This is a genomic window from Leptothoe sp. LEGE 181152 (assembly GCF_032906605.1).
GTDB lineage: Bacteria > Cyanobacteriota > Cyanobacteriia > Phormidesmidales > Phormidesmidaceae > Leptothoe > Leptothoe turfae.
The window spans coordinates 1-57,671 of the sequence record NZ_JASATU010000037.1 but is presented as its reverse complement, the minus strand read 5'-3'; the positions used below and the strand labels follow the sequence as shown (position 1 = coordinate 57,671).

The window sequence follows — 57,671 nt, the reverse complement described above, 5'->3', positions numbered from 1 at the left end:
CTCCTTGCTTGAGATTCTGTATGCTGTCACCTTGACGCCTGATTCTGTACGTGGTTCTGGTGTCAACGTAGCCACTGCTTCAGCGCCTGGTTTCCCCACGGCTCAGGCTGAGTTTAGCTTAACCATTCGCCCCGGTATCTTGTCTGACTGCGGCACCATTATTGGTCGGGTCTTTGTAGATAAGAACTTTGATGGTGAACAACAGTCAGGCGAGGCGGGTGTACCCAATGCGGTCATCTACCTTGATGATGGTAACCGCATCATTGCTGACCCAGATGGTCTCTTCTCCATGGCCAATGTGGTTTCTGGTAATCGTGTAGGTGTGCTTGACCTCAGCAGTTTGCCAGGCTACACCTTGGCCCCCAACCTCTACCGCCTAGAAAATAACAGTCAGTCTAGACTGGTTCGCTTAGAGCCAGGTGGTCTGGCACGTATGAACTTTGCAGTAACACCGACCTTCGGGGAGGGCCAGAACTAATGATGATGCGTTTGTTATCCAACTCAATTTGTCTAGGACTGCTCACTACCCTGACGGGTGTGGTGGCTCTACTGCAACCAGCTCAAGCGGCTCAAGAAACAACAAATTCTGCGTCAATTGTTGAGTCAGATATTCTCGTGGCACCTGTTAATGTGCCTGAGCTATTGACCCAGGCGAGCGATGATTTGCCTAGCGATTTGCTGGACTCGAATACGCTACCCGTGGAAGAAGATCCTGGTGAAGCTGAAGGATTTATCGATGGCACGATTATTCGTCAGGTGCCCAGTGGGTTGCCACCGCTGATTCAGGATGAACTGGGTGATGAGTTGACCCTGGAGATTTTTCCAACGGGTGATGCGTTTATCCCTGCTGATGGTCGCTCAACCATGGGGTTGCAGGGAAATATTTTGGATGAGTCTGGGCGACCTGTGCGTGAAGATGTGGTAGTCACGCTGACATCTTCAGCAGGTACATTTATTGGGGCTGACTACGATATTGATCGCAGTGGTTTTCAAGTACTGGCTCGCCAGGGAGAATTTGAGGTTGAACTCCGTTCAGCCCTTGATGCCCAGCCTGTAACCATTCGGGCCAGTGTACAAGCTCGTGAAGCTCTGGGTCTGATGGGTGATGATGCAACCGCGCAACAACCCGCCGCTGACGTTGATGGTTATACCCAGGTCAATTTCACAACACCCTATCGCCCATCCTTGGTGGCTGGTGTTGTCGACTTTCGATTTGGCCCTGGAGCGACTGATTTCTGGGGTCGCTATGCCGACTTCCTCGATCCGGGTGATATCGGAGATTATGACGCTGACCTTGATGCGGGTATTTTTGCCACAGGCACCATTGGTAGCTGGTTGTTGACAGCAGCGTTTAATAGTGAGCGAGCCTTAAACGAGCGTTGTAACGACAATCGTCTTTACCGGGACGTGCAAAATTGTGAACAAACTTACCCCACTTATGGAGATAGTTCAACCACCGACTTTTTAACACCATCCATTGATAGTTTCTATGTTCGGTTTGAACGAGATTCTCAGATCGTCGGCTATGAGCCTGACTTCTTTATGTGGGGGGATTACGATACGGCAGAATTCTCTCGTTTCTCTCAAGAATTTTCGGCGTTAAATCGTCAACTCCATGGTTTTAAGGGGAACTACACCTTTAACAATGGTTTGCAGCTCACTGCACTGTATGCCAACAATTTACGAGCGCTACAGCGTGACACGATTGTGCCTGACGGCACCAGTGGTTACTATTTCTTGTCTCGTCGTTTGGTGTTGGCCGGTAGTGAGGATCTCTTTTTTGAGATAGAGGAACTCAACCGTCCAGGAACAGTGATTGAACGAGTGCGACTAGCGCGCGGTGTCGATTACACCATTGACTATGACCGAGGGGCAATTCTGTTTAACAGCCCTGTGTCTGCCGTTGACGCTAACCCGTTTGGCCCGGCTCTAGTGCGTCGCATTGTGGCCACATATCAGATAGACGGTGACGATGATGATGGCGATTTGTTTGGTGGGCGGCTGCAGTATAACTTTGACACCAGTCTCGAGTCTCCTAGCTGGGTTGGTGCGTCGGCCATCTTTGAGGACCAGGGTGCTCAAGACTTTAGTTTAATCGGTGTAGATGCGTTGCTACAGCTGGGTGATGCTGGCCAGTTGGTGGCTGAGCTTGCCCACTCTTCATTGGATAATCCAACGGTTGATGAAGATGGAACAGCGATTCGGGTAGAGGCCACGGGACGGATTACGCCTGATTTGGCGGGTACCGCCTACTTTAGGGATGCTGACAGTGGCTTTCGGAATACGGCAACCACGAGTTTTAGGGCTGGTCAAACCCGCTGGGGCGGTCAGCTGGGCTATAACGTTAGTCGTAACACTCAGCTGCAATTACAGTTTGATCGTGAGCGCAACCGGGGTAACGAAGATCTGATTCCCACTACTCTGGACCAGCTGATCAATCCGGGCTTAGTGCGGACTGATGGAGCAACGGTGAACAATTCCATCACCACAGTGCGGGCAGGTGTCCAACAACAGTTTGGGTCGATAACGGGGAATTTGGATTGGGTTTATCGAGATCGCAACGATCGGATCACCGGCGATGATATCGAGTCAAACCAAATTTCTGCCGGGTTGACCTGGCCCCTGGCTGAGAAATTATCCTTCCGGGCCCAGACAGACATCGCTTTAAGTGATGAAGATGATGCCTATCCAGGCCAGACGGTGGTCGGCCTGGATTGGGATGTACTGCCAGAGGTGACCCTAAGATTTGCCCAACGGTTCTTCCACGATGATGATGTCACGCCCGATGCCCTGACTACTGTTGATGCTCTTGTTAACTACGATCTAACGGACAACACGCTTCTGACTGGTCGTTACTCCATTTTGGGTGCCAATAATGGCATGAGCGGCCAGGGAGCTCTCGGTCTGAACCATAGAATTAATCTCAGCCCTGGTTTACATGTAGACTTGGGCTTCCAGCGGATCTTTGGTGATAGTCTTTCGTCCATTACTGGCGGTAACCGGGTGCTACAGCCCTATGCCGTGGGTCAATCAGCGGCTTCCCTGGGTCTGGTTAGCGGCACAACCTATACGCTAGGGCTGGAATATACGGATAGTTCTGACTTCCAGGCTAGCGCTCGGTTTGAGCATCGTGATTCGGATGATGGTGATAACACTGTCATCACCGCCTCAGCTGCGGGTAAACTCTCAGACGCTTTGACCACCCTGGCCCGCATTGAGCATGCTAACTTTGCTAACCAGACCATTACCGATCGTCTGAATAGTTCCACCAGTGCTCGATTAGGTCTGGCGTATCGTAATCCTCAAAGCGATAAATTCAACGCGTTGTTGAGTTATGAATATGCCATTAACCCATCCAGTACTCCCAACTCTCTTTTAGTGGGTGCAGGTTCAGACTCTATTCAGGAGCATACCTTGGCCATGGAAGGCATTTATGCTCCGAGCTGGCGTTGGGAGTTCTACGGTAAATATGCCCTACGAGCCACCAATGCCGACTTAGACTCCTTAGGCGTGACGTCGTCTAATGCGATTCATCTGGGTCAATTGAGAGCCACCCACCGGTTTGCCTACCGTTGGGATATTACCGGTGAAGTTCGTTACATCACTCAGCCCGAGACCAACTATGACGAAGTCGGTATGGCAATTGAAGCAGGCTATTACCTGACCCCAGAGCTGCGTTTGGGAGTGGGGTATAGCTTTGGTAGCGTCAATGATCGCTCCTTGGGAGGCAGTGGTTTCCGCTCCGATGATGGCCCCTACCTTGGCGTCACCTTCAAGGTCAATGAACTGTGGGATCAGTTTGGTCTCCAGCAGGTAGCGCCCCAACAACAGGAAGAGTCGCTAATGGAGGCAGACGGTTCACCCACAGCAGAACCGGTGAGTGTTGTTCCGGCTTCAGCTACCGCCGCTGACGATAACGACGTTAATAATGTTGATGCAGCCAATGCGGCTGAGGGTACACAGACAACTGCTGGGGGTGAGGAGTAATGAAATTAACCATGTATCTATCTAAGCTAGTTGGGACAGCTGCACTGGCAGCCACGGTGCCATTAGTGGCTCAGGCAGTGGCTATCCAAACGGTCAGTGCCCAAGAGATTACGCCTTACTCTGTGATTGTGAACTCGTCTGGTGACGGTGACATTCGTCCTGATGACGCGCTGACATTGCGAGAAGCCATTTCTGTGGTGAATGGAACTCTGCCGGTTGATGCGCTGAGTGCTGCTGAGCGTGCTCGAGTGACCCCTGCTGCCAGCCCATCCATCAACTTTAGTTTGGCGGATGATCCAACTATCGAGCTGGTGGAGCCCCTGCCTCCAATTATGGCTGCTGGCACATTGGTCGATGGTGCTAGCCAGCCAGGTTACGGGCCTCTGTCTACTACCGATACAATGGTTACCCCGGTGCCTACACCAGTGGTCGCTTTAACCCCAGCGGCGGGGGCCGAAGTGTTGCGAGGGTTGACGATTACGGCTGATGCGGTGACCGTGAGAGGCTTAAGTCTCTATGGATTTTCGTCTAAACATCGGTCTACGCAGACAACACCACCGGCAGATATCTTAATCACCCACTTGGTTCCCCCTGTGGATGCTGGGCTGCCTGATCCCCCTGGTTGGCGGACTTTGCTGCCCAATGAAGATTCAGATGCCCCCGTTGGTGTGGTGATTGAAGACAACTGGTTAGGGATGTCGCCGTCTGGTGAAATGCCCCCTGTGGAGCAGATGTCGGCCCTCGGTGTAGTTGTTTTTAATGGTCTTGATACGGTCATTCAGCGTAACCGGATTGAATTCCATGAAGGTAGCGGCATTCTCACGGCTGCCCAGGCCATGGGCATGGATGTGACCGAAAATACCATGCGGACCAATGGTGTTGCAGGGATTCCCGATGGTATTCGTCTTGATGGCAATATTGATGGGGCCCAGATCCACGGTAATCTCATCTGCGGCACCGATGGTAGCGGTGTATTTATGTTCAAGCCAGAGGGCTCCGCACGGATCTATGGCAACGATATTCGGTTTAATGGTCGGCGCTTTAGGCGGGCGGCCATTTATTTGATGGGTAACGGCCATGAGGTGACTGAAAATGTGATTCAGCATCAGCCGGGACCGGGCGTTGCGATCGCATCTTACCCCCGCAGTGAAGGCAACATTATTCGGAACAACACATTCGCGGCCTTAGATGGCCTCAGTGTAGACCTGGGCTATAACGACAACAGCGGCATTCAAGATTTTCAGCGTAAAGACGGCCCCAACCCACCGCGTAATTCGTCAATGCGCCGTCGGGATACCGCCAATGCCGCCATCAATGCCCCTGAGTTTGACGATTATGTCTTTCCGAGCAGCGGTGGATCGACCACCCTTAGCGGTGTCGCCGATCCAGGCACTGCCATTGACATTTATAAGGTTGTCGACCGTCAAGGATACTATGGAGCGTTAAACGAATACGTTACCACCGTGTCTACAGATGAAACCGGCAGTTTCAGCGTTGATGTCAATGCCCCTGAGGGAACGTTGTTGAGTGCCATTGCCACGGATGATGTGTACGGTACATCTGAGCCCTCAGCCATTACGGCCGTTGGCACATTGGGGGATGGCCCCACAACACCGGCCATGCCCAGCTGTGAAATTGCTCAAGATCCGCCAGAGCCAGAACCAGAGCTTCCTCCGGAACCCTTGGTCTTGCGCATTCCCCGCAATATTCACTTTGCTCTTGATAAATCAGATATCTCCCCGGCATCTGCGGTCATTATGGATGAGATTATTGCTGTTTTAGAAGAGTATCCATTCATTACCGTTGAACTGCAGGGGCATACCGATCCACGAGCCAGCAACGCTTATAACCAGGCCTTGGGTGAACGCCGAGCTTTGGCCGCCAGGAATTATCTGCTACAGCGAGGCATTGCCGCTGAACGGATGCGCATTCGCTCCTTTGGAGAAACACAACGGGTATCGAGTGGCAGCGGACGCATTGACTATGCCCGCGATCGCCGCACCGAGTTTATCTTTACAGATACTCGTGGTCTCGACATTATCTACGAAAATTTGGAAACAGATTTGCAGCTTGAATAAGGCCTTCTTTGACTTGTCAACTTTTCAGTATCGTCAGTATTAGTAGAGAATCTAACCGTGAAATTTTGTCATAACAACTCAAAGAAAAAGTGCTGTCAAGGTCTTTCTCAAGCTGGTATCCGGCATCTTGGGACAGCCTGGAATAGGGGTATTGATCGTGCTCTCGCCTGGAGCTTACCCCTAGTTTGCCTTTTATCTATTGCGCCTACGGCACAAGCACAGGTAGCTACTGCCCTAGATTGGGGTACTGGCGCTGCAGGGGAAGCTGTTGACTTTCCCGTGGGTAGCAATCAAAACACCTATACAGATGTTGGAGGAAGTGGTGTAGACGTACGCGTCACGGTTGGCGGCGATGTTGGCAACAATGGCAATGCTAATCTCAACCTTACCGACTCCGCATTTGTTAGCCCTGCCCCCCCCGACGAGGCCCTCCTCGTTAACCTTTTAGGCGATGCTGGTGATGAAGCCACCATCACCGTTGAATTCTTTTTAACCGGCACCACCACCCCTGTTGATGTTACTCTGGCTTCTTTTCCCATTTATGATCTAGATATTCTTATCAACAACGGTACGGTATCTTGGCAGGATGAAGTTGTTGTCTCTGCTTCCTCAGGAGGGGTGCCTGTAGCTGGTATTACGGCGGGTGGTGAGACTGACCCCGTAGGAATATTTAATCAGGAGGTAGTTGCAGGTAATTCAGTCATTATTACGGGGGTTGCACCGGGTGATGATCCTAATAACCCTACCCAGAACGCCAATTCGCCGAGAACCCCCGCTGCTGTTAATCCTCAAACCTCAAATAATTTTTCAAATGGTACTGCTACAGTAAATGTTCCTGCTGCTGCTGACACCATTTCACTGGTATTCCGCAATGGCCCGGGGAGTAATGACCTTGCTCCCCATGCGATCGCCATCGGTGACATTGCCTTTACGGCTCCTCCTCTTGTTGCAGAACAACCGGCCATTGGTGTATCGAAACGAGTGGTTTCAACAACAACTCAGGCCGATGGTGACTTTGAAGTGGTGTATGAAACCACGGTGGAGAACCTGGGTAACGTCACATTGAACAATGTTCAGCTCACCGAAGACCTGGATGACACCTACGGAGAAGGCGCTTTCTCCATTATTGGTGCACCTGTATTTACAGCCCGGGGCTTGGCCAATGAGGTGCAACTGACGCCCAATGCTAACTTTGATGCCGATGAACCCAACGGCACCCCTGGGGATACCAGCATCCTGGCAGCAGCCCAAACGCTTCAGGTCGGTGAAAACTCCACCTTCCGATTCACCGTGGAAGTGGAAAGTGACCTGGTCAACACGCCAGGAACGTTTACTAACCAAATTGAGGCAATCGGCACATCCCCCAACGGGACTAATGTTGATGATGCGTCGGATGACGGATTGGAAACCGATGCAGACGGAGACGGTAACGGGAATGAGCCGGGTGAAAACGATCCAACCCCGGTGCAGTTACCACCGCCAGAGACCCCAGCCATTGGTGTATCCAAGCGAGTGGTATCTGCTATCACCCAGGCCGATGGTGACTTTGAAGTGGTGTACGAAACCACGGTGGAGAACCTGGGTAACGTCACATTGAACAATGTTCAGCTCACTGAAGACCTGGATGACACCTACGGAGAAGGCGCTTTCTCCATTATCGGTGCACCCGTATTTACAGCCCGGGGCTTAGCCAATGAGGTGCAACTGACGCCCAATGCTAACTTTGATGCCGATGAACCCAATGGCACCCCTGGGGATACCAGCATTCTGGCAGCGGCTCAAACACTTCAGGTCGGTGAAAACTCCACCTTTCAATTCACCGTGGAAGTGGAAAGTGACCTGATCACCACGCCAGATACCTTTGTCAATCAAATCGAGGCGGTGGGTACATCCCCCAACGGGACTAATGTTAATGATGTATCGGATGATGGCGTTGACACTGATGCTAATCCAAATGATGGGAACCCAGGTGGAGGCCCGAATGAAAATGACCCCACCCCCGTCGTCTTGCCACCTAGACCCGTTATTGGTGTGGCCAAACAGGTCGTATCGACCGTTCCTGAACCATCAGGTACATTTGGCACTAATACAGCCCGGGTAACCTACAACATTGTGGTTGCCAATATCGGTACTGTTCCCCTTGAGCAGGTTCAATTAGATGAGGACTTCAACCCTGTTTACGGTGCTGGTACGTTCCAGGTAGTCAGTGTAACCTTTGTCAACGGAGCGACTACGGTGGTTGCCGATCCTAATTTCGATGGCATCGCTGGCGGCAACACGACTCTGCTAGCGGATGCTGCAGGTACGCCTACTGGAACCCTCGCAATTGGTGCCACTAGTACCTTCCAGCTAGTGGTGGATGTGGATGTTAGCAATCCAAACCTTACACCTGCTTTGCCGGGTCCCTATGATAATCAGGTGAGTGCTACGGCAACAGACGCCAATGGTAATACAACCAGCGATCTATCCGACAGTGGTACGGATGTTGATCCGGATGGTGACGGTGAACCAAATGAAGATAATGGTTCACCAGCGGATCCAGATAATCCTGCCGATGATGGCAATGAAAACACCCCAACACGGGTGCGGTTTGCTCCTGATATACGCCTTGTGAAGCGCATCACTCGCGTTACTCGCAATGGTAACGAAGTGGCTATTCCTGGTATTGGCGGATTCAATGATCAAGCTGGTGACTCTAATGACAACACCCTGGCTGCATTATCGGGCAGCAGCTTACCTTTGGGATTAGCGAATATCTCTCAATCGTTACAGTCTGGTGATGTTGTTGAGTACACTGTTTACTTCTTCAATGCCGGACTGGGTACCGCTGAAAATGTAGAGTTGTGTGATGAGTTGCAACCACCGAGCGTTCTGCAACCACCGAGTTTGGGGCTGGCGCAGCCAACACCGCTTGCCATCGGTGGAACAACCCTAAACTTCTCTAATATTGGGCCCTTATCAGCACGGGCTCCCCTATCTCCCCTAGAGCCTTCCTGTCTCTCTGCACCTGGAACCTTTCCATCTGGTGTCCCCGCTGGTGGTCTCGGTGTCGGTGCCGGTGGTGGCGTAGTTGTTGGGGGTCCTAACTCTGGTCTCAATGTTGATACGGGTGAAGTAGGAGCCTTCAGCTTCGAAATTCAACTTCCCTAGGATAGGGAGATTAGCTTCTGTATATCTGATAAGAGCTCTAGTGTGGGTAAAACCTAACTAGAGCTCTTTGATATTGAGTATTTATCAGGAGGAATCTCAAGTTAGATGGTAGTAAAAGTTGCATAGTTGTGGGATACCGTTGTTTATCACGGGACATAATTTTGCGCCAATGGCTTTTAGATTTGACTCAAAATTGACGTTGGTTCCCCATGGCGGTTTATGTAATCGGATGAGAGCCATTGACTCTGCATTAAGGTTGAGCCGCAGACTGCACAAGCAGCTGACTGTGATCTGGCTTGAGAATACGTCTCAGTTACGATGTCCCTTTAATAAGCTATTTCAGCCGATTCCCCAGCTTCATCTCATCTCGCCACAGCTGACATCAATTTATATAAATCCTCAATCTATTCAAATCTCTAGTCCGTTAAAAAGAACACTCCTATCTTTCTCTGCCCAGGTATTTCAAACAGTCAACTTTCAAAAAATCATTGATAACGATGAAGCTATTAAGCTGATTAAAACTGATCAGCTGGCAACGTTGGCTAATTATCAAAGTTTGATGATTATGACTGATCGCAGTTTTGATTCGGCAAATACCTACGATGTGTTTAAACCAATTCCAACCCTAGAAAGTGCCATTCAAAGACGTATGGCTGCGTTTGGGAGACACACTGTTGGATTGCATATCCGTCGAGGCGATCATGACAAGGCTATTCGACATAGTCCGCTGGACCTGTTTATAAATGCTATCACTCAAGAAATCAACAAAAATGCAGATAGTAACTTTTATCTGGCATCGGATTCACTACAGATAAAGCATAGACTTTTAGACCAGTTCGGAGATCGCATTATCACCCAATTAGCCCCCACCGATCGCAACAGCGAACAAGGCATGCAAGACGCTGTCATCGATTTATATGCCTTATCACGAACACGAAAAATATATGGTTCTTATTGGAGTTCCTATTCAAGGGTTGCTGCCAATATTTCGAATATAGAGCTGGTTGTTCTTAATGCCCTGACCACCTAACCCATTGTTTTAATCCTTATGGTTTTCTGGAAACGCCATCGCCTGTTAATTTGTGGTTTTTATGGTCATCACAATTTAGGGGATGAGGCCATGTTGGTAGGCATGTTGTGTTTACTTAAACGTTGTCTGGGGCCGGACTATCTGCATCGGGTCACGGTTTATTCTAATGATCCGGATGATACTGCTAAACAGCATGGTGTTGCTACGTTACGGAATCAGTTTCCCCGTCGTCGTCGTGAACAGTGGATCAAGTGGGCTGAACACACCCTGGCGTTATGGCAACATGATTTTTTCATACTAGGGGGAGGTGATTTATTGCGAGATTCCCCTGATCGGGAGGTGGCCACCGTTTGGTTAGGGCCGCTACAACGTGCGATGGCTTTGGGCTGTCAAACTATTGTTCTGGGTATTAGTGTAGGAGAGGTTTGGAAAACTCAGACGCAAGAGGCCATTGTGAAAACCTTAAATCAGGTGACCCTGATTGCTGTGCGTGATCAACAGTCTCAGAAGCAACTGCAACAGATGGGGGTCATTCGCCCTATTCATGTGATCAGTGATTTAGCCCTTCAGATAACATCAACACAATCACTGTCTAGGTCTCAAACAGCATTATCTCAATCGGCTTCTAATGGTTCAGCTCTCAACATAGGCATTTCCATTCGGTCTTTGGTGGGGCGCTCATCAGAGCTTGATGCTGATGTTGAGCAAAGCTTTTATCGAGAAATGGCCAAGATCATCGATTATTTGATTGGCACTCAAGGGGCAACGGTTTCGCTACTACCTTTTCAAACCCATACGCCCAGCGATAGAGCCCAGCGCCGTCCTCAAGACAATGATGAAGATGCGATCGCAACCGTATTAACTCAATGTCAACAACGACAGCAGGTTAACGTTTACGAAGCGTTTGATTCGGTGGAACAAGCGATCAATACATTACAGTCATTTGACTTAGTCATTGGCACTCGGCTTCATTCACTTATATTAGCCGCAGGCTTGGGGATTCCCATATTGGCCGCCGTTTACGATAAAAAAGTTTCTGGGTTTATGACAGAAATTGACCAACAGCTCAATAGTATTGCCGTGCAGCAGTTTACCCTGGAAAGGGTCAAACCCCGTCTCGAAAAGCTGCTGACTCACCAACCGGAAAATCGCCTTAAGCTCGTCAAGGCAGTTGAGGATTATCGTCAAACTATGGAACCTGTTGCAGACAAGTTATGCCAACTTTTAGGTAGCTGACGATGGTGATGAGTCATTCTTCTAGCAGCGAATCGCCCATATTTATTGTGGGCATGCCCCGTTCTGGAACAACGCTCCTGACTAGTATGCTGTCGACCCATCCCAGGATTGCGATCGCCCCAGAAACTCATTATCTTTGCTACTGGATGCGGCAATATAAAAACCTCAAGCTATCTTCTGACCAAGATTTCGACATTTTTTGGCAAACCTTAAGTCATAGTCAGCGATTTTCCTATTTTGGGATTGATGCAAACAAAACACGGGAGAGAATTTTAGCCAAAGGTTCTCCTTCACATCAGCATATTTTTGCAGGCTGGCTAGAGGAGTATGCCAACGCCATTAACAAACCCCGTTGGGGTGAAAAAACTCCGCTGCACTATCAACACCTACATCAACTGTTCACTTGGTTCCCCAATGCTCAAGCTATTTGGATGTTGAGAGATCCAAGAGCTGTTGCAGCCTCTTTGAGTAAGGTGCCCTGGGCCAGTAATTATATCCACATTCATGCTGAGCAGTGGCATGAGAGCCTGCGCAATTTTGAACGAAATTGGCAACGAGATTCCCGCGTCATGCTCTTACGATATGAAAAACTTATACAACAGCCTGAACAATCTCTCACAACGCTATGTCAGTTTCTAGGTGAAACATATGCACTTGAGATGTTAACCGCCCGTTCCGAAGTCAATCATCCTCTGATCAATCGCCAGGGATGGGCTGTTCAGCATTTACAATCTGTGCTAGAACCCATATCTACTAACGCTATTCATAAATGGCAACGTGAGCTTGCTAACCATCAAATTGAGATTATCGACGTATTAACGTTTCCTAATGCTGCCAATTATGGCTACCTTGCCAGTGCATCAACATTCGGAGCCTATGCTCGTTTTATTCTCACTTTAGAAAAGCTGAGGGTAAAACTTGATCGAAAACTGGTGTATTGGCGCACAAAAGTAGCGCAGCAGCCCATACAGACGGGGAAATATATCGGTGCTGCCCCTGAATAATTTCTGTCAAAAATTACGGTTCAACCGAAATATCAGCGTTTTGCAAAGCTTAGCTTCAATAATCGCACTCATACAGGCTTAAAGCTCTTCTACAAGCTAAAAGCTTAAGAGTCAACTTATTTTGTCAGTTCTTTATGCTTTGCTTCAGTTAACAAAAAAATCAGGTTCATATTCGTTATCTGTATCCAGTTTTCTAGACTTGTACTGTTGAATGTCCTACTATTAGAACCAGTAATTTTACCCCCAAACCACAGATTTCACCCTGCAATCGTGGTTTAACTCGAATGTTCCCTCTTAAAAGTCAGTTACGCATCTATCTTGATCTGCTTCGTTCGTCATCATCTCAGGCATCTAAACAATTCATTATTTTTGGCAGAGGTCGATCGGGTAGCACTGCCCTGGTCAGCCTCCTCAATTGTTTGCCTGATGTTTGCTGTGACGGTGAAATCTTAGCTCAACCCGTACTTTGGCCCCAACTATACCTTAAAGCCAAAGCTGCAAGTGCACAGGCATCTGTCTACGGTTGTAAGGTGCTAAGCTATCAGTTGCGAAATATACATAGCATTCAACAGAGATCACACTTTCTGTATGAATTAAGTCAAGCAGGATTTCATATTCTTTACTTGAGACGAGAAAACTTGCTAGACCATGCTATTTCTAACATCCGCGCTCGGAACTTTGGCTTTCATAAAAGTCGGTTAGTTCAAGGTTTCCAAAAAAATAAAATCCACGTCAACCCAGTGACAGTCGTTGATTGGATAGAAAAAAGTCAACAGCTATGGCAGTACGAGTTGTCCTTATTGCGAGATATTCCTTATTTGGAATTGACCTACGAAAAAAATCTAGCTAATGAGAGTCAGCATCAATTCACCATTGATACCATCTGTCAGCATCTGGGGATTCAATCTAGAGCTGCGGTGAGTCAATATCAAAAGGTGTCGCCACAGACTCTACAGGCATCTGTAGAAAACTATGATGAATTAATTAGCTATCTTAGAGCAACTCCCTACCATCACTATCTTGAGCCTTGTTCAGTCCTTTCTACCGTTTAGTGACAGGGCTCATTCGCTAGCATAATTACATCTGTTGTAATTCCATTGCTGACCAGAGGCGTTCGAGCTTATGACCACTATGCGCCAATCAAGCGCCTTGCCTGTAGGTACGGAACATCGCACTCTCTTTCTTGTACAGGTAAAACCCTATCCGTTAAGTGGTGGGGTTTCTTTGCGTAATTGGCAAAATATTAACCTTTTAGCTCAACGAGGGCCAATCGCTATTTTTTCCCTTTATAAGGGCAGTGCTGATGCAGGCTCATTACCATTGACTGCTGTTTGGCAGCATTACGATCTATCGGCACCATCACGTTCTATTTGGGAAAAGTTGCAGCGTCGCCTCTGGCGGTTTCGACCCACCGGTCATGGGCGTAGTGATTGGTTATACACCCAAGATGCTGCTAATCAACTGCGTCAGAGAATTACTAGTTTTAAACCAACTCTCATTATCGTTGAGGAGATTTGGTTATACCGCTACCTGCCTATTTTGCAACAAGTTGGATGTCCTTTAATTCTCGATAATCATAATGTTGAGGGTGACGATCGCCGCTACCAGGGGAGCGACGCTATAACTCCTACGATATTGGCTCAAGTAAAACACATCGAAGCAAGATTTATTCGAGCAGTTGATCAAGTTTGGATGTGTAGTCACGAGGATGTACGTCACTTACATCAGCTATATCCGATGGAAGAGAAGAAGGCCTATGTTATCCCTAATGGTGTTAATCCTGACTACTATAAAGCTGTACAGTCAAACACTATATTGTCCGACAAGGCTAAAACGTTGCTCTATCTTGGGCGTTTCTCGTATCAACCGAATGCTGAGGCCGCATCTATTTTGCTCAACCAGATCTATCCCTTGCTGAAAAAAACCGTTGGCAATTGTCAGCTTCTATTGGTGGGATGTGATCCGACCGAAGCTATGCTGAAAGCGGCCCAAGCCGATGCAAATATTATTGTTACAGGTCAAGTGGATGATGTTCGCCCCTACTTAGCGAGAGCAGCGGTTATGGTCGTTCCCTTACAAAAAGGGAGTGGTACCCGGCTCAAGCTTTTAGAGGCGTTTGCTGCTAAATGCCCTGTTATTAGTACAACAAAGGGAGCTGAAGGCCTGGAGGTAGAAGATGAGAAACATTTACTCTTAAGAGAGTCCCCCGCTACTATTGTGGAAGCAGTTCGGCGACTATGGCAGGATCCTCGCAAGGTTCAAGCATTGACAGAAGCAGCCCATAGCTATTTTCTAAAACGTTACACTTGGACTGCTGTCGGTCAAAAGATTCAGAACTCTTTGACACAGCTTTCCAGATAAAAAATTGCGATTGCTAATTTAGGGGATGAACTGGTCTAGAGGCCTTGCTATTTGAAGGTATCTCACAACTAAAGCCATCTCGAGGATCAGCAATGCCAAACAATTATCTATGCTTTTGCTTTGATGTAAACAGATGCCTCAACTTCAGGTACTCCAGGAACCTCTTACCGTCAGTGTGGTGGTGCCTCTATATAATAAGGCCGCGTATATTGAACAAACACTAAACTCAATTCTGGCGCAAACTCATCCTTCCCAGGAAATCATTGTTGTAGATGATGGCTCAACAGATGATGGTCCAGACTTGGTAAACGCGATGGAAGATGAGCGGATTCAGCTGATTTACCAAGATAATCAAGGTCCTGGTAGTGCGCGTAATCGAGGATTGCTGGCAGCAAACGCAACCTATGTGGCCTTTTTAGATGCTGATGATGAGTGGCTACCTAATTTCTTAGAAATAACGCTTAATCACTTGAGACAGCACCCCGACTGTGCCCTTTGTGTCACGGGTCAATATCGGGGTAAAAATCGGTCTGATTGGTGTAAGACGCTATCTGCTCTGGGGTTAACATCGGGACGATGGCAACTTCCCCATAGGTTACCGTCAGAGCAATTTAAACCCAACATTGATGTGCTCCACTCAGGAGCTATTGTGTGCGATCGCACCATCGTCAATCGTTTTGGTGGGTTTTATGACAAGCATCATTGCACCTATGGCGAAGACATTTATCTGTGGCTCCAGGTGATTCTCAACTATCCCATCTATCGGGATCTACAGCCCCTTATGTGGTATCACACCGAAGCCTCTGACCTGGCTGTCTGGAATCAGGTGCGACCGCCCTGGCCCATGTTACTTGAGCCCGAACCTCTGCGTCGCAGCTGTCCTGAAAGCTACCGTCCCCTACTAGAAAGTATTTTGAATACCTATGCTGCCATTGCCGCTTATCGTGCCACGACGGCTGAAGATTTGACCACAGTCAATCGTTTGTTTGACGCATTTCCCGAGGCCCGCAAGCAAATGTTTCAAGATTGGCGTAAACGGGTGGACTACCTGATTGCTAATGTGCCCAATTTGCGGCGAACGTTAAAAGGATTTAAGCGGGGCTCGTAGACGGGCATTACCTATTCTCCAGTGGTCATGGATGGGCAATGGCTAACCCTGATATTGAGCAACCACTTCGTCATAAATGCGTTCTAACTGGCGGGTATTTTTTTGCAGATCAAAATTTGCTGCTACGTGGGCTTGCCCTGCTTGGGCGAATTGCTGTCTTAATTCTGTGTCTTCCAATAGGCGGAGCAGATGTTTGGCTAGCTGCTCAGTATCTTTTTCTGGAGCCAGCAACCCAGTTTCGCCATGGATAACGGCTTCAGGAATGCCGCCCGTGGCAAAGCTCACAACCGGTAGCCCCATGGCCTGGGCCTCGGCAAAAACCATGCCAAAACCTTCCGCATCACCTGAGCGGGCGATGATACTGGGGCCACAAAATACCTGGGCGCGATTCATCCAGTGACGAACCTGCTCCGGAGACTGTTTGCCTAAAAATTGACCCCGTACAGAAAGCTGATCAGCAAGGGTTTGGAGGTGCGATCTCAATCCTCCATCTCCAATGATCACCAACTTTACCGGCGGCAACTGACGTTGCACCGCTGCCATGGCTCGTATCAGATACTCTCCCCCTTTTTTCTCGACCAGTCGTCCGACAAATAGCACCATGGGCTCTCGATCTAGATCCGGAGAGGGTTGAAAATATTGTCGGTCAATACCAATGTAATGCACCACAATCCTATGGGCATCTCCCCCCCTTAACAGCAATTGCTCACGGATAAACTCAGACACCGTAACGATACGGTTAGCAGCCGCCAATGCTCGGTCTCGTTTATGTAATAACAAGGCTCTAAAGAAATCCCCTTGACTACGTACTGTTGTCCATGAAGGGGTTTCCCAAGTAGCATCATAGCCATGAAAAGTAACCACCAGGGGAACGTTTAATTGCTGGCACAGCGGCAAGACTAAACCACCATCACTGCCAAAATGGGCATGCACCAGGTTAGGAGCATAGTGTTTTAAGACTTTTGTCCACCGAGGAGACGTAATGCCGCCAAACTTGTACAAGCCTTTCCACAGTCGACTGGGAAAGCCATGATCTCCCAAGACAACCATGTCTCGATGATTAAAATTATGATTTAATCGGCTCGTACCTACGTAGATAGCCCTGTAACACGAAAGGTTACCTCCTTGGGCGGGGATAAAGGTCTCTGAGTACGGTAAAAGCTGGTCACGATAAATTAAAACCGTGGACATAAGAAGCTTCTAGTCATTAGGATTTAGGCAATGCTGACGCTTTCTTGCCCAGCTTACTTTTCTTGCCCAGATCATGCGCTGGTATAAAGTCAGAAGAACTAGACTCGCCACGGTTATACAGACGTTGTTTCCAGGCATAAAAAGGACTTAACAAGCTGCTGATAAGTAACTGTAGTTCGGCTGCAGACACCACATCTCTATTTAAGTGACGATGATGTTTAACCAGATGCAGCAATAGCTTTCGGCAGTCATTGCCCATAAATAAGAGTACCCATAGCGGTCGCCGCCAGGGGGATATACCCACCATACGAGTGGCATACTTACTCAGACCAATGCCATGGAAAAAACGCAATAAATAACTTTTCTCAAAGCGCCAGCTGGGAATTTGATGCTCGATGTGCATCAGCGGATTGAACCAGATTTCCCAGTTTGCTTTTTTAAGATATAGCAATGCTTCCACATCCTCTCCTTTCAAGTTTAGAGAGTTTCCGACGGGACCTCTCAGTGTCAAAGGGTAGGGAACATTATCTAACCATGCCTGGCGTAAAATCACTAAGCCAGCTCCGGGAGGAACTAAGTTACTCATAGCGCGCCATCCCGTGGTGAAACAAACCTCCTCCTGGCGCTCTACCACAGGAATAAAGGGGGCAATGCGCTCAAAGTTGGCAGGTGGTGGGGTCTCATAGTTTGGATGAATCTGGCTCCCAAAAGCTGCTGCCTTGGGATGGGTACAGCCAAATTCATACGCCGACTGTACCCAATGGGAATCAGGAATATTGTCATCATCCAAAAAGCCAATCCACGTCCCCTGTGCTTCCACGATGGCGCGACGACGGGCAAAAGAGGCCCCTTGTCGCGCTTCTAATACATATCTCAGCGAACATGCCGTCCATGTTTGCTGATACCTATGGACAATATCAACTGTCCCATCAACACTGTTATTATCAACGATAATTATTTCCCAATTGATGCTGCTCGAAATAGCCTGGAAACTGAGGGCATCTAGAATTTTAGGTAATGTTAAAGCACCGTTATAAAGACGAATAGCAACCGAAAAATCAATCATAGATTTGAGTAACGCTACAGTCGCCTGGGCACCTATAGGAACATATCTTACTGAATTCAGTTAAAACCACAGCTAAGTTGAGGAATTTACCTGACATTGAATTGTTTAAACTATGACTTAGCCAACTCACGGATGACAACAGTAAATTCGTATTAATACGTAGGATAGTAATTGAAGATTACATAGACGGTTGTAATACTAGTGGGTGAGACCTGGGACGTAGCAATATCCATACAGTTATAGCGCTATCCATATATCTGCTACCATGCAATGCCCTCAGTGTATTCACTACAAGATAACTGCGAAAGCTAATCAGTACCACCTAAAGAAGTGACCCCCAGGTAACCTAAATCAGCAAAAATCTAAAAATTTACAATTAAATCACCGTTTCATTAAGTGTCTGGGAAAAAGTATCTACCCCCCTTTTGGTTAGGAGGAGTTACGTGTGACGGACCCATCAGTTAAGTGTTTCCCAAAAAGTGCATACCCCATACCCAAAAATCATTAATTCTCAAAAGTTAGTACATTCGACTTTAGTTTATATAAATGCAACTCCCCTGGCCATAGAGTTAACTGAACCTACGACCAAGGGAGTTTACAGCAATATTCAAGTTAGATGACCTTTACTCGTTTCACTAACCTGATGTTGGTGATGTGTTACGACAATGCTTTCTTGCTCATGCTGTACTTACCACCGCGGCCACGGTACCACTCACTGGTACGTGCACCAGCAGACAAGATATTAGAAACACGGTTACGTGCTTTCAAGAACGTAGCCTTAGGCATATCACTCTTGAAAATAGCGTCCATAACCTCAGCAATTTTAAATGCCTCATCTGGCTGGGCCTTTAGGATGTTAGCAACAACATCAGGTAGAGGTGTTTTACGGAAAGGATCTTGCACATAGCGCTGCCAGTTAGGAGATTTGCCTCCACGGGGCTTGCGAGTAGCCTTAGCAGCGGGTGCTGCCGCTGCTGCTGCTTTGGCCTTAGGGGCTTTAGCTTTAGGGGCAGCTTTTGCTTTTGCAGCTGTTTTAACAGATGGCTTGCGGCCACGACGCTTGCCAGGTTTCTTAGCAGGAGCAGGTTCAGGCGCTTCTTCCTCTTGTACGGTAGCAACCGCGCTGCTAAGAATTTCAGTAACATTGGCGGCAACACCATTAGTGTCACCGGTTGACTGAAACATGTTAATAACAGTCAAAAGGCCTTCGCGCTGTTTTGCGGCGGCGGAGAGTTGATCGCTTAGTGCTTCAACTTGAGAAGCCAACTGGGATTCAACTTCCTTGAGCTGATCAAGGACATTGGTAGCCATATCGGGTTAAACCTCACTTTGTTGCAATGAATTTGAGTGATATTTGAGAAAGATAGTCTCGTTGGTTTTTTAATTCTACAAACATATAGCACTAATTCAACAAGTTTTTAACACCAAAAAGATACCCAAACACAAAAAAGCACTATCATCGGCAGCTTTTTTGCCTCGCCAACAACCTCAATTTTCGAGATCAGATCCAACGGGTAGTCACGTTTGCTTGGGCAAAAACGGCAAAAGATACAACATATACATTTAAGCTACAACCTTCTAATGACAAAGGTTTTCAGGTTTGACAACTAACGAGAAACAGCTTTAAAGAGCGCTTTATGAAGGATTTTTTTGCCTCCTCGGTGAGGGGGCTTTTGCAGTCATCCCCCTTAATTATTTTCTGGGAAAGAATCAGCAAAATTTTTCTAAAAATTTAGGAAGACAGAACAATGCAAACTGTTAATGATGAACCAAGTCTCCCTTTAAAAGAAGAAAAACTAGTTCACTTGAACTAGTTTTTCTTCTTTTATGAAATTGTCAATTGATTTATCCCCACCGCGTTGATTGTAAGTTAGGGGGAACATCCTGAAGTCGGCCTGGGCCAATCGCTTTGATGGCCTCTGATAAGTCAACATTACCCGTGTAGAGGGCTTTCCCAACAATCACACCGCTGACACCTAATGGGGCTACGCCTAACAGACTGAGTAAATCGCTTGTGGAACTCACCCCTCCCGACGCAATAATAGGGGTATCAATTTTTCCAGCGAGATCTCTAAGCGCGTCTAAATTGGGTCCTTTGAGGGTGCCATCCCGTTTAATGTCGGTGTAAATAATGGCAGCAGCCCCTAAATCTCCCATGCGGCGGGCAAGATCATCAGCCATAACACTGGAGGTTTCTAACCAGCCACGGGTAGCAACTTTGCCATCACGGGCATCAATCCCTACGAAAATACGTCCTGGAAACTCGGCACTGAGTTCTCCCACTACATCAGGATTCTCAACGGCAACAGTACCTAAGATGGCGTACTGTACGCCCAGTTCAAATAGCTCTGCTACACGGTTGCGATCGCGTAATCCTCCCCCCACTTGAACCGGTACATCAACGGCCTGAACAATCTCGGTAATTGCCTGCCAGTTCTCGGGTTTACCCGCTTTAGCACCGTCTAAATCTACCAGGTGAATGCGAGAAGCTCCCTGTTCTGCCCAGCGGCGAGCAACAGCCACCGGATCATCACCAAAGACCTGAGACTGGTCATAGTCTCCTTGAAATAAGCGAACACAGCGACCGCCGAGTAAATCAATGGCAGGGATCACATCCATAGTAAAAATCTACCGTTCGATAGGGTAAGTAATGGTTCAAATTGTACAGAAAAAGGGGAGAGGAAATCGTTAGCACCATGGGCAAGAGCCTTGAATGCCTGACCTTCTAGCTACTGTAAACAATCAGACTCCAGTGCCTAGAGATTATCCGTAATGTTATCTAGTAACTGTGATATCTGGTCACGATCTGGAGCCATGGGGCTATGGGTCAGATAGGTTTCTAAGTCACTGCGGGCAGCCAACAGGTTTTGCAATTGGTAATGAACTAATCCCCGATCTCGGCTGTTGCTGGGCTCATTGGGCAGCAGCAGGAGCAAATAATCAAGGATCATCAGAGTGTTTGTTAAGTCACGCCGATTCAGGTAAATTAGCTTCAAATTAGTGAGAAGCCTTGCTAGAAGGGACTTATCGGTGATTGGAGCAAGATAGTGGCTGCTCCAAGCCGCATTGTCACCGTATAGCCGATGAAAAATAGCCTGACAATCGGTTGTAAAGAGGACCTCTCCCTGATTAAACGGGTCTATGTATACCTCCATCTCCTCAATCGTAGGGCGTGCTAAAAAATGTCCCGGCATGCCCACGCCAATCATCGGGAAATCTAACCGCTGAGCAACTTCTAGATACACCAGCGCCAGGGTAATGGGGATGCCTAATCGTCTTTCTAGCACCCGATTGAGATAGCTATTATCAGGATCGTAATACTCCATTTGGTTGCCCCTAAAGCCCAGTTCTCTGTAGAGATAGTGATTAATGGCCTGAATGGTCTTGAGGGGATAGGTAGAAATGTTAGGTCTGATAGCCGTTGCAATGGCATCCAGCTGTTGCAGAATCTCGGCGGGATCAAGCTCAGGATAAATTTCTTGCGCCGGACAGAGTGCGGCTGCAGCCAGGTTGCGAGTGGGCTGAGCAATCAATTGGCGAAACTGCTGTCGGGCCTGGGAGAAGCGCAGGGTCATGGAGATTGGTGAGGTTAAAAAGGCTTTGAGAGAGGGGTGATCAGGGGCGACAAGGACCGACAAAGGTCTTAGAGGAGCAGGGGGGAGTTAGTTGAATTTTGAGTGTTGAGTGAATGCCTGTGGATAGGAGTAATCCATGCATACGCAGGTAACTCAACACCAGAAACCAGGAACTAAGAGCCCATAACTCTTCCCTCTAACGTTGAGCTGAAGGCCCATCGTAGTCACTGCCACTGCCATAGATTAAGGCCTCTCTCCACCGTCGCCAATAGTAGCCAGCATCTTTGGCAGGAGTGGTTAGTATCTGATTGAGGGCGCTATAGATAGCCAAACTGAGATAATGTCCAGTCCAGTCTAAAACCGCTGGAACACCTACTTGGGGCAAAATTTTGGCGACAAGCATCGGATGATAAACAGAGGTGCGCAGTAACGTTTTTGCTAAGGGCAAGAACTGTACAACGTCTTGGAGAAATGGCCGTAGCACTGGCTCACCCAAGGCTGCCATATCTTGAAAAATGGTTGTTAGTAGGCTGTTGATGTGGTGTTGATCCAGGGATTGACCCATGGAAAGACTCATGGCTTTTTGAAACAGCCAGGTAACAGCAATATTCGGCTGATAAGGCTGTAACCAGCCAAGAGCGGCTGCATTTAGCTGATCTTGCTGTAAAGCATCATTGATGCCTGCACTCAGACGCGTTAGGTGCCGAATCATGGCCCCAAATCCGCCAAAACTGAGGGGAGACTGGTGGCCGCTAGCATCCCCAACTGCCAACAGCCGATCCCAAGAAAAACGTAGGGGGCTATTGCGATAAGCGGGGAAAAACCCAAACAAGGCCCGCTTAAAGTGAAGCTGCTCTAGGGAAACTCCTTGATAGTCAGGTAGTAACTGAAAGTAGTCTTCAAACAGGTCTTCTAGGGTGATGCGGTCGGGATGAGCATCGAGATAGGTGAACAGATAGGTGGTGCGGCCATCACGGGCGGGAAAAGCCTCCCAAAAATATTGGCACTGATTTTTAATCGGGGTGAATGAGGCAATTAGATCTCCGGTTTGATTATGTTCATATCCGGTGGCACAGGTTCCTACCACAAGACATACGGCATCAGGGGACTCTCCCTGACGGGCCTGCTGCACAATCGGGGAGAAATGGCCCATGGTATCGATCAGCAGACGGGTAACAAACGTACGCTCACCTGCGGTCACTTGCACGCCATCGGGAGCCACCCGAGCCGTGGAGAAGGGGGTCTTTTCCAAAAGTTCACCCCCCGCATCTAGAAAGACTCGTTTCAGGGTATCGAGCAGATAAACCGGGTCAACGCCAACATTGAGCACATCGCGTACCCAGAGGTCTTCACCACCATCGAAGTAAACGCGGGCCGGATTATATTCCGTTGCGATCGCAGTCTCCAGTTCCGTCTCACTTAATAGACCAAGCTCAACAAATGTCCTTAACTCACTACGAGATATATTCCACTCCTGATCCCGTCCCTTCAGGATATTTCTTTCTAATAGGGCTACACGCCATCCCTGACGGGCCAGAGTAGCGCCTAAGAGAATGCCCAGGGTGCCACCACAAATGATGACATCATAGGTGTCAGACTGGTTCTCTAGGTCCAAGGGCTCAGTTTGGGTAGACACCACATCGGGCGTGGGAATCTGTCCATGGCGATAGTCATGCCATAGGGCATCAGCTCGTTGGAGACCAATATAGGGATTGCCAGGAATGGCTTGGAGAATGGTTTGGGTGGGGGACATGAGATCAGAATCAGGGGAGGTAGAGGCAACAAAAACCGGAAATAAAGAAGCAGTCCAAACCCAATGGTCAAAAGACTACCCAAAAGAATTATCCCCGTGTTTCCAGCATAAGAGATGTAGGGTGCTGCATCGGGATAGCCCAGGTCTCGTTTCATGGTGTGAGTTGGGTTTCCCTTGGGAGTGCGTTTTAACACCAAACACCTGTGCTGCTCTGGCCGATCTTCTTCAAGGGTTAGGGGACTGCACAAAAATAAAGACCCAGGTTGGGACTATAGATGGGTGGATGAGTGATGGGGGAATGGGGTGATTATTTAAGCGCAAGCGCCTTAACACATTTGGAGTGTCTGGAGAAAACTGAATAAATGACCCTCGCCACTCACCAACAGTCTTACGGATGTATATCCACTCTCACTCCATGTACCTGGTTGGATGCCATAGGCGATCAGGAGGATAGTCGCGATCGCACCCCCAATCCCTACCAATCGCTGATTAAATACCTTTAGCCGTGTAGTATCTGGTGCTCGATATAGCAGAGCGTTAGTCGATTTTCTCAAAGCCAAGTAAGGCATTAAAGCCAAAGCTCCAAAGCCGAAAGAACTCACCACAAATGGCCAAGCCGGTAATGTCTGATCTCGTCCATCCGTCAAGACTAGACTGGCGTAGATAATTGGCCATAGCCCCATCAGATTAAACAAAACAACGGGGCAATGGGGTCAGATCAACCCATTGCCCCGCTGACAGTTGACAAATGACATCTAAGGTATCAGGGGTACTGGGTGGTGCCAGTAAGACTGCATAAGTTACAAAACCTAACCAAAGTGCTCCTAGGAAAAATGACTGCCATTGCCCTGTTAATGAGGGGGATATAGCAACCTCCTCGGATATCTTCATAAAGTTATGGTGTGTTGAAAGTTCAGATTTTCTTAAGTTTTAAGTTGGTATATCAACCAACATCAACCATCCCATTAATTGTACGAGGTGCCGTCTACTCTATAGAAGTGTCGCCAGTGTGACTTGCCTACCAGCACCTATTCGCCAGCGGCAATCTTTAAAACGCTAGGGTCCTAACCTAAGATGAGAGTTCACGAGTTCCTGCGGCTATACGAATCAGGCCATCGAAACTTTAAAGGAGTTAATCTGAGCGGTGCTGATCTGTCGAACTGCATTTTAGTTAATGTCGATTTGTCCGGTGCTAATTTGACGGCTGCTAACCTGAGTCGAGCCTTTCTCACCAAGGGACAATTTGTCGGTGCTCAGCTACAACGAACCAATTTGCAATTTGCCAAGCTGAGCGAGAGTAACTTTAGCCGTGCCAATCTCACCAAAATTGAGGGTCGTGGAACTTTTTGGATTAAATCTGATCTCTCCCATGCCCGGTTAAGTGGTGCTCAGCTGGCCCATGTAAACTTTCGCCAGAGTCGTTTGCACTGTGCTAATTTTTGCGGCGCAGTCCTGGCTGGAGCTAACTTGCGAGAAGCCCAATTAAGGGGGGCCAATCTTGCCTGGGCCAACTTGAGCGATGCCCGTCTTTATGGTGCCGACATTACCGCTGTGCAATTTAATGGCGCACATTTAGAAGGGGCGCGGCTTAACGGCCTTAATTTTCAAGACTATGACCTGAACGGCATTAACTTTTCCCATGCCCATATGAAGGGAGCAAATTTGCAGGGAACTAACTTAACAGCCGCCAATTTTTCCCACGCTCAATTACAACATGCCAATCTGCAACAGGCTCAAATGGTTGGGGCCAACTTGCACTATGCCCAATTGCAACGGGCTAATCTTGTGAATGTCGATCTTAGTCGCGCCAATATTGATCAAGCAGATTTAACAAGCGTCATACTCACCCATACAACCCTAGAAAAATCCAAGCCAGGAACTGTAGTCGTAAATCAAGGGATATTAGCGCGAAAATCAGTAAGTAAGTATTTCTGCCATTCAGTCTCAGACATCTGTAATAGCACCCAGAGTGTCCATGGAACTATTCTCTCCAGTTTCGGTTAGATCCCTTTAATGTTGTCTGGTTTAGATTTTAGCTTTGAGATATGACGTCATCTTCCCAACTGGGTCTCGTGTTAGTCACTACGGCTACTGAAACAGAAGCCCGTGCAATTGTTAAAAGCTTGATTGAGTCTAGATTGGCAGCCTGCGTCACCTTGACTCCAATTCAATCAATTTATCGTTGGCAGGGGGCTGTTCACAGCGACTCTGAGTACCAATTGTCGATTAAAACTGACCTGGCGCTATTTGACCAAATTGCCGCACAGATAGAGCACCAGCACAGCTACGATTTGCCAGAGATTATAGCAGTCCCTATTGTTGAGAGCACTGAGAGTTACGGCCAGTGGGTGAGGGAACAGGTTGGTGAGAGAGCAAGTAGGGACTAGGGAATAGGGAGTGGGGCTACAGCTGTGAAAGGGATATCTTGATGGAGTTTTCCGTTTCAACAGAAATAGCGCAGTCGTCCCTACTGTCCACTCCCTGAGTCCCATTCCCCCTTAAAACAGCTTCGCTGTTTGCGCCTTCACGTCATACTCGTACCGGGTCTTGTAGTCAGTGACTCCGTAGAGGTTAAAGGAAACTGTCGGTTCATCTCCTATGGGTTGTACCTGGTGAATTGCCCCTGGTGTAAAGCCAATAATGTCGCCAGGTACTAGATCTATCTCCCCAGCCGACTCTAGACGATGGGGCTTGTCTTCAGTGGGGGAACGTTGCCACAAATGATTTTTTTCCTCGCCACCAATCAAAGCAACAATCCCCCATGCTGAGTGGTTATGGATTGTTGATACTTGGCCAGGTGCCCAGGCCACCATTTGAACTGTTAGGGGAAATTCATATTCTCGATACAGAAATTTTACGGACCATCCAGTTTTTGGGGACGGTGCATCATACTCCATTTGTAACCAGTAGGAGCTAGTTAGTAGCTTACGGACAAGGGGCACAATCTTCTGAATACGAATACTGTCATCCTTCTCGTCTGCCAAAATGTCTTCTAAATCCGTTAAAAAGCGATACAGCCGATAAACACGTTTTGGGGGCTGCACATTATCCGTGCTTCCAAACGTGGTTGGCTGACCGTCATCGGTAATTAACCAGTTATGGTTTGTCATGGGCAAAGGGGCAAGAGTAGATTTATCAGACTAATGGCTTCATCTTAGATTCTCAAACACACAAAGATATAGCCATCCGCTGGTACTTAGAACATTGCCCTAATGTAACAGTGTTATATGAAAGAAACGTTTCATCTTGTAACAGCGGTGTGCTTACAGTCCGCACCTAGACACTGGGTTAAATTCTCTTGTCTGTAGCCTAATTCAGCTAATAGGCGGAGCAAACTTAAGCTATTTAGCTTTGAGGGGATTATAGCCATAAACCTTTTTGTGATTTTCAAGGTCAAACCAATTATCTTCTGCGTTATTCCTTAGAGCTCAAAGTGACTTACTGGGCAGGGCAAATAGTGCCAACGTTAGGGAATCTTAGCCAGTAGAACTCGACTCCGTTTACGCCCCCGGAACGCTTTTGGTGTATATGCTTAACTCACGCTCAAAACAGTACCTTCGTCGGTCTTTAACTTGGATGCTATTTACAGTTGTCTTGGCAACTGGATGTGGTCAAGCCAACTCGCAGGTGGATCCGAGCGTTCATATTGGCCCAGATGGTCAAGATATTCGGTGCACTAAAGATTCCTTATATGTTGAGCGGGGCCGTTACATATCTGGTAGCGACCAAAAGGAACGGGACTTTGCCTATCGTATTTCGGCCCAGTCTTTAGCGACTACGCCAGAAGAGGCCCTGGATATAGAAACTCGTTTACGCCAGCAGCGATGGTTTGATTTTGAACCTGAGGCTGGCAATCAACGTCTGGCAGCATTTTGCATTAGTCGCAATCTAGTTACAAACACAGATTATCAAGAGTTTGTGCTCGCAACTGGTTATCATCAGCCTGGCATCACTGCCGAGAACTACCAAGAGCAAAATATGCTGGTGCACTCCTATCAAGACCTGCGCCCATACTTTTGGCGGGGCTACCAGTTCCCTCCGGGTAAAGCGCAACACCCGGTTGTGCTGGTGTCTCAAAAAGATGCCTTAGCCTATGCCGCTTGGAAAAGCCAGGAAGATGGGCTTGAGTATCGACTGCCCACAGCTGACGAATGGGAAAAAGCAGCTCGCGGGATGGATGGACGTTATTTTGCCTGGGGTAGCGAATGGCAAGAGCAGGCTACAAACTGGCAGAAAAACGGACCCGAAGGAACTAGCCGTGTGGGTGCTTATCCCCTGAGTAAGAGTCCTTACGGTGTGGAAGACATGGCGGGCAATGTGTTTGAATTTACATCAACCGTATACGTGCAGGACGGTCAGGAGCGGGCCATTATGAAAGGGTGCGCCTGGGATGATCTGCCAGGATTTTGTCGGACTGCCTATCGCCATGGCCGACCTACGACCTATCGTCATATTTTGTTTGGATTTCGTTTGGTTTCGGACCCAAAACGCTAGTTTTGGCTGAAAAATCAGCTAAACTCCCTTGCCTTTCAGGTAATTAGCATCTTTTTCTCAGCCAACATTAAGGTTGATCGCGAATAATTATTCGCGGATTAATTTGTCGATTTGGTTTCGGCTGCATTATTATCTGTTCAATGCTTTAAGAGGAGCCCTCTGATGAAAGTTAATTATTTAGCGGCTGTTGCAGCTGCTTCTGTGTTGAGTGTTGGTGTTTTAACTGGTTGCGGCGGCGGCGGCGCAAATCCCTGTGCCGCTGACCCTTGCGCAGCACCCACTGAAGAAGTTGCTCCCTGTGCAGCTCCTTGTGCGGCTGATCCTTGTGCGGCTGACCCCTGTGCGGCTGATCCCTGTGCGGCTGATCCTTGTGCGGCTGACCCCTGTGCAGGCAGCTAACGTCTAGTACAGCTCAAAGACAACTGGATATTTACAAATTCAGCTTCCTGAAATTAGTTTCAGGAAGCTTTTGCTATGGTGACTGTGCCACAGCTAACACCACAGGAAGACTGCTATGAAGGTTGCATTTATTGGCCTTGGTACTATGGGCATGCCCATGGCCCTAAATTTGCTAGCTACAGGCCATCAGCTCATTGTCCATAATCGTAGTCGCGATCGCGAATTACCCCTGGTCGAGGCAGGTGCCCAGCGAGCCGCCACACCCGCTGCTGCTGCCACAGAGGCTGAAATTATTGTAATTTGCGTTAGCGATACGCCCGACGTTGAAGCAGTGCTTCTCGGGCCTGAGGGTGTGATTTCAGGAGCACAGCCCAATAGTTTAGTCATCGACATGTCCACCATTAGCCCCACGGTCACCCGAGCCATTGCAGCTGAGCTGGCTGAGCAGCAGATTGCCATGTTGGATGCTCCCGTATCCGGCGGTTCAGAAGGGGCGACCAACGGCACTCTATCCATCATGGTGGGGGGGGAAGCTGAAGCACTAACTAAAGCGATGCCTGTCCTGCAGGCCCTGGGTAAAACAATTACCCACGTTGGCCCCATCGGTGCTGGGCAAACCACCAAGGCCATTAATCAGATCGTTGTTGCAGGTACCTTTTGGGCCGTTGCTGAAGGGTTAGCTCTGGGGCTAAAAGCGGAGTTGGATATGGAAAAAGTCGTCCAGGCCGTGGGTGGTGGTGCGGCTAGTTCTTGGGCCTTTACCAATCGGTCTGGCAATATGCTCGATAATACCTATCCCCTTGGGTTCCGGATGCGGCTGCACCGCAAAGATTTGCTCATTGCTCTGGAGGCAGCCCGCGAACTGGGGTTGCCACTACCCATGGCAGCCTATGTGGAGCAGATTGAGAGTGGGCTGATCGCTCAGGGCTTTGGGGATGAAGATATGTCAGCGATTGCTCGCAGTCTGCGAGAGATGGGGGGGATCTAAAGGGTGTACGGAGATCGGACGGGAGGACCCTGCCCGCTTTCCGCATCAGGAGCTTAAGGTACGCCGATGGTGGTGATGTATAGCACGGCCTCATCCTCGGGGATGCCGAGGACGTCATTGACCTGATCGTCAAAGAACCCGGCAATGCCGCTCACACCGAGACCTAAGCGTGTGGCTGCCACATTCAGCCGCTGCCCTAGATGACCGGCATCCATGTGCAAATAGCGATATGTCCGATCACAATGGCGCTCAACGGCCTGTTTCAAATTGGCCGTATGCATAATGGCCACACTGGCATCACGGCCTAAGTGCTGTTCTAAGCAAAGATGATGTAGCTCGCGCCGGAAATGCTTAAACCGCACCTGTCGTAGGGTGGTTTCTGCCGGATCGTAGTAATAGCAGCCTGCATCCAGATTGTTGACGGCCAACACGACGATAAACGTCTGAATCAGGCTCAAATCAAAATAGTCGGGCTGCGGGTCGAACCCTTGTTCGCTATAGTTTTCAGGGTGATAGGTAAAATCCAGCAGCTGCCGTAGAGGATCCAAGGAAATTGCCGCACCCCGATAACGGCGAGTCGAACGCCGGTGCAGCATAGATTTAGTCAAATACTCCAGCCCTTCTCCCCAACTGATAGGGGCTACTTTGGTACTGGCGTTATTGCCAAATGGAAACGCATACTGGGAGCCAGCGAGTTGAGGCGAATGATCTAACCGGGCTTGCTCCAGACTTTTATCTGGCTGAGGGGTAATTTTGCTGGCCTGATGCAGTGCGGCCAGCAGCTGACCGTCATCTACCGTCACCCCATGCTCAGATACCTGTAAATCACTGGACAATGTGGTGCAGCCCCGGGGTAGGTTCTGCTCGACCTGTAGCAAATCGGCCAGGGCTAAAACCGCGATCGCACCCTCCTCTTCTGGGTTCAGGTACAGCAGATCATTCACCGCATCATCCACAAATCCACCGATCAGATGGGGGCGATAGTCACACAGCGATGCCGCCAGATCCACATTGCCCAATAAATGGCCTGTGTCCAGACATACCCGACGATAGGCCCGGGCCTGATAACGCCAGACCGAACGCTGGAACACAACGCTGGTCACCATCGCCAGGTGAGTGTGCTCCAGGGCCGGATGCCAAAAACAAGCCTCCTGCAATCGCTGCCACGGATGATCGTCCCAGAACCGCACCAAACTATGGGTCTTGACCTGGTAATTGTATAAACCAGCAGGCAGATGGGATGTGCCCCGGGAAATCAAGTAAACTTCTGCCGGGTACAGCGCACCGGCGGATGGGGCCGAACGCAGATAAACCGTATCCCCTATCGTGCTGGTAAATTTGGCCGTTAACCCATAGCTGTGGAATAAAAATTGCGATAGCCGCTGCCACCATTGATCGCTGGGACGTTCCACCGCTCCTAAATAGCCCTGTAGATCAAACCGGCTGCCCAAGGGATAACGTTTGTAAACTTCAGGCTGGTCAGCCCAGTTTAGGGTTCCTTGGGGCAGCGCATCGGGGAAATACTTAGTGCGTTGGTGATAGTGATAGGCGAGAGAGCGCGATGCCTTAGTCATGGCTGTGCAGTGGAGCTATCGATTGAGTGGATACCCAAGGCCGAGGATGCCCCCGAAAATCTTAAGTGACGCTTAAGAAAGCCTTTTTTCTACGATATGTATCTTAATTTACATTCTGTAACATCTTGCTTTCAGGTGCCAAACATTTCTGGAGCAATATTTATTGAGCCAGTTGGAGGCTGGCCTTATCGCAAGTGGCAGGTATCCAATTCAATTTTGACGTAGATGGGTATGACGGTTGATGAATTCTTAGCGGCCTATCAAGCTGGGAAACGTGACTTTCAAGACATTGTGCTAGAAGCAGCTAACTTATTTGATTGCGATATCCGCAACTGTGATCTCACGGGTGCTCACCTGCAGGGAGCCTATTTACCCTATGCCAAGCTCAGTCGGGTGCGGTTAATTGAGGCCACCTTAACGGATGCCAATCTGGGTAATGCCTTACTACAGGCTTCAGATTTGTCGCAAGCTAACCTACAGCGGGCCATCCTGTCCTATGGGAATTTGCGGGGAGCCAAGTTATCTGACGCGACGTTGTATCAGGCCAACCTTTACAGGGCTGACTTAACCGGGGCTGATTTAACGGGAGCCGATCTACGTCAGGTGAATTTAAGTCGGGCCAACTTAACCCAGGCCAACTTAACCCAGGTAGATTTGCGGGGTGCTAATTTATTCCGGGCCCGGCAGGTGGATTTAAGTGACGTGATATGCGATCGCACCACCATTGGTCCCGATGGTTATCCTATAGAAAATAGCGAGAATGAATTGTAGAGGCGTTCCGATGGAACGCCTCTACAAGCCGCCCTAGCTCAGGTATGCTATGAGCAGTCTTTAAGACCTGTCCTGCCCTTCCCCTCTATGACTGTGAGCGCATCATCAAAATCTGCTAATTGGCCAAAGTTGGCCCTCATGCTGATCTTAATGTGTGCTCCCATTCGACCGGGTCATGCCCAGACGGACACCACGATCACATCCTTGGGTAACAGCTCCACGGCTGAAGCGACGACGGCTGTGAATCAGCGTCCTGACGATGCTGTTGATTCTTCTGACTGGAGCATTGTGCTGCTGAGCATTTTGATCGGCACCTTGATCTTGCTCCTGGGGATGGGGATGGCCATGCTCTGGGTGATGCGCAGTGCGGTGGAAACAGAAATCACCAAGAATGTGACTAAAAACGTCCTTGGTCAGCTCAATGAAATCGAAAACCTGGAGAGCAAGATCCAGGCTGCCACCCGTAGAATTGATGGCATTTTGGCTGAGGCTGACGACCGCGCCGATGAGCTGGTGGAACGCTCCACCAGTTTTCAGCGAGACCTGACCACCCAGCGCAATAGTTTAACCAAGCTACTGGCGGATATTACTGACCTGAAGGCACGAACCGTTAAAGATTGGCAAACGGAGCTGGATAATGCTCGCCAGTCTTTTGGCACGACCCAAACCGATTTTCTGCAAGAGCTGGATAACCTGAAACAGACCACGATTCAGCAGCTGCAAACTCTCCAAGCCGATACCCGGCGGCAGCAACAGTCTGTATTTCAGGGGTTAGATACTGCCCAGTCCACCCTGGATAATCATTTGGCAGGTCTTAAAGCCACCGCTGACCATCGCCAAGGTATTTATCTCGATGAGCTAGAGCGCAAAGAATCTATCTTTTCTGACGAGATTGGTACACTACAGGCCAACACCATTGAGCAGCGCGATCGCTGGTTAGAAAAGTTGACCAGCCTGGAAAAAAATATTGGCCCCCAGCTGGAAGATTTGCGTAAGGCCATGAAAGCACAGCTGGAGCAGCAGCGGGACAGCATTATCGAAGAAATGCAGCAGGACCGGGGGGACTTTACCCAGGAAATGCAGCAAAGCCGGGGAGAATTTGCCCAGCAGCTGAACGAGATGCAGGCTAATGCCCTGGGCCATAAAGAATTAGCACTGCAGACCATTGAACGTTCAGTGGGTGACCTGCAACAGCAGTTTCAGCAGCTGCGTAACGATATTGAAGGCCGCAAAGCTGACCTGATGCAGCAGTTACGTCAGTCCACCGATGACTTTTTGACCCAGTTTGCCACCCTCCGAGTGGATGTGGAAGGTCGTAAAGGGGTGCTGTTAGGGGATATGGACCAGGTGGCCGCCAACTTTAAGCACCAGCTAGAACGACTGCAAGGGGACCTCAGCACCGAGCGAGATGAGTCATTTCGAGCATTGCAGCAGACGGCTAACAGTTTTGCCAATCAGCTCAGCCAGTTGCAAAGTGAAACAGGTGATCAGCAGTCTCGCACGCTGCAGACTATTGATGGCGCTGCCCGCGAATTTAACCGTCAGCTTACGGAGCTGCAGTCCAGTGTGACCCAGCAGCAGCAAGAGTCGTTGCAAAGTCTGCAGCAGCTTGAGGGCGAGTTTACCCAGCAATTGGGGCAAGTGCGTGATGTGGTGTTTGGCCGTCGCGACGTGGTGATCGACAAGCTGGATCAGTTTGATGCCAGCCTGGGGACGCAGATCAATGAGCTGGCGAATGCCGCCCGTGGTCGTCAGCAGGAAGCCCAGCAGCGGCTAATGGTGATTGTTGAGCGCTTTGCTACAGCCCTTGACGACCTGAAAACCCGGTTTGAAGGAGAGCAGTCTACCTCAGCCGCTGATTTGGAGCAGCTAAAACAGAGCTTTGCGGAGCAGCTGGATAGCTTACAAACTGATGCCAAGGTGCAAAAGGACCAGATTATGCGCCAGTTAGGGGAAGTGACGCCTGAATATGTGGCTGATTCGTTTGTGGATACGGCTCAAACTCAACTGCAAAGCCTGACCGAGCGCCTGGCACGGCTACAGTCTAATCGCCCCGAGCTGTTTGAGACCATTGACGAGCTTGTGGCCGAGGCTGAAGGCCAGATTGAAGCCGGTAATTTAGAAGATGCGATCGCAACCTACGATCGAGCCCTAGCCATCCAGCCAAACAATGCGGAACTGTGGTTAGCACGCAGTAAACCCCTCACCCAGCTGAAACGTCGTGATGAGGCCCTAACGGCGTTGCAAAAGGTGATTGACCTGGAGCCCCAGCGCAAAGAAGCCTGGTATCAGCGCGGTCTAGTACTGCGTGAGCTACGTCGCTATGACGATGCCCTGACCACCTTTGAACGGGTGATTGAACTCAATGATACGGACCCAAGAGCCTGGCTCAATAAGGGCATGGTGCTCAGCCGTCTCAAGCAGCGAGAAAAGGCAATTATTTCCTTTGATAAGGCCATTGCCCTTAACCCCACTTACCACGAAGCCTGGGTGAACCGTGGAGTGGCCTACGGTATTTTGCAACAACCAGAGGAAGCATTTAAGTCCTTTGATAAGGCAGTCAAGATTCAGGAAAACGACGGTGTGGCCTGGCTAAATCGGGGATTGGCACTATTGGATCTAGAGCGCTTTGAAGATGCGGTACCGTCGTTTGAGCAGGCCACACGGTTTAAGCCAGATTTAGTCAAGGCCTGGGATAATCGCGGATTGGCACTCGTTAAGCTGGGTCGAGACCGGGATGCCCTCAAGAGTTTTGAAAAAGCACTGGAGTTAAACCCGGCCTATGCAAAGACGTACTACAACCGTGCCGTTTGTTATGCCCTACAGCGGGAGACTGATAAGTCCCTAGAAAATTTGCAGAAAGCGGTGCAGATTGATCCGCGCTATAAAGAAGAAGCCCAGGCAGACGAGAGCTTTGAAGATATTTGGCAGGACAACTGGTTCAAAGAGTTAGTGGCGTAGGTTGGGTTGAATTTTGAGAAACCCAACAATCTAAATACGCGAGAAGGAACTGGGTAAGCTCTCATTAAGTCTGCTAGGTTTAGCGATCGCATTTCAAACCCATGAAAAACCGCTTAAATATCCGAGATACCAACATCTTGGGTGATGATGGCCCCATGCTGGTACTAGATTTTTTAACCGAACAGATTACGGTGCGAGAGCTAATTCGCAGTCGGGTTTATCAAGAAGTGAAAGACTTTAATGCGAAGCAGCCGGACGTTTTTACAGGATTGGTGCAACCCACTGAAACCGAACAGACACTAAACGGTTACAAACTGCGTAAACCCCGCAAGATTAACTGGGAAGCTCAGTTTGAAAAAGCCATTACCGCCTTTCAAAGTAACGGCTTTATCATTTTAGTGGATGACGAACAAGTGACGGAACTGGAAGACGAGATCACCATTGCCCCTGAGACTTCGGTCACCTTTATGAAATTGGTCCCCCTGGTGGGCGGTTAGTTGGGAGGTTAACCATGACCATCAACAATGCTGATATCATCCAAGCAGTTCTGCAAGAGCATCAAGAACCAACCAAAGGTCCCTCTTACAACTTCAAAGAGTCTGACATTTGGGAAGAAATCTCTAAACTCAATCGAGCTGAGCAAGCTGAGTTAGCCCTTGCCATGGTGCAAGCCTATAAGCACCACATGGAACAGGCGACTAACAATGACGATGGTGATGCCTATGGCAACGCCTCTGGTATTGCCAATGTGTTGCTACTGATCTTAAATCGCAAACTACCTTTTACCGCAGACGGTGTGATTGAATTTCTAGTCACCTGTCAAGATCGGAATCTGCGCACCTGGTATTGGTATACACCTGTCAAAAAGCTAACGCGAGATTATCTCAAAGACCATGCTCTAACGCCCGACCTACAAGCTGCTATTGAAGCAACCTACAACAGCTGGTCAAAACTTTACGGCGATGCACCCAAAGCCGCCAACCAACTACGCTTGTTAATCTCCGCTGAGACCAAAACCCTGGCAGTCACCCCCGGAGAACCCTGGTCTGATGCAGCTAAACAAACTATCGAAGCACTGCCCGAAACCAAACAAACTGCCTGGATTCAACTGCTTGCAGCCTGCTCTACAGCCTCTGGCGGTAAACCCACCGCCAAGTGGCTCAAAAGCGCCAAGCCTCTGCGCCAGGCTGTAGGTATAGACACCTTTCAACAGTATCTAGTGGAGTGGTGTCCACTGGTAGACCAGCCCCGCACGCAGCCTTTGCCCGGTTGGCGTGGTGGTGATGATGTGATTCAAGACAAAAATGCCGACATTCTCAAAGGTTTAGTGTGGCTCTGTGCGGATCAAACCGAGGAAGAGTTGGTGCGTGCTTTGGGAAAACTAGCAGTTTCAGCCTATCGCAAAATTCCTGGCATTGGACCACGGTGCGTGAAGCTGGGCAATGCCTGTGTGTGGGCCTTGGGGCAAATGCCCACAGCGGATGCCATTGGTCAGCTGGCATTGTTAAAGGTAAAGGTAAAGTTTGGCACGGCCCAAAAGGGAATTGAAAAAGCACTGACAGCTGCGGCTGAGCGAGAGGGACTACCCCGAGAAGAAATTGAAGAGTTGGCGGTGCCCACCTATGGGTTGAGTGAGGTGGGCGTGCGGCGAGAGACATTGGGCGAGTTTACGGCTGAGCTGATGGTGACTGGCACTAGTAGCACAGTGCTACGGTGGCTTAAGGCAGATGGCAACGTGCAAAAGTCAGTGCCTAAGGCCGTTAAGGATAACTACGGTGAGGATCTAAAGGAGCTAAAACAGGCAGCAAAAGATATTCAGAAGATGTTGCCCGCCCAGAGAGACCGCATCGAGGCATTTTATCTACAGCAGAAGACGTGGGGTTTTACTATCTGGCAGGAGCGTTATGTCAATCATCCATTGGTGGGTACTTTAGCGAGACGGATGCTCTGGCAGTTTGAAGAAGATGGAAAACATGCTGTAGGGTTCTGGTTTGACAGGGAAAACGGTCCCCCCAGCTCCCAAAACTTGGGGGAAGTCTCTGCTCAAAGTCCCCCAGACTTGGAGGATTTAGGGGGCCAAGGCAAGATAGCCAACACGACTCAAACATCTTTGAAGACAAATCTAGTCGATCTACAAGGAAAACCCATTGACTGGTTGACACATAAAACTCGCGTCAGTCTATGGCATCCGATTACAGCAACAACTGAGACCATTCAGGCCTGGCGCAGTTGGTTAGTTAACCATGGGATTCAGCAGCCGTTTAAACAGGCCCACCGGGAGATTTATCTACTCACGGCGGCTGAAGAGACTACTCGTGTGTACTCCAATCGGTTTGCAGCCCACATTATTAAGCAGCATCAGTTTAATGCGCTGTGTGGTCAGCGGGGCTGGAAGAATCAGCTGAGGCTGATGGTGGATGATGATTATGAACCGGCACGGTTACTATTGCCCAAGTGGGATTTGCGGGCAGAGTTTTGGATTGAAGGGATTGGGGATGACTACGGTAGCGATACGACTGAGGCGGGTACCTATCTTTATTTAGCGACGGACCAGGTGAGGTTTTACCCAATTGATGCGGCGAGTAATTTTGCCCATGCGGGTGGTGGTGGTTATGGCACCTATCGTAATGCTCCAGCAGAGCCGATACCGTTGAGTGACATTCCGGCATTGGTATTGACAGAGGTGTTACGGGATGTAGATTTGTTTGTGGGTGTTGCCAGTGTGGGCAATGATCCAAACTGGACGGATGGTGGCGCTGAAGGACGACGACAGTATTATGACTACTGGCATGATTATTCGTTTGGGGAGCTATCGGCGACTGCCCAGACGCGACGGCAAGTGTTGGAAAATTTGGTGCCCAAGTTGAAGAAGATTGCTAGCCGCTGTTCGTTTCAGGAACGATTTTTGGTGGTGAGGGGGGATATTCGCACCTATAAGATTCACCTGGGCAGTGGGAATATTTTGATGGAGCCGAATGATCAGTATTTGTGTATTGTGCGGGCAGGGAAGAGTGCGGCGGATAAAGTGTTTCTGCCCTTTGAGGGGGATAAGACCCTGGCGCTGATTTTGAGCAAGGCGTTTTTGCTGGCCGAGGATACAAAAATTATAGACAAAACAATTTTGAGCCAGATTAACCCGTAGGTTGGGGTTGAAGTGGATTGTTGGGTTTTGGAGAGCCGCAAGGGAGCAGAGAATGTTGGATAAAGTTATCAACCCAACCTACGGGGGATGTTCATCTCTGGTGAATGACAATATCGCCCCCACTGACCTTTTGCAAGAAGAGACGATCGGCAACATGGTCAAGAAGCCGGACATAGTATCTACCTGTCAGGCAGAATTGAACGATAATTCAAGCTTATACTACTCATCCTCAGCCTTTTCCCACTCCAGGGTAATCTCCAAACTTGTCGTCCCAGTTCCCCTGGCCAACGCCGCAATCAGATGCCCCTCCTGCACCTCCACCTCCACACCAAAGGTCACACTGGCTTTGGTTGGTTTCGCTGCATTAATCGGCTTTGCAACGGCCTTCACAATCCCCTCAATGGAAGACGTTACCCTATCAAACGAAGACTTAGACCCTAACTTATCTGAATTACCCCGTGTTACTTGGGGTGGTTTTACCTTGACATAAATCAAGCTGCCATCGTCTAACTCTACAGGGACTGTTTGGCCCGATTCGTAATTCATGAGCAAGCGCTAAAACATCAGCTCTGTTATAACGCTCGTACCACAATTACCCAACCCACCAGCAACATTTCGACAGGCAAAAAAAGCCACCCCCATTAAAAGGTGACTCGGATGTTCCAGGAAACTTAACCAAAATTTGACTGATTACGGCAACGTCTCTTCCTACAGCGCCGCCCTATTCGTCAGCCACTCTGCGGACCAAAAGCGCACTGCACCATCAGCACTGCTGCTCATCAACACCTTGCCCTCATCAGCAAATTCCAGATCCCATACAGCCATTGTGTGCCCCCTCAGGGTTTGCACCCGCTGATGATTTTTCACATCCCATAGTTTCACTGTGTGATCATAGCTGCCACTGGCCACCGTGCGCCCATCGGGGCTAAACGCCACTGAATATACTGCGCGCCCATGGCCCACAAACATACAAACAGGTTCAAATTTTTGCAAATCCCAGGCAATCGCGGTCCTATCTTGACTACCGCTCACCACCATGGTGCTATCGGGGCTAAATGCTAAATCCCACACCGTTCTCTTGTGCCCATGCAGCGTGAGTAGCTTCATCTTAGTTTTGAGATCCCACACGTGAAGCATACCGCGCCGATCCCCGCTGACAATAGTCTTGCCATTGGGGCTAATAGCCACCGCCGTAATTCCGTGGGGGTGCTCAAACGTGTGTAACAGCTCACCGGACCAGATATCCCAAATTCTGACAGTTTTATCAAAACTGCCACTCACCAAAAGGCTGCCATCTTCGCTGATGGCCAACGATTTCACATCATCGGTATGCCCAACCAAATCATGAAACAGTTGCTTTGTCATTAAGTTCCAAATGCGAATATCGTTGTCCCAGCTACCGCTGGCCAGCAGCTTGCCACTCGGAGTCAAGACAACATCTTCGACCGCATCAGAATGAACTTGGTGGGATTGCAACAACTTGCCAGATACGGAATCCCAGACCGAAATAGTGCCATCAAAATGCCCCGTTGCAAAAATCTGGCTGGCCGCATGCATGGTGCTGCCATAGGTCACCGCATCGGTTGTAAAGGCCTGCCGTGAGCCAAAACGATTATCAAAACCAAAAGAGGCATGGGCATCGGTGACACCTGACGCTACATTAACGGCACCCATACGGGTCGCCATCGGTGGCGCAACCATGTCTATACCCACTGCGATACAGGCAGCCACTAAGCTAATTAAACTCAGCTTTTCAGCGGTGGATGTCTTCTTTTTACGGGATTTTTTAGCTTTAGATGGTTGATTTTCGCGTTGCTGACGCTTTTTACTGGCAAGATTTTTTAAAAATGAGTTCCTTTTCTTAGCTTCGGTAGATTTTGATGTGACGATCATGACGTTTATACTGGCACCACTGATAAATTCCAACAGAAGCCTATGCCTAGCTAGACATAGAACTCCTTAGCCATGGCTGCTGCCCATAAAGAGGTGGACAGACATCCTCGAATGGGCCCCCTCTTGTGTTTAGTGAGGGAGTATATCAATAACAAAGGGCACCTCAAATCATCCGCTGGGCCATGTTTGAACCCCCAGGTTCGATGAAATGAGGTAAATATTAGTTGATTCTGACTTTAACCAGGTCTTTCTGAAATTCTGATCCTTTGCGAACCAGGAACAAAACTGTAATGGCGATAATGCAGATGGCAGCAATTGGAGTAACCATTGTCCACTGACCTGCCATTTTATTGATGACATGCCAGGTCAGCAGAAACATGGCGGCATAGGTCAATGTATGGAGGCGTTTCCAATTTTTTTTGAGCCGCTTTATGCTCCAGTTGTTAGAGGTGATTGTTAGTAGCGTAAAAATAATGAGTGTTGACAACCCCTCAACACTGGCTCGGTAGGTATGGAAATCAAAAAAGTCAAAATTACGTTTGCGAATGACAAAGTAGGTATGACCAACCGCAAGTACAAAAGATAGAATGCCAATAGCTCGTCGCTGTTTGAGTAGCCAGCGAACAATGCTATGGCTTTTGAAAGCTGGAAAGACAACGCGGATAATGGTTGGTGCCAAAGTGGCGACATAGGCAACCAGTGCCAGAAACCCCAGATGGTTTCCAAGGGGCACGGGCTCAAACGATAGACTCATCTCAGGTAGAACACTCATCGGTTAACTGCTGCTTAGGAGACGCTCAAACCGAACTAAACGTTGGCGTGAAATCTCCTTAACGGTCGAATTGTCTGTGAGTACGGAGTCTACTTGCAACGCTGTAACAAGGCTTCAAACATTTTTAAGACTCCGACTTTAGACTAAATGAAAAATAATGATGCACCCATTGTGTCCCCGATCAAACAAGATACGTTTGAAAAAATCCCTGCTAAATGTAGTTGAGCAGGGAAATAATAAATGCTCTTGCTAACGTATATATGTTAGAACGGAGTAATTTCACCCACTCATATTGATCCGGAGACTTTATCAAAAGTTTCTAGTTTCCCCATGAATTGCTAAAGATTCTGTAGAGAGTCAAATCATGACTTGACTTTTATGTCTTCATATTGCTAACAACACAACTTCCCCCCTAGTATCTGAATAATGCCAAACTAGGAGGGAAGTGCTGAATTAAGTTATTTATGGCGATTTTGCTAGCTTAGGATGATAAAGCTTGCCGATAGTTAGACTTTTTCAGTATTAGTCCTAAAGGGAGCGCCTTAAGGGCTTCACCCGCTGACTCAAAGCGAAGATGGTAATTTGGACTGACCATTCGCTCGAAAAGTTTAATAATGTTCGAATCTGCCTTGACCAAATCCGTTAGCTTGCCCTTGCTGCTGGTCTTAACGAGCCATTCAGGAGACTGTCCTGTTAATGATTGTAGGACAATCATGCCGATGGAATAGACGTCGCTGTTTAGCTGAGGATTACCAGCACGCTGCTCAACGGGTTGATAGTTGTGGTGTTTCAAAATTGCTTGGCGGTAGGCCAATGAATGGGACCGCAGATTGACAAATAGCCGCTTGAGGACACCATATTCCACCAGGATGATGCGATCGTCCGATTGACGACGTACAAAGCTTTGGGGATGACATTCACAGTGGACAATTTTCCCTTGGTGAAAGGGGTGTATGCTGCTAAGCAAATTGTGGGTTAGCTGCAAGACGTGGCCCATGGATTGCGCACTGTCGAGCTCATCGACTAAGGATGTGCCTACAATATCGGACTGTACCCAGTAGAATTTATCATCTTGCTCAAACGAATCTAGGCAAGTGGCAATATCATCCTGTCGAGTGATGACCTTGAGAAACTTCATTTCTGAGTCCAGGGCATCACGCACCAGGGGCAGTAGTGAAGAATTTCCGACTGGTAGGTTAAAGACATTGATGATGACTGATTTGGCATCATTGTCGAGATCTTTAGCCAATAATCGCTGGCCAAATGTGTTTTCACTCAGCACTCGGCTAACTTCGTAGCGCCCCTTTAGAGACTCCTCAGAGGACTTGTTCCGGCTAGGCTGCGGAGATGTGAACTGTGTCTTTAATGATGAAAACTCGCTTTCTAATTCTGAAAATTGAGATAGCGCAGATTCTAATTTTGTGAAGGTTAGGGGGTTGGCTGCTGACGATGTGCTGTCAGGGGATGTCACCCCTAACAATGTATTCACCTTGCCTAGCAGACGCTTAAGTACAATGGGTTTAGTATCGTAGTCGTTGCAGCCAACTTCTAACGCTGTTTTCCAGTTACCTGATTTATTGTTAGTTGTTAACGCAATGATAGGGATATGTGCCGCTGCCGTGGATGCTTTCAGGATTTTGATTGACTGCCATCCATCCATCACGGGTAAATCCGTATCCATGATGATTAAATCGGGCTGCTTTTCGATGGCCAGTGATACACCTTTGTCGCCATCGGTTGCAGTCAGAACCTCGTATCCGCAATGCTTCAGGCGTCGTTCCAGCATTTTGCGGTTTAATGCATTGTTTTCTACTAACAAAACCTTAGGCATGGCGAATAATAAGGGATAGATTGAACACTCAACGATGTCAGGACGTCATGGTTAAGCTGTCGCCCAACCGACTTAGCAAAATTAGACCGCAGCACAAACATGCAGTTCTTCTAAAAAGTCTTGCAAATTCAAATCGTTGCGATAGTAGATACTTTGAACATCATTGGCAATTTGGATGCTGATCTCTGTTTCGATAACTGAATTAGCGATCGCAATAATAGGAATTTCCTCAAACGCCGACGTCTGTCGCAGCGACTTGATACACTGAATCGCATCAGACTCCAGACTTAAGTCAATTAAAATAAGGGTCGGTGGTTTGTCTACCTGAGCCAGCGTCAAGGCATCGGCACTATTGTCAATACACTTAACTAACCAGGTTTCTTGCTGCAGCATACGAGTAATAACTTCTTCATTCTTTTCGCGTGCTTGCAGTACTAAAAGCCATGGTTGCTCTTCTTGGATGGGCTGGCGGTTGCCTTGAACCACTTGAGGTAAGCGCAGAGTAAACTGGGAGCCTCTATCAGACTGACTTTCTACTGTAATATCTCCTCCCATCATGTTGGCAAACTGTTTGGTGATGGTCAGGCCGAGTCCTGTGCCGCCAAACTGTCGAGTGGTTGAACTATCGGCTTGGGCAAAGGCTTCAAAGACCTTTTTCTGTTGTTCCGATGTCATGCCAATGCCAGTGTCTGTGACAATAAAATCAATCCATGGTTGATCCCCTTCCATGCTTGATTTAACTGTTAAGGCAATGGTTCCATCTTGAGTAAATTTGTTAGCATTACTGAGCAGGTTTAACAAGCTCTGATGCACTTTAGAGTGATCGGCCGAAATTACGTCTACATTAGCTCCCTGATGGACAATTAGCTTATTACCCTTCTTTTGAATGAGGGGATTGAGGACATCAGCAACCTGTTCAACTAAGAAGGAAATGGAGAATTCCTCAATGAATAGCTCCATGCGACCTGATTCAATCTTGGAGAGGTCAAGGACTGAATTAATTAGGGTCAGTAGTTGTTTGCCGGCATCTTGAATACGATACAGATCGGTTTGGGCATCTTCGACAGAAAGGTCTTCAGCTTCTTCAGCCAGCATCTCACTGTAGCCAATAATGGCATTGAGAGGTGTGCGTAGCTCATGGCTCATATTGGCCAAAAATTCGCTCTTTGCCTGGGTTGACGCTTCAGCGCTTTCTTTAGCGTGGCTTAAAGATTGTTCCCTGAGGACAACTTCGTTGGCCATGTGCTCAAAGGCTCGAGCCAGTTGCCCCGGCTCGTCGGTGCGGGATGTCAAACTGCTGAGGGATGTGGTGCCGTCTGAGTTAGTGGGTAGGGTGACCCGTTGTCCTAGACTGATGTCGCGGATGAGCTTGTTGAGTTGGCCGAGGGGACTAATCACTGTTTTTCTTAGCAGGTGATTGATGACGCCAATGACGACAGCAAATACACCGGTAAAGATGGCAACCGCGAGTAAGAGATATTGATTTCCTTCTATAAATACCTGGCTAGAGGGGACGTATATGGTCTGAGCCGCAACGGTTTCTCCTAGTTTCCAGCCGTAGCCATTTTCAGTACCATAGGTTTGCCGCATACTGGGTGGCGCATCTGAGGGGATGCCATGGCATTCTAAACAGCTCTCTTTTTCAATGGTGAGCGGGCGGCTGATGTACAGCAGCTTTTTACCCTCCATTCTGCGATAACCTTTGAGTTCTTCTAGCTTGCTGTTTTCTCGAAATTGATTGACAACTTGGGTTTCAAACTCGTCTGCTTGATCCCTTGGATTGGTTGGATTTAGGGTTGCTTCTTTGTATAGAAAATCCTCATATTCATTCGCGGCGCGGAAACCTTCAAATACTTCCCTGGCGGAATAGGCCGGTACGGTTTCAGGAATAAATTCTGTCGCTTCAGCCAGTTCATCTGCCAGATGGGGTCTTACCTGCGCACTGGTGTAGTTTCTGACCGCATTCATGGTTTGGATTAATATTTCTGCCCGATGGACGATTTCGCCCTCAGCTTTCTGACGCATCGCAGCTGAGAGAATTAATCCACTGGCAATAATGCCCACGAAAAAAATAATCGTTAACATCCTGGTAAATTGATTACCAAGACTAGAAAGACGGCGTTGAGACCTCATAGTGTATGACTCACCCTAAAAGTTAGGCATATAAATAATTTGGTGTTGCTGACCTTGGCAGGGGTCAATCTAAGAAACACTGATGTAAAGCAATCCTGCCCGATCGCTTCATCCCTTAAATCAGCAACAGCAATAATTCCTCTATGGGTCGATTATGTGTTATGCCATGGTGAGGAATAAAGTATGGCTCAACGGTAAAACCAATAATTTATGGGTATGTAGATATTCGCTAAAATATTTTGGTTCTTTCCTGGTGGATAGAACCGTAGCTATAGAGTACATTTCATCCGTTATAGCTACTTTTTTGGAGAGATATATAATTTCTGTTCCTATTTCTCAAGGCTGAATATTTAGCTTTGATGAAATCTGTAGATTGAAGGGCTTATCAGTAAAATTACCGTTGCTTTATTTGCAGATGAATGGGTCTGGAGAAAGCGGTCATAACCAGCTCTTATGAATTATGTCGCTTTAAAATTGGGCAACTGATAGATCGGCCCTCGACTATTCGACATTTTGTTTTTCTTTACCCATGGGCAACAGTGTGGTGATCTGCCAGGGTTGTTGTTCGTTTTTTTCGATACTTGGTGTCAGGGTTATCAGGTCTTGGATATTGTGCTCCATAGTTTGACAGATGGCATTTAGGGGCAGATCATTGCGATCGCACCCAAAAGGATTTTCAATTTCCAGGCCAATTTCTTCCACACCAAACACAGCAAAGGCCACCAGGGCAACCACCGGAATCGTCCACCCGTTGAGCTCGCTCACCACCTGAAAGGGTAGGGCCAAACAGTACATCACCAGTAGCTGTTTAAGGTGGATCGAGTAGGCCAAGGGCAAGGGGGTGTTGAGGATGCGTTCGCAGCCGCCCAGGGAATTGACCAAACTGTTTAGTTGTGAGGTCATGGCCTGGAGCTGATAGGCATTAATCCGACCTTTAAGCTGTTGCACCTGTAGATAGTCCCCTAGCCAAAAGGCAATTTCTAGCGGTGGGCTATTCATACCCATGAGTTTTTCGAGCTGTGGGGGAGTCACTAGATGGTTCAGCTCATGGGCGCAAGGCTGCTGTCTCAGATGTTGCTTGGTTGCGATCGCAAATGCCACCAGTAATTTCAGCGCCTGCTCCTTAGACTGGCGGCTGGTATCCACCGACACCCAGATTTGGCGGGCCAGGTTGCGGGTGGTATTGACGATGTTGCCCCAGAGCTTGCGGCCTTCCCAGAAGCGTTCATAGGAGGCATTGGTGCGAAAGACCAGCAGCAACCCCAGGACAATGCTGGGGACAACACCGCCTAAAATTGGCCAGGAAACGGCAAAGCCTGCGTTATCCAACAGCGTTACGATCAGGGCAAACCCAACACAGATACCGACCCTGGGCATCACCGCCCGAATCACGGAACCGCGCAGGCAAAACAGGGTTTTAAACCAGGGTCGACGATCTTCTGCCATGGTCATTGGTAAATTGATAATTAACAATTGACAATTATTAATTGATAATGGTCAATTGCTAGCGGATATCATAGCCAAACAAATTGGGGTCAGCTTCACCCATCTCTAGATCCCCCAGACCGTATTCAGCCCAGCGGCGTTCCACCATGGCGGCTATCTCTGGATCAGACTTCAGCTCGTCGCCCCACTGGTGATCGGTTTCGGGGGGTACCTTGGTGGTGGCATCAATGCCCATGCGGCCACCCAGCCCTAGTTTTTCGTTGGCAAAGTCTAAGGAGTCAAAGGGGTTATCCGGCAGGATAAACACATCGCGGGTGGGGTCTACTTTAGAGGTGAGCGCCCAGATCACCTGGCGCGGGTCGCGGATATTGATGTCGTGGTCGACGACGATGACAAATTTGGTGTAGGTGAACTGGGGCAGGGCGGTCCAGAAGGCCATGGCGGCCCGGCGGGCCTGGCCTGGATAGGCTTTTTTGATGGAAATGACGGCAGCTTTATAACTGAGGGCTTCCATGGGTAGGAAGAAGTCCACAATTTCGGAAACCTGCTGTCGCAAAATGGGTGTGTAAATGCGGTTGAGGGCGATGGCAATCATCGCTTCTTCTTTAGGGGGCCGACCGCTAAAGGTGGTTAAGTAAATGGGCTCTTTGCGGTGGGTCACACAATTGAATCGGATCAGTGGGGCCTGCTCATTTTGCGGCCCATAATAGCCCATGTGGTCGCCAAAGGGGCCGTCAATGGCGACTTCGCCGGGGGTGATGGTGCCTTCGAGAACAAATTCCGACGTGGCGGGGACTTCTAGATCGATGGTTTTACATTTAGCCAAATGCACACCGCTGCCGCCGTAGAGTCCGGCGAAGAGCCATTCGGATAGATCCACGGGGATGGGGGTGGCGGCAGCCATAATAATCAGGGGATGGACGCCGATTGCGATCGCAATTTCCAGTTTCTTCCCATTCTCAGCCGCTTTGCGTAAATGTCTGGCTCCGCCCCGCACTGACAGCCACTGGACGGTCATGGTGTTTTTGCTTTGGAGCTGTAGACGGTAAACGCCGACATTGGGAATACCGGTTTCGCAGTCTTTGGTGATCACCAGCCCCAGGGTGACCACTTTACCGCCGTCCTGGGGGTAGGGCTGGATCATGGGAATTTGGGTGAGGTCGACGTCGTCGCCTTTGAGGACAACCTGGTGACAGGGTGGCAACAGGTCTCGCTGGGGTTTGGCTCTGACGACGTCAAATAGAACTTTGCCAAATTCGATGGCTTGGGAGATTTTTTTGGGGGGCTTGGGCTGCTGGAGCATGCCGAGCTTTTTACCCAGGGTTTCTAGCTCCTGGGGGTGTTCCATGCCCATGGACCAACAGGTGCGTTCTACGGTGCCGAGCAAATTAACGACGACGGGGTGGGGAGAGCCTTTAACATTTTCGAAGAGGAGGGCGGGGCCGCCGCATTGCAGCATGCGGTTGGAGATTTCTGCTATTTCTAGCTCGGGGTCGACGAGGGCTTTGATGCGGCGTAGTTGGCCACGTTGTTCGACTAGGTTAATGAATTCGCGGAGATCTCGGGCCATGGGGGTAAGTGGGTCTTTGTGGTAATGAGAATCCCGCAGAGATTTCCCCCCTTTAGAAGAGGAGACCAAGGGGGGTCCTCGGTAGATGATGCAAGTTTACGAAACGTAAAGCCGCATTTTCTATTATGCGAGGAAATGAGCGGGGTGGGATGATTTGGCACAGTGATGAGCGGGGTTGGTCAGGGGAGAAGGGGGTGGGAGATGAGGGCTACTCCGCTTCTAATACCGTGACTTCATACCGGGCGTAGTCTTGTTCAATCGATTTAATCACTCGCACCGGGCGGACTTCGCCAGGCAACATGGGGGCGTCGCTGCCGTAAACGGCAAGGATGTCTTGGTTGAGAATTAGTTCTCCGTTGGTATTGTAAAAACTGGCCTGTAGCTTGAGTTTGCGAATGGCACTGTCACCGGTGTTGGTGACGCTCCATTCGGCATCGAAAAAGGCGCTGTCGGTGAGGTCGTAAAGATTGAAGTTTTCGCTGCGGGTGGCTAGTGCAAACTTCACCTGGGTGGGTTGCTGAAAACTCCAGGTGTAGTCGATGGGGGGGGCTTGTGCGTAATTGGGCGGAGCGGGAACCTCGTCGATGGTGGTGAGGTTTAGGCGAACGTCGGTCAGTTCTGGGGTGATTTTTTGGATCAGGTCAAAGGCGTGGGAATCACCGGGGCGGACGGTGGCGTCATTCTCGGCAATGGCGTCTGTGCTGTCGGTTGCGATCGCAACGCCATCTTTGTTTAAATACTCAATCTGTAGCTGTAGGCTATCGATTTCTTGATCGCTATCGTTGAGCACCACGCCCTGCAACGTGTAGTAAGAGGAATCTGTGTAGTTGTCTAACCGAGATAACCGTGGCTCAATAACGACACCGGGCTGGTCAAAGCTGATGGGAATATCGACGGCGGTACCTGTGCCTGGGGTGTCAATTGCAATATCTTCAGCAGCGGTGTTTGGAGCAGCGGATGGGCGATCTGGGGTCTGGCCAGGGGATTGCTCTGGGGTGGCCTCAAGGACAGCGTCTTGGGTGAGCTGTCTGATTTCGGACCGTTTGACAATCGTGTCGACGGTGAATTTCAAGCCGCCCAACAATAACAGGCCAGCTAAACCAAACCACAGCAGGCGCTGACGACCACTGACTTCATGTTCCAGGGCGCTGATTAACATGACCGCGTCTTCGTTGCTGGGGTTCAGTTCCAGGCAACGTTTGGCTAGGGCAATGGCTTGTTGTTTGTCTTCGATATGCTTGTGTTTGCCGTAGCGCTGATCGTAGGCGTATGTGAGGGTTTGCAGGCTTTCAAAATTTAATGGATCCAGGGCTGTTGCCTGGGTGAGTTCTGTGATAGCTTCATCAAGGCAGTCAAAGTCCAGGTAGTTGCGTCCGCGTTCAAGATGGTCCTGGGCTTTTTGCTGAACAGCAGCCACATCCTCCGAACTCAACCCAACTTCTTCAGCTAGGGCACTGAGTTTATCGGCTGTTAGGGGCTCTTCCCACGCCAATAGTCGTTGAATATAGGTTTCGATAATTTGCTCGCGACCCATGGGGCACTCCGTTGACCTGGTTATTTCGCCACCATCTACACCATAGCAATACGCAATAAATCACAGAATTACGAACAAAATGCCGGTAATTCCTGATTTATCGTTTGCATGAATGTGTTTGCGGTTAACCAATGCGTTATGACCTATTCTGCCTCCACTACGGTAACTTGATAGCGGGTATACCCTGAAACAATGGGTTTAATCACCCGGAAAGGGCGGATTTCACCTGGCAGCAGCGGGGCGTCGTTATTTTGAATGGCCAGGATGTCTTCTTTCTGTAAAAGCCGATCGTTGGCGCTATAAAAGTTGGCTTCGAGCTTGAGTTTTTGAATGGGGACATCGCTGGTATTGATAATCACCCATTCAGCATTAAAAGTGTTCGGACCTGTGGGCGGCTTTTTCTGATCGGCGTCCGTTTTGTCGGTGGTGTTAGCGGTCGGGTCCAGATTGTCAGGTTTAGTGGGTATCGCCATATCGGATACGCCAACGTCTTCACTGCGACTGGCGAGTTCAAAGCGGATGCTGTCAGATTCTAAGGATTCCCAGCTGTAGTTGATCGGTGTGGGTGGCACATAGGTTCTGCGGGCGGGGGCCTGCTCTAGATGGGTGACGCCCAGACGCACACTGGCTAAATCTGAGGGAATTTTTTGGAGCAAATTAAAGGTGTGGGTATCGCCAGGGCGAATGATGGCATCGCTGGTGGCAATGGCTTCTTTGCTGGTGGATGCGATCGCAACATCATTGCGGTCCAGGAACTCCACATTCAGCGCAAGTCTTCTAAACTCTTGGTCACTGGCATTGATAAAAATGCCCTGCAGCTGATAGTAAACCTCGTTTTCGTAGTCCCCCAGCTCCGACAGCCGTGCTTCTAGCACCAGACCCGCATGGTCAAAGAAAACGGGAATGTCCACATCAGCGGAAAAGTCTAGTTCTACCGTGCTGGCTGCGGTATCAGCAGCGGCCTGGGTAGCATCGCCGGAGGCATACAGGGCTGACCCTGGAACGATGGTGCCGGGGGCAGGCCCCATGGGTGCTGGGGGTTTAGAGAACATGGGTAAACGACTGACACCCATTAACCCAATGCCGACCGTAGCAGCGCCACCGGCTAACAGGGCCACCTTTTGCCGGGTCCATTGAGAGGCGTTTTTTGGGCCTTTTGCCGGGTTATGCTCTAAAAAGCTAATTAAAACCAGTGCTTCCTTGTCATCGGGTTTAAGTTCCACACAACGCCTGGCAACGAGGAGCGATCGCTGACGATCCGTGGCGTCTTTGGTGCGGTTATGGCGCAGGTTATAGACATTGGCTAAGGAATGCAGCACCTCCAGGTTAAGCGGATCCAAATTGGCTGCCTGGTTGAGTTCCTTAACAGCATCATCAACGCAGCCAAATTCGATGTACGCACGACCACGGGTGAGGTGTGCCTGAGCCTGGTTGTTAATGGCCTCCAGCTCAGCATCTGTAATCCCCACCTCTTCAGCAATGGCTGCGAGGGTTGCGTGCGTTACTGGTTTTTCCCAAGCCAGCAGTCGTTGAATATAAGCTTCAATGATGCGATCTCGACCCATAATCTACTCCGTGTCTACTCAATGCATTCCCTATCCCCTGAGTGAATAAGGATAAAAATGTGACTAAGTTGAGTAAAGTCTTTGTGGTAGGAGCACAAATTGGATCTTGATCAAGATTGTTCAAGGTGCCGTTGTCGCTGATGGTGTCCCTGTCCCAGTTTAATCTGAACCATTTTTCTCTCGGTTGCGACTAAACTGTTTGACCCAACAGTTTAAAGTTGTTGCCCTAGGGGACAGATGCACTCCAGGTAGAACTATCAGCACTGGGGGACTCATAGGTGGTGAGACCAACAACCTGCTGAATGTCATTCACAGTGACACGAACGCTCATTAAGTCTGGCGTAATTTTGTGAAAGAGTCTAAAAGACCGGGTATCGCCAGGTCGGATGATGGTGTTTGTGTCAGTTACACTAACCTGATGAATAATGGAAATCGGCAAGCCATTCCCATCTAACAATTCCACCTTCAGGTCAAGCTTGATAACTTCTTGGCCACTGTCATTAATAACAATGCCATGGAGCTTGTAATAAGGCTCTCCTTTATACTCACCCAGGCGCGACAACCTCGGTTCAATCAGTAGGCCAGGATAGTTAAAGGCCACCGGTACATTGGGGCCTGGGTCAAAGGTGTAGCTACCGGTACTGGCCGTTGTGGGTCCAGCGGTGTCAGAAAATGTGTCTTCTGGATCGATCTCGACGATGGTGTCAGAAAAGACAGGCAAACGGCTAACACTCATAAAACCAATACCAATGATTCCGACACTACCCACTAGCAGTGCTAGCTGACTGACCAATGCCGCTGCATTTGGGGTACGAATCGGCTGCTGTAGAAAGAGAATTAGCAGGGCAATTTTTGTCTTAGTTCGACGAGAGAGCATTGTCGGACTAAAGACATTTTCTAGAAAGCCAATCAAAATAAAGATGTTTGGCTTTGACTGTAACGAGATTGCTTCAGGAATAGCATTGCGCCGTAGAGACCGCACCAGTGCCTGGGCTTCTTTATTCTGGGGCTGTAGTTCTATGCATCGCTTAGCCAGACGTATTGCTTCCTGACGATCTTCCAGACCACTATCCTGTTTGTAGCGAAGGTTATAAATCTTCACTAAAGCAAACAAAACGTCCAGGCTGATCGGATTTAGAGCTTTAGCCTGATTAAATTCATCAAGAGCCTTCTCCAGGTAGCCAAATTCAATATAGTTCTGGCCACGGCTAAGATGTCCCTTAACCTGTACATTGATAGCCTCTATTTCACCCTTGGTAATGCCGACCTCTTTAGCAATCGCTTCGAGGATGGCTGGTGTCACTGGCTGGTTCAATTCAAGCAGCCGTTGAATATAAGCTTCAATAATGCTAGCGCGACCCATAAGTCTACTCCGTTTTAGCAATTGCCTGAGGGTAGATTGCGTAATCGGTTTATAGGCAAGCGATCATTGGAAATCGTCTCAATGATGCTGACCCAACCCATGGTTGACCCCGTCCCTTGTTAAGGCATTCGCAATGGGCCTTATTAGATACGGATAAAGTTTCGACTAAATTCAATAAAGTCTTTACAGTGCATCCATGATTTAGGGCAATGGCATCAAGGGATAGATAGCGAACTAGAGACGATGCAACGTTAAACTACAACGTGACTGTTTAATCTAGATCAGGGTGCGATCTTAATGGGATGCGCCCGATTCTGGGTTTCCCTGGCGGTCCAACTGTGTTCCCGTTGTGCCTAGTGGTGTCTGTTAACCTTACCCCTGATCAACTACGTTCTATTAAGGGCCAGCTTGACCTGGTGCTGATTGCCCTTGAAACACTTGTGGGCATTGGATCAGAAGCAATTTTAGACCAGGCCAAAGCCGCCGGACTCAACACCTTCCTATCGGATCGGGTAAACCTGTGGCGGTTGCGGCAGTCGAGTCCTTTGCGTAAAGGGCAGGGCCGTAAAAAACTGGATGTGGATGAGGCGCGGGCGCTAGTGTTGACCACAGCCCAGCTAGCCAGCAAACATCGGCAGGCCATTCACCAGGCTGTAACCGCGTTAGAAAAGGCGACAGCAGACAGTACCCCACCCCACCGTGTGGCGATTTTAGGCGACTATCTCGATCGGTTTAGCAATACCTATACTGAACGGATGGAAGAGGATGTGAAGCCCAATGTGTTGGAGAAACTTGCCTTTCAGCTATTAATTGATTTGCTATTTTATAGCGGTGGTGGCGGCCAGCAGCGACTTTGGCAAGCGCTTTTAGATCGGGCCGAATAGATTGACCCCGAATAGGCCGATAATGGGTGGGTCAAAAAACGCACATGGCACATGACCACAGAGCTGCTTAAGGGTACAAACCTATACCTGGTAGGCATGATGGGTTCTGGCAAAACGACCATCGGCAAACACCTGGCCAAACTTCTCAACTACCGCTTTATTGATACTGACGATGTGATTGTGCAGGCCACTGGGCAAAGCATCAATGACATTTTTGCGGCGCAGGGGGAAGCGGCTTTTCGCGATATTGAAACCCAGGTGCTAGGCCAGGTTGCGCCCTATACCCACACGGTCATCGCCACGGGCGGTGGCATGGTGATTAAACAGCAGAACTGGAGCTATTTACAATCGGGGCTGGTGGTGTGGATTAATGTGGCCGTTGATGAACTGATCGCTCGCCTGAGTCGGGATCAGTCCCGTCCATTGTTAAAGGAGGGCGACCTGCGCCATAAGCTCACCACGCTGTTAGAGCAGCGCCAGGCTCGTTATGCCCAGGCCGATGCGACGGTGGTTTATCAGCATGGGGAAAAGGTGGATGCGATCGCATCCCGCATCCTCGATACCCTACAAACCGTCATTGCCGAAAACCCTGCCACCAGCACCACCCTCGACCGTTAACCTCGTGTGTGGACGTTCCATGGAACGTCCCTACCTTCGTTCCCTATCCCTTCAATCCATATGGAAACCGCCGCCAATCGCGTTCAAATCCTCAGCGAAGCTCTACCCTACATCCAACGATTTCGTGGCCGTACCGTTGTAATTAAATACGGCGGTGCCGCCATGAAAGACAGTAGCCTCAAGGACGACGTCATCCGCGACATTGTATTTATGGCCTGTGTCGGCATTCATCCCGTCGTCGTTCATGGCGGCGGTCCTGAAATTAACACCTGGCTCAGCAAGCTCAACATCGAACCCCAGTTTAGAGACGGTCTGCGCGTCACCGATGCCCCCACCATGGATGTGGTGGAAATGGTTCTGGTGGGGCGGGTAAACAAAGAACTTGTCGGTTTAGTCAACGCAGCGGGCGGTAGCGCCGTTGGCCTCTGTGGTAAAGACGGCAATCTGATCACCGCTCGCCCCCATGCGGCTGAGGGCATCGGCTTTGTCGGCGAAGTCACCCGCATCGAACCTCAGCTTGTCAAATCCTTGGTAGAGGCAGGCTACATTCCTATCATTTCCAGCGTTGCCGCCGACACCAATGGCCAACCCTACAACATCAACGCCGACACCGTGGCCGGTGAGCTAGCCGCCGCCCTCAGTGCCGAAAAGCTGATTCTGCTCACCGACACCCCCGGCATCCTCAAGGACTACCACGACGCCTCTACGCTCTATAACAAACTCGACATTCAAGAAGCCCGTGCATTGATCGATGCCGACATCGTTTCCGGCGGCATGATTCCCAAAGTCACCTGCTGCGTTCGTGCCCTGGCCCAGGGCGTCCGCGGTACTCACATCATTGACGGGCGGGTGCCCCATTCACTCCTCCTCGAAACCTTTACCAACTCCGGCATCGGCACAATGCTAGTCGCCTCGCATCAGACAGCTTAGAATAGGGCGCAAGGTTTGCAGTTTAACTACAAACCCTGCACCCTATTCCTCCAACCTTAGATATGTCAGCTACCTGGTGGAAAAAACTCAAACAAAACTCCCTGGCCCGGTTTGGCGCTACGGTTCTGATTATTTTCTACCTGACGGTAGCATTTGCAGAGATAACGGCTCCCTATAATCCTTACGAGCAGCAGCCCAGTGGGTCATTGTTACCGCCGACTACGGTGTATTGGACGGATCAGGTATCTGGGCAGTTTATTGGTCCCCATGTGTATCCAGTGACCCAGGGACCGGTAGACATTGAAACCGGTGAGCGAGTAACTGCAACAGATTTTTCAAAGCCGTCACCGATTCGGTTGTGGGTTAAAGGGTCAGAATATAAGCTGTTTCAGCTAAAGCTACCCTTTGTGAAAAGCATTTCCTTTGAAGAGTCCATGCAGCTAGAAGAGACAGAACTCTTCAAAGGGTTTACCTTTGACCGTCATGTGTTTGGCACCGTTGGTGAAGGTAAGTGGAATATTTTTGGTACCGATGAGTCAGCCCGAGACCAGCTCAGCCGATTGATCCACGGTGGTCGCATTAGTCTCAGCATTGGTCTTGTGGGAATTATGATTACGTTCCCCCTGGGCCTATTGGTGGGCGGCATTTCTGGTTACTTTGGCGGTACCGTTGATACGGTGATCATGCGCCTGGTTGAAATGATTATGACCATTCCAGGCTTCTTCTTGTTGGTCACACTGGCGGCGGTGTTACCAGCGGGTCTCAGCAGTTCCCAGCGATTCTTACTAATTGTTCTGATTCTGTCGTTCATTGGCTGGACAGGCCTAGCACGGATTATTCGCGGTGAAGTGTTGTCACTAAAAGAACGCACCTTTGTGCAGGCGAGTCAGGCCATGGGGGGGCGGTCGTTGCACATCATTTTGCGACACATTTTGCCCCAGACAGCTACCTATGTGGTTATCTCAGCAACGTTGGCAATTCCGGGTTATATTCTCTCGGAGTCGGCCCTAAGCTTTATTGGTCTAGGCATTCAGCAGCCGGATGCATCCTGGGGCAACATGTTATCTTCGGCAACAAATGCATCGATTTTGGTGTTGCATCCGTGGTTGATTTGGCCTCCGGCAGCGTTGATTGTGATTACGGTGTTGTGTTTTAACCTGTTGGGCGATGGCCTGCGGGATGCGTTGGATCCACGTAGTTTGGAGGAATAATGGTTGGACTGCTGGGTTCGACTCCGCTCACCCAGCGACAGGACCGAGGGGTGAGCGGAGTCCAACCCCGTACACACGCTATCCTAGAGTCAATCGCGACCGGTAACCCCCATGACGATTGCTACGAATAAAACCCTAACTCTGGAAGAGTATCTGACCTATGACGATGGTACAGACGCTCGTTATGAGTTGGTCAACGGGGTGTTAGTGGAGATGCCAACCGAGAGCCCGATTAATAAGACCATCGTCATGTTTTTGGTGAGTTATTTTTTGCGGTTAGGGATTCCGTATTACAGACTTGCTGTTGGTCATCAGCTAGAGGTTACATCTGAGAAAGCGTCGGCGCGAGAACCAGATTTAGTAGTGCATTCGGAAGAGTCTGCCGCTGCAATTTTGCGGGATGGTAAGTTGTTGCGGTTGGGAATGCCGATACCTGATTTGGTGGTGGAAGTGGTATCTAGCAGTGATACGGATCTGAAATCGCGAGAGCGGGATTATGTGGAGAAGCGACAGGAATATTCAGAACTCAAGGTGCCGGAGTATTGGATTATCGACCCAGTGGCAGAGGTTGTTTGTGTCTTAACGCTGGTGGATGGGGATTATCAGGAACGTAAGTTTGAGGGTGATCAGGTATTACTGTCGTCTCAATTTACTGTAGTGGATTTAACAGCTACTCAGGTACTGCGGGCCGGTCTGTAGAAGGCTTTAGCTGTAGATATAGCGTCCCGTTATCCCAGGGTGGTCGGTTTGAATTGGGGTCAAAGATTATGGCACGACGTAGGGGCACTCCCTTGTGGATGCCCCTTTCGACATGGTTACAAATTGACGATCCTCACAATTCTGAAAGGCCATAGGACAATTTATTATTACGGAATTCTGGTGAATGGCATCCGTTATCCCAGGGTGGGCACAAGGCACCACCCCTACAGAATTATCGGTTTTGTATCGGGGATTTTTCATGCAGGGGATAAAATAGAAACCCCACGTAGGGAAACTCCCTTGTGGATGCCCCCTCCGACATTATCGCCAATTTATAATCTTCGCGATACAGAGAGGTCAAACGGAAAAACTGCTTCTAAGCATGATTGATGTAATCAGCTAGGATAAAAGCCAGGACATTGAGCTAATGGTATCTAACCATGACGCAAACCCTTTCTCGTACGGTCAACGATCAGCAGATTGTGTATTCTGGCATTAGCTGGTCAAAGTTTCAGCATTTGGTAATCGAGGTGGTGTTTACCAGTGGAGGGCTGAATAAACTAGCGTGATATCAGGCATTGGGTATTCCTGAGGTGTGGTTTTGACAGGATGGGTTGTTTAGCCTTTATCGGTTGAAGAATGGTGATTAGATGAAAATTATGCGTAGTGAGATCCCAGAACTTGCAGGCTTGGATATAGATGTACTGACTCGCTGTGTGTTGATGGGGCAGACATCTCGATTAGATGCGGCAAATGAATTTCGTAAGGAACTGCGTTTGTAGTTTCTGACCAATCAACTTTGAATAATACCCAAATTTACTGAAATAAAATAATATCCAAATATTATGAGTCAGTCTATGAGAAGTAAAGACTGTTAAACTACCTATAAAAAATCCTTTACTCGAACGCTAGCCTAATAAAGCTGTTCAAACAAATAGTTCAAACCAATGCCAAATTAATAAAACATGCCTTATTATGCTGCACCATATTGTCCAGAGCATCTGTTTTTCAACAACAGTCGCAATGAAAAGCAGGCAAGACTCAAAGTTGCCCAAGAGCTTTCTGATTTAGTGAATTCAGGAGCTTTAAAGGTAAATATTCCTAATGGCTTCAGCATTAGACGATTTGTCAAAATCACAACAGAAGATCTAATGTCTAAAGAAGAAGAAAAGATTTCTAATGCAGTAAAAATTCTTAGCAAGCTATCCTACTCAAAGAACAAGACTCAAGGGCACCTCGATTAATTCAAAAATAGAGTCTCAATATGAGATCATGGTTACGGATTAGGGTTGACAGGGAGACTTCTGATGGGACAACAAGGATTTTGGGATTTTGAGACCCGTCATCAAAAGCT

At 48.9% G+C, this 57,671-nt stretch carries 46 protein-coding genes (1 of these 46 running past the window's edge); 27 read left to right on the top strand and 19 right to left on the bottom strand.

Features of this window, described 5'->3' with window-relative positions:
- From QGP82_RS20490 to QGP82_RS20445, 10 genes are all read left to right on the top strand, one after another.
- Positions 1 to 478, top strand: the end of a protein-coding gene (locus QGP82_RS20490) for a DUF11 domain-containing protein (protein ID WP_163668795.1). 497 nt of this gene lie to the left of the window's left edge; 478 of the gene's 975 nt are visible here — the last part of the coding sequence; the start codon falls outside the window, past its left edge; it ends in the stop codon at positions 476 to 478.
- Complete coding sequence (locus QGP82_RS20485; RefSeq protein ID WP_163668797.1) at positions 478 to 3,987, top strand: TonB-dependent receptor; 3,510 nt, start codon at positions 478 to 480, stop codon at positions 3,985 to 3,987. The genes QGP82_RS20490 and QGP82_RS20485 overlap by 1 nt, the downstream gene beginning before the upstream one ends.
- The gene (locus tag QGP82_RS20480; RefSeq protein WP_499060816.1) at positions 3,987 to 6,065 is read left to right on the top strand and encodes an OmpA family protein; all 2,079 of its coding nucleotides are present in this window, start codon (positions 3,987 to 3,989) and stop codon (positions 6,063 to 6,065) included. The genes QGP82_RS20485 and QGP82_RS20480 overlap by 1 nt, the downstream gene beginning before the upstream one ends.
- A 57-nt stretch (positions 6,066 to 6,122) precedes the next feature.
- Complete coding sequence (locus QGP82_RS20475) at positions 6,123 to 9,215, top strand: beta strand repeat-containing protein (RefSeq protein WP_499060815.1); 3,093 nt, start codon at positions 6,123 to 6,125, stop codon at positions 9,213 to 9,215.
- A 169-nt stretch (positions 9,216 to 9,384) separates the two neighbouring features.
- Positions 9,385 to 10,245: an O-fucosyltransferase family protein gene (locus QGP82_RS20470; RefSeq protein WP_163664335.1), complete on the top strand. Its 861-nt coding sequence runs from the start codon at positions 9,385 to 9,387 to the stop codon at positions 10,243 to 10,245.
- Between the two features lie 18 nt (positions 10,246 to 10,263).
- Positions 10,264 to 11,481: a polysaccharide pyruvyl transferase family protein gene (locus tag QGP82_RS20465; RefSeq protein ID WP_163699474.1), complete on the top strand. Its 1,218-nt coding sequence runs from the start codon at positions 10,264 to 10,266 to the stop codon at positions 11,479 to 11,481.
- A gap of 8 nt (positions 11,482 to 11,489) precedes the next feature.
- Positions 11,490 to 12,485: a sulfotransferase family protein gene (locus tag QGP82_RS20460; protein WP_163664331.1), complete on the top strand. Its 996-nt coding sequence runs from the start codon at positions 11,490 to 11,492 to the stop codon at positions 12,483 to 12,485.
- Positions 12,486 to 12,769: 284 nt separating this feature from the next.
- A complete protein-coding gene (locus tag QGP82_RS20455) occupies positions 12,770 to 13,537 on the top strand; it encodes a hypothetical protein (RefSeq protein ID WP_499060814.1) in 768 nt (255 codons plus the stop codon).
- Between the two features lie 79 nt (positions 13,538 to 13,616).
- Positions 13,617 to 14,846 (top strand): glycosyltransferase family 4 protein, encoded by a 1,230-nt coding sequence (locus QGP82_RS20450; protein WP_163699479.1) that lies wholly within the window; start codon positions 13,617 to 13,619, stop codon positions 14,844 to 14,846.
- A gap of 133 nt (positions 14,847 to 14,979) precedes the next feature.
- Positions 14,980 to 15,954, top strand: coding sequence for a glycosyltransferase family 2 protein (locus QGP82_RS20445; protein WP_499060813.1), 975 nt, complete (start codon positions 14,980 to 14,982; stop codon positions 15,952 to 15,954).
- 42 nt (positions 15,955 to 15,996) lie between these two features.
- Here the strand turns inward: QGP82_RS20445 and QGP82_RS20440 are convergent, their stop codons facing one another.
- From QGP82_RS20440 to QGP82_RS20410, 7 genes are all read right to left on the bottom strand, one after another.
- The gene (locus QGP82_RS20440) at positions 15,997 to 17,004 is read right to left on the bottom strand and encodes a glycosyltransferase (RefSeq protein WP_499060812.1); all 1,008 of its coding nucleotides are present in this window, start codon (positions 17,002 to 17,004) and stop codon (positions 15,997 to 15,999) included.
- 157 nt (positions 17,005 to 17,161) lie between these two features.
- On the bottom strand, positions 17,162 to 18,211 hold the full coding sequence (hpsE, locus tag QGP82_RS20435; protein WP_499060811.1) for a hormogonium polysaccharide biosynthesis glycosyltransferase HpsE: 1,050 nt from the start codon (positions 18,209 to 18,211) through the stop codon (positions 17,162 to 17,164).
- A gap of 657 nt (positions 18,212 to 18,868) precedes the next feature.
- Positions 18,869 to 19,522, bottom strand: a complete 654-nt coding sequence (locus QGP82_RS20430; protein WP_163664319.1) for a hypothetical protein — start codon at positions 19,520 to 19,522, stop codon at positions 18,869 to 18,871.
- A gap of 534 nt (positions 19,523 to 20,056) precedes the next feature.
- A complete protein-coding gene (hisA, locus tag QGP82_RS20425; RefSeq protein WP_163664317.1) occupies positions 20,057 to 20,830 on the bottom strand; it encodes a 1-(5-phosphoribosyl)-5-[(5-phosphoribosylamino)methylideneamino]imidazole-4-carboxamide isomerase in 774 nt (257 codons plus the stop codon).
- Positions 20,831 to 20,967: 137 nt separating this feature from the next.
- Complete coding sequence (locus QGP82_RS20420) at positions 20,968 to 21,786, bottom strand: SirB1 family protein (protein WP_490793368.1); 819 nt, start codon at positions 21,784 to 21,786, stop codon at positions 20,968 to 20,970.
- A 196-nt stretch (positions 21,787 to 21,982) separates the two neighbouring features.
- Positions 21,983 to 23,539, bottom strand: coding sequence for an FAD-dependent oxidoreductase (locus QGP82_RS20415; RefSeq protein ID WP_499060810.1), 1,557 nt, complete (start codon positions 23,537 to 23,539; stop codon positions 21,983 to 21,985).
- A 326-nt stretch (positions 23,540 to 23,865) separates the two neighbouring features.
- Entirely contained in the window at positions 23,866 to 24,222 is a 357-nt protein-coding gene (locus QGP82_RS20410; RefSeq protein ID WP_499060809.1) for a hypothetical protein, read from the bottom strand.
- A 391-nt stretch (positions 24,223 to 24,613) separates the two neighbouring features.
- On the opposite strand from QGP82_RS20410, the gene QGP82_RS20405 reads away from it, so the two are divergent.
- Positions 24,614 to 25,543, top strand: a complete 930-nt coding sequence (locus QGP82_RS20405; RefSeq protein WP_499060808.1) for a pentapeptide repeat-containing protein — start codon at positions 24,614 to 24,616, stop codon at positions 25,541 to 25,543.
- 41 nt (positions 25,544 to 25,584) lie between these two features.
- Positions 25,585 to 25,926: a divalent-cation tolerance protein CutA gene (gene cutA / locus QGP82_RS20400; protein ID WP_006514764.1), complete on the top strand. Its 342-nt coding sequence runs from the start codon at positions 25,585 to 25,587 to the stop codon at positions 25,924 to 25,926.
- Between the two features lie 111 nt (positions 25,927 to 26,037).
- Here the strand turns inward: cutA and QGP82_RS20395 are convergent, their stop codons facing one another.
- Positions 26,038 to 26,649, bottom strand: a complete 612-nt coding sequence (locus QGP82_RS20395; RefSeq protein ID WP_163664310.1) for a cysteine dioxygenase family protein — start codon at positions 26,647 to 26,649, stop codon at positions 26,038 to 26,040.
- Positions 26,650 to 27,115: 466 nt separating this feature from the next.
- Here QGP82_RS20395 and QGP82_RS20390 point away from each other — a divergent pair, with 466 nt between their 5' ends.
- The 3 genes from QGP82_RS20390 to QGP82_RS20380 all read left to right on the top strand — a co-directional run bounded on the left by QGP82_RS20390 (position 27,116) and on the right by QGP82_RS20380 (position 29,420).
- Positions 27,116 to 28,033 (top strand): formylglycine-generating enzyme family protein, encoded by a 918-nt coding sequence (locus QGP82_RS20390; protein ID WP_163699495.1) that lies wholly within the window; start codon positions 27,116 to 27,118, stop codon positions 28,031 to 28,033.
- Between the two features lie 162 nt (positions 28,034 to 28,195).
- Complete coding sequence (locus QGP82_RS20385; RefSeq protein WP_163699497.1) at positions 28,196 to 28,432, top strand: hypothetical protein; 237 nt, start codon at positions 28,196 to 28,198, stop codon at positions 28,430 to 28,432.
- 115 nt (positions 28,433 to 28,547) lie between these two features.
- On the top strand, positions 28,548 to 29,420 hold the full coding sequence (locus QGP82_RS20380) for an NAD(P)-dependent oxidoreductase (protein ID WP_163664304.1): 873 nt from the start codon (positions 28,548 to 28,550) through the stop codon (positions 29,418 to 29,420).
- Between the two features lie 53 nt (positions 29,421 to 29,473).
- On the opposite strand, the gene QGP82_RS20375 is transcribed toward QGP82_RS20380, so the two are convergent.
- Complete coding sequence (locus QGP82_RS20375) at positions 29,474 to 30,994, bottom strand: SagB/ThcOx family dehydrogenase (protein ID WP_163664302.1); 1,521 nt, start codon at positions 30,992 to 30,994, stop codon at positions 29,474 to 29,476.
- Positions 30,995 to 31,219: 225 nt separating this feature from the next.
- Here QGP82_RS20375 and QGP82_RS20370 point away from each other — a divergent pair, with 225 nt between their 5' ends.
- From QGP82_RS20370 to QGP82_RS20355, 4 genes are all read left to right on the top strand, one after another.
- On the top strand, positions 31,220 to 31,765 hold the full coding sequence (locus tag QGP82_RS20370; protein WP_163664300.1) for a pentapeptide repeat-containing protein: 546 nt from the start codon (positions 31,220 to 31,222) through the stop codon (positions 31,763 to 31,765).
- A gap of 93 nt (positions 31,766 to 31,858) precedes the next feature.
- Positions 31,859 to 34,726, top strand: a complete 2,868-nt coding sequence (locus QGP82_RS20365; protein ID WP_499060807.1) for a tetratricopeptide repeat protein — start codon at positions 31,859 to 31,861, stop codon at positions 34,724 to 34,726.
- Between the two features lie 101 nt (positions 34,727 to 34,827).
- Positions 34,828 to 35,223, top strand: a complete 396-nt coding sequence (locus QGP82_RS20360; protein ID WP_499060806.1) for a hypothetical protein — start codon at positions 34,828 to 34,830, stop codon at positions 35,221 to 35,223.
- A 14-nt stretch (positions 35,224 to 35,237) separates the two neighbouring features.
- On the top strand, positions 35,238 to 37,868 hold the full coding sequence (locus QGP82_RS20355; protein WP_499060805.1) for a DUF4132 domain-containing protein: 2,631 nt from the start codon (positions 35,238 to 35,240) through the stop codon (positions 37,866 to 37,868).
- 219 nt (positions 37,869 to 38,087) lie between these two features.
- Here QGP82_RS20355 and QGP82_RS20350 read toward each other — a convergent pair whose 3' ends face one another.
- The 10 genes from QGP82_RS20350 to QGP82_RS20305 form a co-directional block, all read right to left on the bottom strand.
- Positions 38,088 to 38,414: a CU044_2847 family protein gene (locus QGP82_RS20350; protein WP_163664291.1), complete on the bottom strand. Its 327-nt coding sequence runs from the start codon at positions 38,412 to 38,414 to the stop codon at positions 38,088 to 38,090.
- Positions 38,415 to 38,576: 162 nt separating this feature from the next.
- Positions 38,577 to 39,761 carry a WD40 repeat domain-containing protein gene (locus QGP82_RS20345; RefSeq protein ID WP_163664289.1) on the bottom strand — a complete coding sequence of 395 codons (1,185 nt, stop codon included), beginning with the start codon at positions 39,759 to 39,761 and terminating at the stop codon, positions 38,577 to 38,579.
- Between the two features lie 220 nt (positions 39,762 to 39,981).
- Complete coding sequence (locus QGP82_RS20340) at positions 39,982 to 40,533, bottom strand: ferric reductase-like transmembrane domain-containing protein (RefSeq protein WP_250564925.1); 552 nt, start codon at positions 40,531 to 40,533, stop codon at positions 39,982 to 39,984.
- 481 nt (positions 40,534 to 41,014) lie between these two features.
- Positions 41,015 to 42,364, bottom strand: coding sequence for a response regulator (locus QGP82_RS20335; protein ID WP_163664287.1), 1,350 nt, complete (start codon positions 42,362 to 42,364; stop codon positions 41,015 to 41,017).
- 81 nt (positions 42,365 to 42,445) lie between these two features.
- On the bottom strand, positions 42,446 to 44,497 hold the full coding sequence (locus QGP82_RS20330; protein ID WP_163664285.1) for a c-type heme family protein: 2,052 nt from the start codon (positions 44,495 to 44,497) through the stop codon (positions 42,446 to 42,448).
- A 501-nt stretch (positions 44,498 to 44,998) separates the two neighbouring features.
- The gene (locus tag QGP82_RS20325; RefSeq protein WP_163664283.1) at positions 44,999 to 45,943 is read right to left on the bottom strand and encodes a bestrophin family protein; all 945 of its coding nucleotides are present in this window, start codon (positions 45,941 to 45,943) and stop codon (positions 44,999 to 45,001) included.
- Between the two features lie 58 nt (positions 45,944 to 46,001).
- Positions 46,002 to 47,513, bottom strand: a complete 1,512-nt coding sequence (locus QGP82_RS20320; RefSeq protein ID WP_499060804.1) for a UbiD family decarboxylase — start codon at positions 47,511 to 47,513, stop codon at positions 46,002 to 46,004.
- Between the two features lie 208 nt (positions 47,514 to 47,721).
- On the bottom strand, positions 47,722 to 49,047 hold the full coding sequence (locus QGP82_RS20315; protein WP_499060803.1) for an FxLYD domain-containing protein: 1,326 nt from the start codon (positions 49,045 to 49,047) through the stop codon (positions 47,722 to 47,724).
- A 143-nt stretch (positions 49,048 to 49,190) separates the two neighbouring features.
- The gene (locus QGP82_RS20310; RefSeq protein WP_163664277.1) at positions 49,191 to 50,612 is read right to left on the bottom strand and encodes a hypothetical protein; all 1,422 of its coding nucleotides are present in this window, start codon (positions 50,610 to 50,612) and stop codon (positions 49,191 to 49,193) included.
- Between the two features lie 226 nt (positions 50,613 to 50,838).
- Positions 50,839 to 51,975: a tetratricopeptide repeat protein gene (locus tag QGP82_RS20305; protein ID WP_163664275.1), complete on the bottom strand. Its 1,137-nt coding sequence runs from the start codon at positions 51,973 to 51,975 to the stop codon at positions 50,839 to 50,841.
- A gap of 302 nt (positions 51,976 to 52,277) precedes the next feature.
- Here QGP82_RS20305 and QGP82_RS20300 point away from each other — a divergent pair, with 302 nt between their 5' ends.
- The 8 genes from QGP82_RS20300 (at position 52,278) to QGP82_RS20265 (ending at position 57,561) form a co-directional block, all read left to right on the top strand.
- Positions 52,278 to 52,859, top strand: a complete 582-nt coding sequence (locus tag QGP82_RS20300) for a DUF3038 domain-containing protein (RefSeq protein WP_499060802.1) — start codon at positions 52,278 to 52,280, stop codon at positions 52,857 to 52,859.
- Positions 52,860 to 52,910: 51 nt separating this feature from the next.
- Positions 52,911 to 53,477: a shikimate kinase gene (locus tag QGP82_RS20295; protein ID WP_163664272.1), complete on the top strand. Its 567-nt coding sequence runs from the start codon at positions 52,911 to 52,913 to the stop codon at positions 53,475 to 53,477.
- Positions 53,478 to 53,537: 60 nt separating this feature from the next.
- Entirely contained in the window at positions 53,538 to 54,407 is an 870-nt protein-coding gene (gene argB, locus QGP82_RS20290; protein ID WP_163664270.1) for an acetylglutamate kinase, read from the top strand.
- 62 nt (positions 54,408 to 54,469) lie between these two features.
- Complete coding sequence (locus QGP82_RS20285) at positions 54,470 to 55,618, top strand: ABC transporter permease (protein ID WP_163664269.1); 1,149 nt, start codon at positions 54,470 to 54,472, stop codon at positions 55,616 to 55,618.
- Between the two features lie 111 nt (positions 55,619 to 55,729).
- A complete protein-coding gene (locus QGP82_RS20280; protein ID WP_499060801.1) occupies positions 55,730 to 56,317 on the top strand; it encodes a Uma2 family endonuclease in 588 nt (195 codons plus the stop codon).
- A 440-nt stretch (positions 56,318 to 56,757) separates the two neighbouring features.
- Complete coding sequence (locus tag QGP82_RS20275; RefSeq protein WP_499060800.1) at positions 56,758 to 56,886, top strand: hypothetical protein; 129 nt, start codon at positions 56,758 to 56,760, stop codon at positions 56,884 to 56,886.
- A gap of 90 nt (positions 56,887 to 56,976) precedes the next feature.
- Positions 56,977 to 57,099 carry a hypothetical protein gene (locus QGP82_RS20270; protein WP_499060799.1) on the top strand — a complete coding sequence of 41 codons (123 nt, stop codon included), beginning with the start codon at positions 56,977 to 56,979 and terminating at the stop codon, positions 57,097 to 57,099.
- Positions 57,100 to 57,282: 183 nt separating this feature from the next.
- On the top strand, positions 57,283 to 57,561 hold the full coding sequence (locus tag QGP82_RS20265) for a hypothetical protein (RefSeq protein WP_499060798.1): 279 nt from the start codon (positions 57,283 to 57,285) through the stop codon (positions 57,559 to 57,561).
- Positions 57,562 to 57,671: the final 110 nt, after the last annotated feature.

Bases quoted from the DNA above. Each gene is read 5' to 3' on its own strand.
- QGP82_RS20395 (WP_163664310.1), bottom strand. From the start codon at position 26,649: ATGACAAACCATAACTGGTTAATTACCGATGACGGTCAGCCAACCACG.
- hpsE (WP_499060811.1), bottom strand. From the start codon at position 18,211: ATGATTGATTTTTCGGTTGCTATTCGTCTTTATAACGGTGCTTTAACA.
- QGP82_RS20445 (WP_499060813.1), top strand. From the start codon at position 14,980: ATGCCTCAACTTCAGGTACTCCAGGAACCTCTTACCGTCAGTGTGGTG.
- QGP82_RS20405 (WP_499060808.1), top strand. From the start codon at position 24,614: ATGAGAGTTCACGAGTTCCTGCGGCTATACGAATCAGGCCATCGAAAC.
- cutA (WP_006514764.1), top strand. From the start codon at position 25,585: ATGACGTCATCTTCCCAACTGGGTCTCGTGTTAGTCACTACGGCTACT.
- QGP82_RS20420 (WP_490793368.1), bottom strand. From the start codon at position 21,786: ATGACCCTGCGCTTCTCCCAGGCCCGACAGCAGTTTCGCCAATTGATT.
- QGP82_RS20295 (WP_163664272.1), top strand. From the start codon at position 52,911: ATGACCACAGAGCTGCTTAAGGGTACAAACCTATACCTGGTAGGCATG.
- QGP82_RS20410 (WP_499060809.1), bottom strand. From the start codon at position 24,222: ATGGGGCTATGGCCAATTATCTACGCCAGTCTAGTCTTGACGGATGGA.
- QGP82_RS20380 (WP_163664304.1), top strand. From the start codon at position 28,548: ATGAAGGTTGCATTTATTGGCCTTGGTACTATGGGCATGCCCATGGCC.
- QGP82_RS20270 (WP_499060799.1), top strand. From the start codon at position 56,977: ATGCGTAGTGAGATCCCAGAACTTGCAGGCTTGGATATAGATGTACTG.
- QGP82_RS20360 (WP_499060806.1), top strand. From the start codon at position 34,828: ATGAAAAACCGCTTAAATATCCGAGATACCAACATCTTGGGTGATGAT.
- QGP82_RS20275 (WP_499060800.1), top strand. From the start codon at position 56,758: ATGACGCAAACCCTTTCTCGTACGGTCAACGATCAGCAGATTGTGTAT.
- QGP82_RS20320 (WP_499060804.1), bottom strand. From the start codon at position 47,513: ATGGCCCGAGATCTCCGCGAATTCATTAACCTAGTCGAACAACGTGGC.
- QGP82_RS20335 (WP_163664287.1), bottom strand. From the start codon at position 42,364: ATGCCTAAGGTTTTGTTAGTAGAAAACAATGCATTAAACCGCAAAATG.
- argB (WP_163664270.1), top strand. From the start codon at position 53,538: ATGGAAACCGCCGCCAATCGCGTTCAAATCCTCAGCGAAGCTCTACCC.
- QGP82_RS20355 (WP_499060805.1), top strand. From the start codon at position 35,238: ATGACCATCAACAATGCTGATATCATCCAAGCAGTTCTGCAAGAGCAT.
- QGP82_RS20385 (WP_163699497.1), top strand. From the start codon at position 28,196: ATGAAAGTTAATTATTTAGCGGCTGTTGCAGCTGCTTCTGTGTTGAGT.
- QGP82_RS20310 (WP_163664277.1), bottom strand. From the start codon at position 50,612: ATGGGTCGAGATCGCATCATTGAAGCTTATATTCAACGACTGCTGGCT.
- QGP82_RS20325 (WP_163664283.1), bottom strand. From the start codon at position 45,943: ATGGCAGAAGATCGTCGACCCTGGTTTAAAACCCTGTTTTGCCTGCGC.
- QGP82_RS20450 (WP_163699479.1), top strand. From the start codon at position 13,617: ATGCGCCAATCAAGCGCCTTGCCTGTAGGTACGGAACATCGCACTCTC.
- QGP82_RS20300 (WP_499060802.1), top strand. From the start codon at position 52,278: ATGCGCCCGATTCTGGGTTTCCCTGGCGGTCCAACTGTGTTCCCGTTG.
- QGP82_RS20430 (WP_163664319.1), bottom strand. From the start codon at position 19,522: ATGGCTACCAATGTCCTTGATCAGCTCAAGGAAGTTGAATCCCAGTTG.
- QGP82_RS20305 (WP_163664275.1), bottom strand. From the start codon at position 51,975: ATGGGTCGCGCTAGCATTATTGAAGCTTATATTCAACGGCTGCTTGAA.
- QGP82_RS20330 (WP_163664285.1), bottom strand. From the start codon at position 44,497: ATGAGGTCTCAACGCCGTCTTTCTAGTCTTGGTAATCAATTTACCAGG.
- QGP82_RS20280 (WP_499060801.1), top strand. From the start codon at position 55,730: ATGACGATTGCTACGAATAAAACCCTAACTCTGGAAGAGTATCTGACC.
- QGP82_RS20265 (WP_499060798.1), top strand. From the start codon at position 57,283: ATGCCTTATTATGCTGCACCATATTGTCCAGAGCATCTGTTTTTCAAC.
- QGP82_RS20440 (WP_499060812.1), bottom strand. From the start codon at position 17,004: ATGGTTGTCTTGGGAGATCATGGCTTTCCCAGTCGACTGTGGAAAGGC.
- QGP82_RS20340 (WP_250564925.1), bottom strand. From the start codon at position 40,533: ATGAGTGTTCTACCTGAGATGAGTCTATCGTTTGAGCCCGTGCCCCTT.
- QGP82_RS20470 (WP_163664335.1), top strand. From the start codon at position 9,385: ATGGCTTTTAGATTTGACTCAAAATTGACGTTGGTTCCCCATGGCGGT.
- QGP82_RS20480 (WP_499060816.1), top strand. From the start codon at position 3,987: ATGAAATTAACCATGTATCTATCTAAGCTAGTTGGGACAGCTGCACTG.
- QGP82_RS20390 (WP_163699495.1), top strand. From the start codon at position 27,116: ATGCTATTTACAGTTGTCTTGGCAACTGGATGTGGTCAAGCCAACTCG.
- QGP82_RS20350 (WP_163664291.1), bottom strand. From the start codon at position 38,414: ATGAATTACGAATCGGGCCAAACAGTCCCTGTAGAGTTAGACGATGGC.
- QGP82_RS20455 (WP_499060814.1), top strand. From the start codon at position 12,770: ATGTTCCCTCTTAAAAGTCAGTTACGCATCTATCTTGATCTGCTTCGT.
- QGP82_RS20485 (WP_163668797.1), top strand. From the start codon at position 478: ATGATGATGCGTTTGTTATCCAACTCAATTTGTCTAGGACTGCTCACT.
- QGP82_RS20370 (WP_163664300.1), top strand. From the start codon at position 31,220: ATGGGTATGACGGTTGATGAATTCTTAGCGGCCTATCAAGCTGGGAAA.
- QGP82_RS20315 (WP_499060803.1), bottom strand. From the start codon at position 49,047: ATGGGTCGCGAGCAAATTATCGAAACCTATATTCAACGACTATTGGCG.
- QGP82_RS20465 (WP_163699474.1), top strand. From the start codon at position 10,264: ATGGTTTTCTGGAAACGCCATCGCCTGTTAATTTGTGGTTTTTATGGT.
- QGP82_RS20415 (WP_499060810.1), bottom strand. From the start codon at position 23,539: ATGTCCCCCACCCAAACCATTCTCCAAGCCATTCCTGGCAATCCCTAT.
- QGP82_RS20285 (WP_163664269.1), top strand. From the start codon at position 54,470: ATGTCAGCTACCTGGTGGAAAAAACTCAAACAAAACTCCCTGGCCCGG.
- QGP82_RS20345 (WP_163664289.1), bottom strand. From the start codon at position 39,761: ATGATCGTCACATCAAAATCTACCGAAGCTAAGAAAAGGAACTCATTT.
- hisA (WP_163664317.1), bottom strand. From the start codon at position 20,830: ATGGATGTGATCCCTGCCATTGATTTACTCGGCGGTCGCTGTGTTCGC.
- QGP82_RS20460 (WP_163664331.1), top strand. From the start codon at position 11,490: ATGAGTCATTCTTCTAGCAGCGAATCGCCCATATTTATTGTGGGCATG.
- QGP82_RS20375 (WP_163664302.1), bottom strand. From the start codon at position 30,994: ATGACTAAGGCATCGCGCTCTCTCGCCTATCACTATCACCAACGCACT.